General features: G+C 65.9%; 60 protein-coding genes and 1 pseudogene. 27 read left to right on the forward strand and 34 right to left on the reverse strand.

Annotated features, from left to right (window positions below):
• Positions 1-483: VOC family protein (locus tag AC1D3B_RS31755; RefSeq protein ID WP_478194654.1), on the forward strand; the 483-nt coding region annotated here is incomplete at its 5' end.
• A 22-nt stretch (positions 484-505) separates the two neighbouring features.
• Here the strand turns inward: AC1D3B_RS31755 and AC1D3B_RS31760 are convergent.
• The gene (locus AC1D3B_RS31760; protein ID WP_478194655.1) at positions 506-1,477 is read right to left on the reverse strand and encodes a 1-acyl-sn-glycerol-3-phosphate acyltransferase; all 972 of its coding nucleotides are present in this window, start codon (positions 1,475-1,477) and stop codon (positions 506-508) included.
• Between the two features lie 118 nt (positions 1,478-1,595).
• Between AC1D3B_RS31760 and AC1D3B_RS31765 the strand changes: the two genes are divergently transcribed.
• On the forward strand, positions 1,596-2,513 hold the full coding sequence (locus tag AC1D3B_RS31765) for an alpha/beta fold hydrolase (RefSeq protein ID WP_478194656.1): 918 nt from the start codon (positions 1,596-1,598) through the stop codon (positions 2,511-2,513).
• On the opposite strand, the gene AC1D3B_RS31770 is transcribed toward AC1D3B_RS31765, so the two are convergent.
• Positions 2,514-2,684: a hypothetical protein gene (locus AC1D3B_RS31770; protein ID WP_478194657.1), complete on the reverse strand. Its 171-nt coding sequence runs from the start codon at positions 2,682-2,684 to the stop codon at positions 2,514-2,516.
• 73 nt (positions 2,685-2,757) lie between these two features.
• Complete coding sequence (locus tag AC1D3B_RS31775) at positions 2,758-3,324, reverse strand: N-acetyltransferase family protein (protein WP_478194658.1); 567 nt, start codon at positions 3,322-3,324, stop codon at positions 2,758-2,760.
• A 317-nt stretch (positions 3,325-3,641) separates the two neighbouring features.
• On the opposite strand from AC1D3B_RS31775, the gene katG (AC1D3B_RS31780) reads away from it, so the two are divergent.
• Entirely contained in the window at positions 3,642-5,894 is a 2,253-nt protein-coding gene (katG, locus tag AC1D3B_RS31780; protein ID WP_478194659.1) for a catalase/peroxidase HPI, read from the forward strand.
• A 12-nt stretch (positions 5,895-5,906) separates the two neighbouring features.
• Here katG (AC1D3B_RS31780) and AC1D3B_RS31785 read toward each other — a convergent pair whose 3' ends face one another.
• The 14 genes from AC1D3B_RS31785 to AC1D3B_RS31850 all read right to left on the reverse strand — a co-directional run bounded on the left by AC1D3B_RS31785 (position 5,907) and on the right by AC1D3B_RS31850 (position 19,506).
• A complete protein-coding gene (locus AC1D3B_RS31785) occupies positions 5,907-6,320 on the reverse strand; it encodes a GFA family protein (RefSeq protein ID WP_478194660.1) in 414 nt (137 codons plus the stop codon).
• Between the two features lie 40 nt (positions 6,321-6,360).
• Positions 6,361-6,825 (reverse strand): SRPBCC family protein, encoded by a 465-nt coding sequence (locus AC1D3B_RS31790; RefSeq protein ID WP_478194661.1) that lies wholly within the window; start codon positions 6,823-6,825, stop codon positions 6,361-6,363.
• Positions 6,822-7,148 (reverse strand): ArsR/SmtB family transcription factor, encoded by a 327-nt coding sequence (locus tag AC1D3B_RS31795; protein WP_478194662.1) that lies wholly within the window; start codon positions 7,146-7,148, stop codon positions 6,822-6,824. The genes AC1D3B_RS31790 and AC1D3B_RS31795 overlap by 4 nt, the downstream gene beginning before the upstream one ends.
• Positions 7,149-7,217: 69 nt before the next feature.
• Positions 7,218-9,575, reverse strand: a complete 2,358-nt coding sequence (locus AC1D3B_RS31800) for a TonB-dependent receptor (protein ID WP_478194663.1) — start codon at positions 9,573-9,575, stop codon at positions 7,218-7,220.
• 102 nt (positions 9,576-9,677) lie between these two features.
• Positions 9,678-10,037, reverse strand: a complete 360-nt coding sequence (locus tag AC1D3B_RS31805) for a DUF2946 family protein (protein WP_478194664.1) — start codon at positions 10,035-10,037, stop codon at positions 9,678-9,680.
• Between the two features lie 76 nt (positions 10,038-10,113).
• Positions 10,114-10,590, reverse strand: a complete 477-nt coding sequence (locus AC1D3B_RS31810; RefSeq protein ID WP_478194711.1) for a C40 family peptidase — start codon at positions 10,588-10,590, stop codon at positions 10,114-10,116.
• A gap of 20 nt (positions 10,591-10,610) precedes the next feature.
• Complete coding sequence (locus tag AC1D3B_RS31815; RefSeq protein ID WP_478194665.1) at positions 10,611-11,480, reverse strand: NAD(P)-dependent oxidoreductase; 870 nt, start codon at positions 11,478-11,480, stop codon at positions 10,611-10,613.
• A 105-nt stretch (positions 11,481-11,585) separates the two neighbouring features.
• Positions 11,586-11,771 (reverse strand): hypothetical protein, encoded by a 186-nt coding sequence (locus tag AC1D3B_RS31820; RefSeq protein WP_478194666.1) that lies wholly within the window; start codon positions 11,769-11,771, stop codon positions 11,586-11,588.
• A gap of 100 nt (positions 11,772-11,871) precedes the next feature.
• Positions 11,872-12,216 (reverse strand): hypothetical protein, encoded by a 345-nt coding sequence (locus tag AC1D3B_RS31825; protein WP_478194667.1) that lies wholly within the window; start codon positions 12,214-12,216, stop codon positions 11,872-11,874.
• A 28-nt stretch (positions 12,217-12,244) separates the two neighbouring features.
• Complete coding sequence (locus tag AC1D3B_RS31830; protein WP_478194668.1) at positions 12,245-12,700, reverse strand: FecR domain-containing protein; 456 nt, start codon at positions 12,698-12,700, stop codon at positions 12,245-12,247.
• A 9-nt stretch (positions 12,701-12,709) separates the two neighbouring features.
• Positions 12,710-16,348, reverse strand: coding sequence for a two-partner secretion domain-containing protein (locus tag AC1D3B_RS31835; RefSeq protein WP_478194669.1), 3,639 nt, complete (start codon positions 16,346-16,348; stop codon positions 12,710-12,712).
• A gap of 28 nt (positions 16,349-16,376) precedes the next feature.
• The gene (locus AC1D3B_RS31840) at positions 16,377-18,062 is read right to left on the reverse strand and encodes a ShlB/FhaC/HecB family hemolysin secretion/activation protein (protein ID WP_478194670.1); all 1,686 of its coding nucleotides are present in this window, start codon (positions 18,060-18,062) and stop codon (positions 16,377-16,379) included.
• A 209-nt stretch (positions 18,063-18,271) separates the two neighbouring features.
• The gene (locus AC1D3B_RS31845) at positions 18,272-19,021 is read right to left on the reverse strand and encodes a helix-turn-helix transcriptional regulator (protein WP_478194671.1); all 750 of its coding nucleotides are present in this window, start codon (positions 19,019-19,021) and stop codon (positions 18,272-18,274) included.
• Positions 19,018-19,506 (reverse strand): RidA family protein, encoded by a 489-nt coding sequence (locus AC1D3B_RS31850; RefSeq protein WP_478194672.1) that lies wholly within the window; start codon positions 19,504-19,506, stop codon positions 19,018-19,020. Before AC1D3B_RS31850 ends, AC1D3B_RS31845 begins: the two co-directional genes overlap by 4 nt.
• A 104-nt stretch (positions 19,507-19,610) precedes the next feature.
• Here AC1D3B_RS31850 and AC1D3B_RS31855 point away from each other — a divergent pair, with 104 nt between their 5' ends.
• The 7 genes from AC1D3B_RS31855 to AC1D3B_RS31885 all read left to right on the forward strand — a co-directional run bounded on the left by AC1D3B_RS31855 (position 19,611) and on the right by AC1D3B_RS31885 (position 25,322).
• Positions 19,611-20,711, forward strand: a complete 1,101-nt coding sequence (locus AC1D3B_RS31855) for an aminotransferase class V-fold PLP-dependent enzyme (RefSeq protein WP_478194673.1) — start codon at positions 19,611-19,613, stop codon at positions 20,709-20,711.
• Positions 20,712-20,749: 38 nt separating this feature from the next.
• On the forward strand, positions 20,750-21,793 hold the full coding sequence (locus AC1D3B_RS31860; RefSeq protein WP_478194674.1) for an amino acid ABC transporter substrate-binding protein: 1,044 nt from the start codon (positions 20,750-20,752) through the stop codon (positions 21,791-21,793).
• 9 nt (positions 21,794-21,802) lie between these two features.
• A complete protein-coding gene (locus AC1D3B_RS31865; RefSeq protein ID WP_478194675.1) occupies positions 21,803-22,750 on the forward strand; it encodes an ABC transporter permease subunit in 948 nt (315 codons plus the stop codon).
• Positions 22,747-23,862 carry an amino acid ABC transporter permease gene (locus AC1D3B_RS31870; RefSeq protein WP_478194676.1) on the forward strand — a complete coding sequence of 372 codons (1,116 nt, stop codon included), beginning with the start codon at positions 22,747-22,749 and terminating at the stop codon, positions 23,860-23,862. The genes AC1D3B_RS31865 and AC1D3B_RS31870 overlap by 4 nt, the downstream gene beginning before the upstream one ends.
• An 8-nt stretch (positions 23,863-23,870) precedes the next feature.
• Complete coding sequence (locus AC1D3B_RS31875) at positions 23,871-24,629, forward strand: amino acid ABC transporter ATP-binding protein (RefSeq protein WP_478194677.1); 759 nt, start codon at positions 23,871-23,873, stop codon at positions 24,627-24,629.
• Positions 24,630-24,729: 100 nt separating this feature from the next.
• Complete coding sequence (locus AC1D3B_RS31880; protein ID WP_478194678.1) at positions 24,730-24,993, forward strand: ribbon-helix-helix domain-containing protein; 264 nt, start codon at positions 24,730-24,732, stop codon at positions 24,991-24,993.
• A complete protein-coding gene (locus AC1D3B_RS31885; RefSeq protein WP_478194679.1) occupies positions 24,990-25,322 on the forward strand; it encodes a type II toxin-antitoxin system RelE/ParE family toxin in 333 nt (110 codons plus the stop codon). The genes AC1D3B_RS31880 and AC1D3B_RS31885 overlap by 4 nt, the downstream gene beginning before the upstream one ends.
• Before the next feature lie 87 nt (positions 25,323-25,409).
• On the opposite strand, the gene AC1D3B_RS31890 is transcribed toward AC1D3B_RS31885, so the two are convergent.
• A complete protein-coding gene (locus tag AC1D3B_RS31890) occupies positions 25,410-26,291 on the reverse strand; it encodes an alpha/beta hydrolase (RefSeq protein ID WP_478194680.1) in 882 nt (293 codons plus the stop codon).
• Positions 26,288-27,814: a flavin-containing monooxygenase gene (locus AC1D3B_RS31895; RefSeq protein WP_478194681.1), complete on the reverse strand. Its 1,527-nt coding sequence runs from the start codon at positions 27,812-27,814 to the stop codon at positions 26,288-26,290. The genes AC1D3B_RS31890 and AC1D3B_RS31895 overlap by 4 nt, the downstream gene beginning before the upstream one ends.
• A gap of 100 nt (positions 27,815-27,914) precedes the next feature.
• On the opposite strand from AC1D3B_RS31895, the gene AC1D3B_RS31900 reads away from it, so the two are divergent.
• The gene (locus tag AC1D3B_RS31900; protein WP_478194682.1) at positions 27,915-28,943 is read left to right on the forward strand and encodes an AraC family transcriptional regulator; all 1,029 of its coding nucleotides are present in this window, start codon (positions 27,915-27,917) and stop codon (positions 28,941-28,943) included.
• An 18-nt stretch (positions 28,944-28,961) separates the two neighbouring features.
• Here AC1D3B_RS31900 and AC1D3B_RS31905 read toward each other — a convergent pair whose 3' ends face one another.
• The gene (locus AC1D3B_RS31905) at positions 28,962-29,585 is read right to left on the reverse strand and encodes a CinA family protein (RefSeq protein WP_478194683.1); all 624 of its coding nucleotides are present in this window, start codon (positions 29,583-29,585) and stop codon (positions 28,962-28,964) included.
• A 165-nt stretch (positions 29,586-29,750) separates the two neighbouring features.
• Here AC1D3B_RS31905 and AC1D3B_RS31910 point away from each other — a divergent pair, with 165 nt between their 5' ends.
• Both AC1D3B_RS31910 and AC1D3B_RS31915 read left to right on the forward strand, forming a co-directional pair.
• On the forward strand, positions 29,751-30,329 hold the full coding sequence (locus tag AC1D3B_RS31910; RefSeq protein WP_478194684.1) for an NnrU family protein: 579 nt from the start codon (positions 29,751-29,753) through the stop codon (positions 30,327-30,329).
• 191 nt (positions 30,330-30,520) lie between these two features.
• Positions 30,521-31,027, forward strand: a complete 507-nt coding sequence (locus tag AC1D3B_RS31915; RefSeq protein ID WP_478194685.1) for a hypothetical protein — start codon at positions 30,521-30,523, stop codon at positions 31,025-31,027.
• A 7-nt stretch (positions 31,028-31,034) separates the two neighbouring features.
• Here AC1D3B_RS31915 and AC1D3B_RS31920 read toward each other — a convergent pair whose 3' ends face one another.
• The 4 genes from AC1D3B_RS31920 to AC1D3B_RS31935 form a co-directional block, all read right to left on the reverse strand.
• Positions 31,035-31,436 carry a VOC family protein gene (locus tag AC1D3B_RS31920; RefSeq protein WP_478194686.1) on the reverse strand — a complete coding sequence of 134 codons (402 nt, stop codon included), beginning with the start codon at positions 31,434-31,436 and terminating at the stop codon, positions 31,035-31,037.
• A gap of 30 nt (positions 31,437-31,466) precedes the next feature.
• Positions 31,467-31,940: an NUDIX hydrolase gene (locus AC1D3B_RS31925; protein ID WP_478194687.1), complete on the reverse strand. Its 474-nt coding sequence runs from the start codon at positions 31,938-31,940 to the stop codon at positions 31,467-31,469.
• 61 nt (positions 31,941-32,001) lie between these two features.
• Positions 32,002-32,292, reverse strand: coding sequence for a DUF1330 domain-containing protein (locus AC1D3B_RS31930; RefSeq protein WP_478194688.1), 291 nt, complete (start codon positions 32,290-32,292; stop codon positions 32,002-32,004).
• An 88-nt stretch (positions 32,293-32,380) separates the two neighbouring features.
• Entirely contained in the window at positions 32,381-32,620 is a 240-nt protein-coding gene (locus AC1D3B_RS31935) for a hypothetical protein (RefSeq protein ID WP_478194689.1), read from the reverse strand.
• Between the two features lie 217 nt (positions 32,621-32,837).
• Between AC1D3B_RS31935 and AC1D3B_RS31940 the strand changes: the two genes are divergently transcribed.
• The 5 genes from AC1D3B_RS31940 to AC1D3B_RS31960 all read left to right on the forward strand — a co-directional run bounded on the left by AC1D3B_RS31940 (position 32,838) and on the right by AC1D3B_RS31960 (position 37,142).
• Positions 32,838-32,933 (forward strand): BBE domain-containing protein, encoded by a 96-nt coding sequence (locus AC1D3B_RS31940; protein ID WP_478194690.1) that lies wholly within the window; start codon positions 32,838-32,840, stop codon positions 32,931-32,933.
• A 204-nt stretch (positions 32,934-33,137) separates the two neighbouring features.
• On the forward strand, positions 33,138-35,312 hold the full coding sequence (gene katG / locus AC1D3B_RS31945) for a catalase/peroxidase HPI (protein WP_478194712.1): 2,175 nt from the start codon (positions 33,138-33,140) through the stop codon (positions 35,310-35,312).
• Between the two features lie 130 nt (positions 35,313-35,442).
• The gene (locus AC1D3B_RS31950; protein WP_478194691.1) at positions 35,443-35,673 is read left to right on the forward strand and encodes a hypothetical protein; all 231 of its coding nucleotides are present in this window, start codon (positions 35,443-35,445) and stop codon (positions 35,671-35,673) included.
• A 206-nt stretch (positions 35,674-35,879) separates the two neighbouring features.
• A complete protein-coding gene (locus AC1D3B_RS31955) occupies positions 35,880-36,548 on the forward strand; it encodes a glutathione S-transferase family protein (RefSeq protein ID WP_478194692.1) in 669 nt (222 codons plus the stop codon).
• 3 nt (positions 36,549-36,551) lie between these two features.
• Positions 36,552-37,142, forward strand: coding sequence for a chemotaxis protein CheB (locus AC1D3B_RS31960; RefSeq protein ID WP_478194693.1), 591 nt, complete (start codon positions 36,552-36,554; stop codon positions 37,140-37,142).
• Positions 37,143-37,167: 25 nt separating this feature from the next.
• Here AC1D3B_RS31960 and AC1D3B_RS31965 read toward each other — a convergent pair whose 3' ends face one another.
• Positions 37,168-37,671: a ferritin-like domain-containing protein gene (locus tag AC1D3B_RS31965; RefSeq protein ID WP_478194694.1), complete on the reverse strand. Its 504-nt coding sequence runs from the start codon at positions 37,669-37,671 to the stop codon at positions 37,168-37,170.
• Positions 37,672-37,933: 262 nt separating this feature from the next.
• Here AC1D3B_RS31965 and AC1D3B_RS31970 point away from each other — a divergent pair, with 262 nt between their 5' ends.
• The 3 genes from AC1D3B_RS31970 to AC1D3B_RS31980 all read left to right on the forward strand — a co-directional run bounded on the left by AC1D3B_RS31970 (position 37,934) and on the right by AC1D3B_RS31980 (position 41,841).
• On the forward strand, positions 37,934-38,362 hold the full coding sequence (locus AC1D3B_RS31970) for a VOC family protein (protein WP_478194713.1): 429 nt from the start codon (positions 37,934-37,936) through the stop codon (positions 38,360-38,362).
• Positions 38,363-38,487: 125 nt separating this feature from the next.
• Positions 38,488-40,545 carry an AsmA family protein gene (locus AC1D3B_RS31975; RefSeq protein WP_478194695.1) on the forward strand — a complete coding sequence of 686 codons (2,058 nt, stop codon included), beginning with the start codon at positions 38,488-38,490 and terminating at the stop codon, positions 40,543-40,545.
• Between the two features lie 174 nt (positions 40,546-40,719).
• A complete protein-coding gene (locus tag AC1D3B_RS31980; protein WP_478194696.1) occupies positions 40,720-41,841 on the forward strand; it encodes an FAD-dependent monooxygenase in 1,122 nt (373 codons plus the stop codon).
• A 24-nt stretch (positions 41,842-41,865) separates the two neighbouring features.
• Here AC1D3B_RS31980 and AC1D3B_RS31985 read toward each other — a convergent pair whose 3' ends face one another.
• Genes AC1D3B_RS31985 through AC1D3B_RS32010 form a run of 6 tightly spaced genes read right to left on the reverse strand, consistent with a single transcriptional unit; the run spans position 41,866 to position 46,474 of the window.
• Positions 41,866-42,960 (reverse strand): ABC transporter substrate-binding protein, encoded by a 1,095-nt coding sequence (locus tag AC1D3B_RS31985; protein ID WP_478194697.1) that lies wholly within the window; start codon positions 42,958-42,960, stop codon positions 41,866-41,868.
• A gap of 57 nt (positions 42,961-43,017) precedes the next feature.
• Entirely contained in the window at positions 43,018-43,899 is an 882-nt protein-coding gene (locus AC1D3B_RS31990) for an ABC transporter permease (protein ID WP_478194698.1), read from the reverse strand.
• Positions 43,900-43,924: 25 nt separating this feature from the next.
• Complete coding sequence (locus tag AC1D3B_RS31995) at positions 43,925-44,713, reverse strand: ABC transporter ATP-binding protein (protein WP_478194699.1); 789 nt, start codon at positions 44,711-44,713, stop codon at positions 43,925-43,927.
• Positions 44,710-45,498: an alpha/beta fold hydrolase gene (locus tag AC1D3B_RS32000; protein ID WP_478194700.1), complete on the reverse strand. Its 789-nt coding sequence runs from the start codon at positions 45,496-45,498 to the stop codon at positions 44,710-44,712. Before AC1D3B_RS32000 ends, AC1D3B_RS31995 begins: the two co-directional genes overlap by 4 nt.
• Positions 45,495-45,890 (reverse strand): VOC family protein, encoded by a 396-nt coding sequence (locus AC1D3B_RS32005; protein WP_478194701.1) that lies wholly within the window; start codon positions 45,888-45,890, stop codon positions 45,495-45,497. Before AC1D3B_RS32005 ends, AC1D3B_RS32000 begins: the two co-directional genes overlap by 4 nt.
• A 14-nt stretch (positions 45,891-45,904) precedes the next feature.
• Complete coding sequence (locus tag AC1D3B_RS32010; RefSeq protein WP_478194702.1) at positions 45,905-46,474, reverse strand: GAF domain-containing protein; 570 nt, start codon at positions 46,472-46,474, stop codon at positions 45,905-45,907.
• A gap of 181 nt (positions 46,475-46,655) precedes the next feature.
• Here AC1D3B_RS32010 and AC1D3B_RS32015 point away from each other — a divergent pair, with 181 nt between their 5' ends.
• The 5 genes and pseudogenes from AC1D3B_RS32015 (at position 46,656) to AC1D3B_RS32035 (ending at position 50,959) form a co-directional block, all read left to right on the forward strand.
• Positions 46,656-47,468 (forward strand): class I SAM-dependent methyltransferase, encoded by an 813-nt coding sequence (locus AC1D3B_RS32015; RefSeq protein WP_478194703.1) that lies wholly within the window; start codon positions 46,656-46,658, stop codon positions 47,466-47,468.
• 196 nt (positions 47,469-47,664) lie between these two features.
• Complete coding sequence (locus tag AC1D3B_RS32020; RefSeq protein ID WP_478194704.1) at positions 47,665-48,075, forward strand: hypothetical protein; 411 nt, start codon at positions 47,665-47,667, stop codon at positions 48,073-48,075.
• A 58-nt stretch (positions 48,076-48,133) separates the two neighbouring features.
• Positions 48,134-48,823, forward strand: a pseudogene (dmeF, locus tag AC1D3B_RS32025) (CDF family Co(II)/Ni(II) efflux transporter DmeF); the annotation flags it as partial.
• Between the two features lie 38 nt (positions 48,824-48,861).
• On the forward strand, positions 48,862-49,515 hold the full coding sequence (locus AC1D3B_RS32030) for a DUF1214 domain-containing protein (protein ID WP_478194705.1): 654 nt from the start codon (positions 48,862-48,864) through the stop codon (positions 49,513-49,515).
• A gap of 163 nt (positions 49,516-49,678) precedes the next feature.
• The gene (locus AC1D3B_RS32035) at positions 49,679-50,959 is read left to right on the forward strand and encodes a porin (protein ID WP_478194706.1); all 1,281 of its coding nucleotides are present in this window, start codon (positions 49,679-49,681) and stop codon (positions 50,957-50,959) included.
• A 105-nt stretch (positions 50,960-51,064) separates the two neighbouring features.
• Here the strand turns inward: AC1D3B_RS32035 and AC1D3B_RS32040 are convergent, their stop codons facing one another.
• A complete protein-coding gene (locus AC1D3B_RS32040) occupies positions 51,065-52,600 on the reverse strand; it encodes a DHA2 family efflux MFS transporter permease subunit (RefSeq protein WP_478194707.1) in 1,536 nt (511 codons plus the stop codon).
• Entirely contained in the window at positions 52,597-53,058 is a 462-nt protein-coding gene (locus tag AC1D3B_RS32045) for a MarR family winged helix-turn-helix transcriptional regulator (protein WP_478194708.1), read from the reverse strand. The genes AC1D3B_RS32040 and AC1D3B_RS32045 overlap by 4 nt, the downstream gene beginning before the upstream one ends.
• Before the next feature lie 307 nt (positions 53,059-53,365).
• Between AC1D3B_RS32045 and AC1D3B_RS32050 the strand changes: the two genes are divergently transcribed.
• Positions 53,366-53,638 (forward strand): hypothetical protein, encoded by a 273-nt coding sequence (locus tag AC1D3B_RS32050; protein WP_478194709.1) that lies wholly within the window; start codon positions 53,366-53,368, stop codon positions 53,636-53,638.
• 37 nt (positions 53,639-53,675) lie between these two features.
• Here the strand turns inward: AC1D3B_RS32050 and AC1D3B_RS32055 are convergent.
• On the reverse strand, positions 53,676-53,891 hold a 216-nt coding region (locus AC1D3B_RS32055; RefSeq protein WP_478194710.1), incomplete at its 5' end, for an IS30 family transposase.

The following is a 53,891-nucleotide window of genomic DNA, read 5'->3' on the forward strand; positions in this document are numbered from 1 at the left end:
TCCAAGGCGCTGACCGCGCCGGACGGCAAGATCCGCATCCCGCTGAACGAGGAGTCGAAGAAGGGCTCCGGCCAGATCGAAGAGTATCTGATGAAGTTCAATGGCGAGGGCATCCAGCACATCGCACTGCTCAGCGACAACCTGATCGAGACGATCGACCAGCTCGGCCTGGCGGGCGTTCCGCTGATGACCGCGCCGAACGACATCTACTACGAGATGCTCGAGACGCGCCTGCCAGGCCATGGCCAGCCGATTCCCGAACTGCAGGCGCGCGGCATCCTTCTCGACGGAACCACCGAGGGCGGCACGCCGCGCCTCCTGCTGCAGATCTTCTCGGAGACGGCCTTTGGCGGTCCGGTGTTCTTCGAGTTCATCCAGCGAATGGGCGACTACAGCGAGGGCTTCGGCGAAGGCAACTTCAAGGCCCTCTTCCAGTCGATCGAACGCGACCAGGTGCGCCGCGGCGTATTGAAGACGGACTGAGGTCCGACACAGGCCGAGGCGCTCAGGCGGCCGGGCGGTGAGCCGGCCCGTTCGCGAAGATCAGGTGTCGCATCTGGGCAGTGATGGATTCGCCGAGCGACTGCGTCTCGTCTGTTCCTGCGTCCGACGATTTGCCGAATGTGACCCTGGCGACCAGGTCGCGATAGCGTGGGAGCGTCACCTGCAAGGCTGCGGCGAGCTTCTCCTTGTCGCGCGCCGTGCGGCGCAACAGAGTGAGCGGATGTCTCTGCGCCTCCGGCGAAATGACATGGCTCACCAGCGCGGGCACGAAGCGCGTCCGGGGGGCCAGTCGGGCGAACACGGTGTAGCCGCTGGACCAGTTCATCAACGACGCCGCTGCCCGTTGCGGACCGAAGGCGGCCGGGTCGGGCTCGATCTCGCCCGCCGGGAAGGTCAGCAGGGCACCGCCGTCCTGCAAATGCCTGGCGGCAGCCCGTATGACGGCCATGCGCCCGCCTTCCTCGTCAGGCAGGAAGATCAGTTGCCGCGCGACGTTGGGCAAGGCGCGAAGGAACGGGCGATCCAGGGCGATCACGCGAAGGTCGGGGCGGGATGCGAGGCTGGTGAAGAGTGCGACCGTGTCCGTCATTCCGGGATGGTTGGCCAGGATCATCACCGGGCCTTGCGGCGGAACGTGTTCCAGGCCCGAGGTGACGATGCCGGCGGTCATCCGGCTCATCAGCCAGGCGCTGCCTTGTGCCAGGCCATGTGCGCCGACATGGGTGTCGAACTCGTGCGCAGTCCGGGCGAAGCGGCCGGCCGCAGGCCTCAGCAATCGGCACAACGGCGTGCCACGCAGGCGCATCAGTCCCATCGAATCCAGCAGGTCGATCAGGTTGACCTCGGTGAGTGTCTCGACCAATGGTGACGCGGTGGCTGTCATGTACGGGGTTGGCAACTGGAGTGGCACGACGTCCATTCTTCCAGATGGGCGCGCATCTACACGGTAGTCAGTGTCGATAGCAGTCGCCATTCACGGCCGACACTCCTACACTGGCGCGCCGACCCTACCAAGGCAATTGGCTTGAACAGCCTGTCGGGCCACAACCGGTCCCTTTGTCTCCCATAGCGATTCACCGAGGAAAAAGCCCATGCTCAAGTTCCTGTTCCGATGGCTTGCCGTCGCCCTTCTTTCCGGCGCCGCGTACGCGGATGTTCCACCCTTTCCAACGGGCTTTCGAACGCAGGAGCTTGCAGTGAACGGGACCACGCTGCATGTCCGCGTGGGCGGCAAGGGACCGGCCGTGACGCTCATCCACGGCTACGGGGAGACCGGCGACATGTGGGCACTGTTGGCCGCGGACCTGATGAAGGACCACACCGTCGTCGTGCCCGATCTGCGCGGCATGGGACTCTCGGCGCACCCGGCAGGCGGCTTCGACAAGAAGAACCAGGCCGTCGACATCGCGCAGGTGCTCGATACACTGAAGATCGGCAAGACAGACCTCGTCACGCACGACATCGGCAACATGGTCGGGTTCGCCTTCGCGGCGCAGTACCGCGACCGCGTCGGGCGCTTTGTGCTGATCGATGCACCCGTACCCGGCGTCGGCCCGTGGGAAGAGATTCTCAAGAATCCGCTGCTCTGGCACTTCCGCTTCGGCGGTCCCGACATGGAGCGCCTGGTGGCCGGACGCGAGCGCATCTACCTGGACCGCTTCTGGAACGAGTTCTCGGCCGATCCGAAGAAGTTCGACGAAGCCTCGCGCCGCCACTACGCGAAGCTCTATGCCCGCCCCGGCGCGATGCATTCGGGCTTCGCGCAATTCGCGGCCTTCGACCAGGACGCAATCGACAACAAGGCCTTCCTGGCGAAGGGCAAGCTCACAGTCCCGGTCCTGGCCGTCGGCGGCGAGAAGTCGTTCGGCCCCACCATGGCGATCGTGATGCGAGCCGCCGCAGACAACGTGACCGAGGGGATCGTCCCGGGCTCGGGCCACTGGATCATGGAAGAGAACCCGAAGGCGACGGTCAAGCTGGTGACCGATTTTCTCGGCAGCGCGAGCTGATCAGGCCACGTCGCGCACTGATTTCCAGTTGTCCCAGGCGGTGTCGTCCACGTGCTCGCGGTGCGTGTCCCTGGCCTCGGCGGATGAAGAATCCGCGTCGGAATCCCTCGAGGTGGCGTTGTCCGCGCATTGAAAGGAATGTGGCTCGGTGAATCGGTATTCGTGCTTCATGTCGGCATCGCTTTGCTGGTTCAGGGAAAGGTGGAAACCGGGGCCATGCGCCGCATGGAATTGGACGGGGTCGTCATGACGGCCTCTGGACAGTGAGGTCGAGGCCGAGCGTCGTGACGACGCCCGACCGGCGCAATGTCGGGGAGCCTGATCGCCGGGCAAGCGCCAACATACCGACATTGGTCGCGAGCACATGTCCGCTCAACTTGCGAAGTCCGTACCGGCGTCCCGCGTCGCTGAGGCGCAACATCAGTTCGCGCCCCACGCCCAGCCGCTGCCAGGCATCGGCCACGACGATGGCGAAATCGGCTTCATGCGGCGACGACTCCACGACGAAGCGGGCCACCCCGATGAGCTTCTCCTGGTCTCCCGCACCCGTCACCGCGACCACTGCACACTCGGTCTCAGGATCGATCGCCGACCAGCGATGGAGTTCGTCGTCCGTCGGCATGCGCGGGGACAGCAGTCGCTTGTAGGCCGTGTCCGGGGAGAGGCCATGCACGAAGTCATGCAGCATCCGAAAGTCCGCGGCACGGATGTGCCGGAACCGGACCTGCGACAGCGCGAGGCTGGCGGCGCGCGGGGTTCCGAATCCAACATCTCTGCGGACAGGTGTTTCAAAGAGTACTGCTTCCGTCATTGCCATCTCCCGGTTGAAGGTCGATGTATGCAATGTAGACACGACGGAATGGCGAACCAAGACTGTCGCCAACAACGCGGTATTGAGCGGAGAGAAACAATGCGCGATGCGCGGGCCGTGCTCCTTTGGAGGTAGTCGCACCTGCACTTCGGTTGGATTCGACGGTACTCATCGTGCCGATGCGCCCGACGGCGCAGGGGTAGATGCTTGGGGCCGGCGTCCGGTAGCGACAGGCAATGCGGGCGAGTTGCAACCAGGGCTTCGTCTGCCAGAGAATTCGAGCCCCACCACTCATTTGCTCGAAGCAGGAGTCCTCCATGGCGAACGAAACGAACCAGGCGAAGTGTCCATTCAGCCAGGCCGCGGGCGGCGGCACGACCAACCACGACTGGTGGCCCAATCACCTGCGCGTTGACCTGCTGCACCAGCATTCGGCGAAGTCGGACCCCCTGCGAGGGGATTTCGACTACGCCTCGGCGTTCAAGAGCCTCGACTTTGCTGCGTTGAAAGCGGATCTTGCCGCATTGATGACGGACTCGCAGGATTGGTGGCCGGCGGACTTCGGGCACTACGGTGGGTTGTTCATCCGCATGGCGTGGCACAGTGCGGGCACCTATCGCATCGGCGATGGCCGGGGCGGTGCCGGCCGCGGCCAGCAGCGCTTCGCGCCGCTGAACAGTTGGCCTGACAACGTGAGCCTGGACAAGGCGCGGCGCCTCCTGTGGCCGATCAAGCAGAAGTACGGCCAGAAGATCTCCTGGGCGGACCTGATGATCCTTGCGGGCAACGTCGCGCTGGAAACCATGGGTTTCAAGACTTTCGGCTTCGCCGGCGGACGCCCCGATGTATGGGAACCGGACCAGGACGTGTACTGGGGCCGCGAGACGACCTGGCTCGGCGGTGACGTGCGCTACTCGAAGGGCTCGCCGGGCGTCGAGGAGGACCATGGCGTGCTCGTGAAAGACGACGACAGCAAGGTGCAGCACACACGCGATCTCGAGAACCCGCTCGGTGCCGTGCAGATGGGTCTGATCTACGTCAACCCCGAAGGTCCCGACGGCAACCCCGACCCGATCGCCGCGGCCTTCGACATCCGCGACACCTTCGCGCGCATGGCGATGGACGACGAGGAGACCGTGGCGCTGATCGCCGGCGGCCACACCTTCGGCAAGACCCACGGCGCGGCCGAGGCGTCGAACGTCGCGCACGAACCCGAAGCGGCCGGCATCGAGGAACAGGGCCTCGGGTGGAAGAACAGCTTCGGCACTGGCAAAGGGGCCGATGCGATCACCAGCGGCCTGGAGGTCACCTGGACCACGACGCCGACCCGGTGGAGCAACAACTTCTTCTCGAACCTGTTCGGCTACGAATGGGAACTGACGAAGAGCCCGGCCGGCGCGCAGCAATGGGTCGCCAAGGGCGCCGGAGCGACGATCCCGCATGCCTTCGACGCATCGAAGAAGCTCGTGCCGACGATGCTGACCACCGACCTGTCACTGCGCTTCGACCCGGCCTACGAGAAGATCTCGCGGCGCTTCATGGAGAACCCCGACCAGTTCGCGGATGCCTTCGCCCGCGCCTGGTTCAAGCTCACGCACCGCGACATGGGGCCGCGCGCTCGCTACCTCGGGCCGGAAGTGCCTGCGGAAGAACTCATCTGGCAGGACCCGATTCCCGCGGTCGACCACCCGTTGGTCGACGGGCAGGACGTCGAGGCCCTCAAGAAGAAGGTGCTGGCGTCCAGACTCACGGTCGCGCAACTCGTCTCGACGGCCTGGGCCTCGGCTTCCACCTTCCGTGGCTCCGACAAGCGCGGCGGCGCGAACGGTGCGCGGATCCGCCTGGCGCCGCAGAAGGACTGGGCCGTCAATCAGCCGCCGCAACTCGCCAAGGTTCTCCAGGCCCTCGAGGGCATCCGCGACGAGTTCAACGCGGCCCAGACAGGCGGCAAGAAGATCTCTCTCGCCGACCTCATCGTGCTGGCCGGCGGCGCAGGCGTGGAGCAGGCGGCGCGCGAAGCAGGCCGTGAAGTCAAGGTGCCCTTCGCGCCGGGGCGGATCGACGCCTCGCAGGAGCAAACCGACGTGCCCTCCTTCGCTCCGCTCGAGCCGATCGCGGACGGCTTCCGCAACTACGCGAAAACGAACTTCGGCGTGCCCGTGGAGGCGCTGCTCGTCGACAAGGCGCAATTGCTGACACTGACGGCGCCCGAAATGACGGTGCTCGTCGGCGGCCTGCGCGTGCTGGGCGCCAATGCCGGCACGGTACGGCACGGCGTCTTCACCAAGCGGCCAGGTACGCTCAGCAATGACTTTTTCGTCAATCTGCTCGACATGGGTACGCAGTGGAAGCCGGCCGCCGATGCCAAGGACGGGTTCGAAGGCTCCGACCGCAAGACGGGCGAACTGCGCTGGACCGCGACACGCGCCGACCTGGTCTTCGGCTCGAACTCGCAGCTGCGCGCCGTCGCGGAGGTCTACGGCAGTGCGGACGCGCAGGAGAGGTTCGTCGATGATTTCGTGGCCGCGTGGACCAAGGTCATGAACCTCGATCGGTTCGACCTCGCCTGAGTCGTCCGTTGCTCACCCCGGTGGCATCTTGTCGAAGGCCGGCAGCTCGGGGTCGAGGTGGTCCCACGCGAGGGCGCGCGCGCGATAGGTGACCACCTGCGGCTTGAAGCGGCTCGGGTCGTCCAGGCTTGCCGCGTGGACGGTGAAGATCTGCGGCATGGCCGAAAAGCGCAGGTAGACCGGTGAACCGCAGCGCGGGCAGAAGCCGCGGGTCTTCACATGGCCGCTGTCGGCGACGATGTCCCACTGCGTCGCCTCGCCGGTGAGCTTCACGCCGGCGGCGGCAAAGGTGAGGTAGGAGCCGTGGCCGGTGCCGCTCTTGTGCTGGCAATCGCGGCACTGGCAGTGGTTCATGAAAACCGGTTCACCGGGGATTTCGTAGCGGATCGCGCCGCAAGCGCATCCGCCGGCGTAGACGTCGGTCATGTTCTCTCTCCTGTGTCGAGGTGATGTGTGCCGTCGCTCGTCAGTGCGGCCCGTCGATGAAGTTGCGCAGGTTGGGGACGACCTTGCGCCAGCCATCGCTCATGTTCTCGAAGGCGGTATCGTTGATCGGTGTCACGAAGCCTGAGTGCACGAGCCTCAATCGCGTGCCTTCCGGGACCTTGGTCAGCGTGAACGCAACGACCGTGTCCAGCCGCGAACCGTATCCGTTGTTGCTTTCATGGCCGCCCTTCCAGGCATAGACGAAGCGCTCGTTCGGCACGACCTCCAGCACTTCGCAATGAATGGTGCCATTCCACTCACCGGCCGGCCTGGTCTGGTAGGTGAAGCGCGTGCCCTTTACGGCAGCGAAGCCGTGCGGCTCCATCAGCCAGCGCGCCATCAGCGCGCCCGTGGTGAGGGTCTTCCAGATCGCCTCGGGCGCATGGGGAAAGACTTCGTCCACCACGATGTCTTGCGTGGCGGATTTCAGGGCGGTGTCGTTCATGGGTCGATCTCTTTCAAGAGGGTGCGGAGGTCGGCAAAACGCTTGCGCCAGAACGTGCCGTAGTGGCCCATCCAATCGGCAAGCGGCGCCAGGCCTTTGGGGTCGGCGCGGTAGAAGACGTTGCGGCCCTGCGCGCGGTCGACGACCAGGCCCGCGCGTTTGAGCGAGCCCAGGTGCTGCGAGATGGCGGACTGGGTGACGCCGCTGCCCTCGGTCAATTCCGCCACGCTGATTTCGCGCGCGTGCACGATCCGCTCGAAGACGGCACGCCGCGTGGGGTCGGCGAGCGTGCGCATGACGGTGTCGAGGGGGGCGGCTTGCATGATGGGATTCATATTAGCCGGCACTGATTGATCAGTCAATGCTAATTGATTTGACTCTCCAGAATTCGATCAAAGGTCCCAGTGCAACTCCACGTTGTAGGTGCGCTGCGGATAGGGATGGAAGTTCCAGTACTGGTAGTTGTTGGCGTTGTCGATGCCGAAGGCCATCGACCATTGCTTGTCGATCTGATAGCGGACCCGCAGGTCGAGCGTGGTGTACCTGCTCGCGCCGAAATAGGCGAAGCCGTTGACGTCGCTGTTGTCCAGCGTGGAGTACTGGGTGCCGCTGTAGCGGACCGCGGCGGTATAGGACCAATGGGCGTCCGGCTTGTACGTGCCGAAAACCGTCGAGCGCCATCGCGGCACGCGCGGCTGCCACTTTCCGATGCTGGCCGGATAGGCCGGGTTCTCGGCGATCCTGGAGTCGGCGTAGGTGAGGCTCGCACCGAGCTCCAGTCCGCGCACGAACACATCCTGGCCCGAGTAGGCGAGCTCCAGGCCGGTGGTGCGCACCTGCTTGATGTTCTGCACGCGCGAGACCGCCGGGTTCGTGCCGGGAATCACCTGGGTATAGAGCGCATCGTCCGTGACCTCGTGGAAAAGCGTCGCACGCGCGAGTCCACTGCCGAGGTCCTTTTCCGCGGACAGCTCTTCGGTCCACGACTTCTCGGGTTTGAGGAAGGGATCGTTGATGAAGGACAGTGCCCCGCCGGTGGTCGCACCGTAGAGCTCGCCGACCGTGGGGTACCGCACCGCGCGACCCACCGAGGCCTTCAGCACGGTGTCGTCGGTCCATTGGTAGGCCAAGGCGCCCTTGGGCGAAGCGTCGGTCTCGTTGCGCGACGGGTAGGACAGGTTGTTGTTCGCGGTCGATGTGAATCCATTGTCCGCCTGCCAGTTCTCCACGCGCAGCCCGAGGACGGTCTTCCACCGCTGCGCGAAAGCCCAACTGTCCTGCGCCCAGGCGGCCACTGTCTGCGTGTTGCCGCCGACGTTGCTGACCAGCGTGCCCGAGGGTCCATCCAGCCAGTTGCCGATGACGTTGGTCTTGAGAATGCCGAGCTTGTAGGCGTCGCGTTCGAGGCCGAAGTCCACGATGTGTGCACCACCGATGCCTTGTGGGCGCCACGTTCCCTTGGCCGCGAGCGTGTTCCAGCCCGTCGCCCCGCCCTGGTCCTGCAAGGTTCCGGCGCCTCCGAAGTTCGCGAGAGGCGGCGCCACGGTAGGCGCGCGCTGCTGATCCTTCGAATAGTCGTAGAGGCTGGCGGCGACCTCCCAGTCCCACTCGCCCTTGGTGTTGCTCTTGACCGAGAAACCATGCATGTAATGAGTCTGTTCGTCGTTGGTCAGCGGGAAGGCGGTGGGCGACAGATTGAAGCTGCGCCCCAGGATGTTGATCAGCCCGCTGTAAACCGGCTGGCCGGCGGCATTGCTCAGGTAGGTCGCGGGGTGGCCTTCCGAGGTGTTCTGCCACCAGCCGAGCGTGTAGGTCGCGGTCACCGTGGGCGAAAAGTCGTAGGCCAGCTTGATCTTCGCGTGATCCTGGATCGTGTGGTACTGCGTGCCGGTGCCCAGGATGTACCAGGGCGTGTTCGTGGTGTTGAGGCCGAACACGTAGCCTGTGACCGGCGTCCCTGCGCGTCCGGGCGTGCCCGATGCCACCGTGGCAGTCGTGAAGGTGAGCGGCTGGCTTTCGCTGTTGCCGCGGCTGACGTCGATCCACCACGACCAGTCGCCGCTTCGGCTGCCCAGCGAGGCGCTGCCCTGCCAACTGTTGAAAGTCTCGTGCGTGTTGTAGAGGCTGTTGGGCTGCGACTGGAAGCCGGTGCTGATATGAGCCTCGAGTTGCGACGGCATGCGCGTCACGTAGTCGACCACGGCTCCGGCGGAATTGCCCGGATAGGCCGCGGAAAAGGGACCGTACATCACGTCCACGCGCTCGATTTCCTCTGGCGTGACCAGGCCCCAGCGAGGCGCGAAGTTGGTACCGTTGGCGATGCCGTTGCCGAGATAGTTCGACAGAAGGATGTCGTCGGCATAGACCGCCGAGCGCGCGCTGTTGCCGGTGCCCGAGGCACGGGTCGAGAGGATCGCGTGGTTGTAGTCGCCGATATAGCGCTTGCGCACGAGCAAGCTCGGGAAGTACTTCAACGCGTCCTCGCTGTCGGTCGCGTTGATGCGGGTCTTTATCTCCTCGCCAGTGATGCCTTCGATGGTGGTGGGGATCTGGGTCGGCAATGAGGTCGGCTGGCCGCCTGTGACGGTCACGACGCCGAGCGACTTGACGCGTTCGGGCGCTTCGTCGGACGACGACGAAGAGGCAGGGGCTGCGGATGAAGACGGTTGCCCTTGGGATTGGGCCAGGGCAGGCGCGGCCAGCCATGGAAAAGCTGCGCCCAGCGCGAGCGACAGTATGGTCTTGTTCATCGGAAAGGGCTCCTCGGCATCCCCTCGGATGCCGATGCGTTGCTAGGAGGATCGCGACGCAACACCCTTAGCGGGCGTCTCGCTTCGCAATCGAAAACAAGCTCAGGAGGAGACCGGTGGGGCGCGCGCCGGCGGCGGCGCCGCCGTTGCAGCCGCAATGCGCGCCGCAGGGATCGACTGGACCGCATGGGCCAGCGGTTGAAGGTTCGGCAGATCTGCCATCGGCGCGACGGGCGGCGGCGCCCCCGTCAATGCGCAGAGCGGGCAATCCAGATGACCCGCGCCGACATCCTCGACGCCGTTGTCCGTCTGCATGACGACCTTGACGGCACCGACGCTCGTGCAAACGAGTTGCATCGTCTTGGGCTGAACGACCGGCGAGGCGATGGCCACCCCCAGCGACAACACGAACCACGCCAGCACGAAGCTGACGAGATTGCGGGCGCGACGCAGGAAAGGCATGGGCGCGATTATCGTGCGCAACAGCCTCACTGCGTAGAGACGGATCGAAGTGTGGCGTTGCGTCGTTCCCGCCCGATCACGGACGCCGAACGTCCATCCGCTGGCGCGACCAATACGGTCCATCGAGGCGGTCGAGTCTCACCTCTCCGCCCGTCGAAGGCGCGTGCACGAAACGGTTCTCACCGACGTAGATGCCCGCGTGGGTGGGCCGTGCTCCGCCGAACAGCACCAGGTCGCCCGTGCGCAATCCGTCGCGCGCGATCGGCTCTCCGAACCCGGCAAGTTGCGCCACGGTGCGCGGCGTGGCCAAGCCTGCGCTCACGCGGTACACATAGGCGATCAGGCCGCTGCAGTCGAAACCTCCGTCGATCGTATTGCCACCGTAGCGGTAGGGTGTGCCCACCAGTCCCATTGCGTGGATCGCCGCATCCGTCGATTGCTCGGCCGAGATCAGCGATGGCCGCGCGCTCCGCGTCTGGAGCGGGGCGCTGCCGCAGGCCGCAAGCACCAGGCAGGCACTCAGGATGATGAGGAGACGTCCCTTGCGCCCCATCACCATTGCCACGGCGCCATTCACGCCGATCCGAGGATCGAGGGCAGCTCCGGCACGAGTGCGTCCGGCGCGCGCGCGATGGCGAGTTCCAGCGTGGACAGCACCGCGGCCGCCACTTCCTTGTGCGAACCCGCGTCCGCGGCCATGGTGTTGTAGTAGTCCAGGTCCTTGCGTGCATTGGCGACCGAGAAGCGCAGTCCGGACGTGTCCCCGGCCAGCAGGAAGGGCTTGAGCCGCTCCAGCGCGATGCCGCCGCCGCCCCCCTTGGCCAGCACGTCGACGAAGGCTTCGGGCGACACCTGGCTGCGCTGGGCGCAGGCGGCCGCTTCCGACAGCAGCGTCACCATGCCCAGCGACACGTAGTTGTGCAGCAGCTTCATGCTGTGGCCCGCGCCCACCGGACCCATGTACGAGATGTTCTCGGCAAAGCACTGCAGCAGCGGCCGGCATTCCTCCAGAAGGGCCGCGTCGCCGCCGACCAGCAGGTTGAGCCGGCCCTCGGCCGCTTCCTTCGGCGTGCGTGTCATCGGACTGTCGAGGAAGCGTCCGCCCGCGGCCTGCACGGCCTGCGCCATGCGCACGCTGGACGACGGGATCGCGGTGGAACAGTCGATCACCACGGCGCCGGGCCGCAGTCCTTCGAGGATGCCGTCCGGTCCCTGCAGCACGGCCTCCACCTGCGGCGAACCGGTGAGCACGAGGATGATCACGTCCGAGCGCTCGGCCAGCGCCTTCACGCTGGTGAAGCCCTTGGCCCCTGCGGCCTTGAGCGCGTCCAGCGGCTGGTTGCCGGGATGCTCGAACAGGCCCAACTCGTAGTCGCGCCTGACGATGTTGCTCGCGATCCCGTGGCCCATCATGCCGATGCCCACCATGCCGATTCGCTTCATTGCCTGTCACCCCTTCGATGTGTATTGGACGGACTGCAAGTATCCGCTCAATGCGACGCAGGCACGACAGGGTCGGGGCATTTGCGGCGAGGCTGCCGCCCGCGATCAACGGATCGTAGAGAGCCTTGCGCCGACTTTTCCCGTGCCGGAGCACTCGCTCAAGAGTTCTGCGGACTGCGTGACCTGCGCTGCCATCCTCTCGTTCAGCGACTGCCAGCGACGATGCTGCGTCGGCCGGATCAGGCAGATCCACGCGACGCCAAGGCAAGCGACGAAGATCGTCGCGATCATCCAGTGCACCCATTCCATACCGAAACCCTCACTCCATCTTGTTGGGTCGCAGTTTGTTGGTTCATGGCGGGGCCAGACATCCCCAGAATTGGGGAGCTAACTAACGGACCTCGCAATCCACGGCATTGGATTTCGCAGTAGACGTCGAGGCGTGCCCGGGCGCCGTCGGGGTGTTGAACGCAGGCGGCGGTGTGAACTGGATGCCAGGATTCTTCGGGACAACGACCGGAGGTTGGATGGAGGATGCCGTATAGCCGAACTGCCCTGCGGAGAAGTTCTGGGTGCCGCTCGGATTGGTGACGTGAATCAGGCCATCGATGACCTGCACATAGAGGCCCGGCGCCCGCGCACCCGGCACGGGCGGCGCAGCCGGACCCTGGGCCAGGGCGGCCGCCCCGTGCAATCCGAACAGCAGGACGATCAGCGATTTGTTGAGGGTGTTCATGGGGATTTGTCTCGGCAATCGCAGTCCATCAGGGACGGATGGGGTTCAGGGAAACAACCATGCTGGCGCTCCCCTGTAGCAGCCCCATGGGCGTGTTGATCACGGTCGCTTCCGCACTGCGTCGCGCAAGCTTGCCGGCGGTCGTCTGAACGCCGCCCTGCGCAAGGCCCAGTTCGACCTTGTCCTGCTGCGGCTTGTCGGCGTCGTAGGCGTAGCGGGTCACGACCAGCATGGATTCGGGCTGCAGCAGCACTTCTGCGTCGTCCTTGAAGACCACGCGGGCGTAGCTGTTGCGCTGGGTGGAGATCGTGTCGCCCTCGTTTACCTGCGAGTTCACGGCGAGCACCCGATTGACGCCGTCGGCGCCCCTGGAAACCAGCATGCCCGACAAGTTGGTGACGGTGCCGACGCCCTGGGCGAATACGGCCTGGGCCGACAGCATCAAGGCGAGGAGGGGCAAACGGAGGCGTTTGTTCGTTGTCATGGCTTGCTCCTAGTTGCAGTACAGCTTCTTGACGGGCTCGTTCTTGGTGCCGGACTTGTCATTGGAGGCGACCTCCTTCGTGTCGCTCTTGTCCGCGGCCTTGTCCGCGGTCTTTTCCGCACTCTTGCTGTCGTCGCGGGCATTGCCGGACCCACCGGTCGACGAGGTGCTGGAAGAGCCCAAGACCGGAGCCAGCTCGCTCGCGGCGGTCGGCTGGACCGTCGAAAGCGTGTAGATGACCTGGTTCGATGCCTGCTGGACAGGCTTCGTCGGCTCGGAAGCGGTCGGCGGCGAAAGCACCTGGCAGAGCGCCGAATTGGGCGCGATGGTGCAGATGTCCGCCGCGGGCGGTGAGGAAGCCGTTTGTGGCGGCTGTGTGGGCCTCGGCGTGGGCGAAGGTAGAACCACCGCGCAACCTGGCAATGACGGGCTGACCGTGCAAGCAGCCAGTGTCGGCAACACCACGGAACAACCCGCCATGGAAGGCGTTGTCATGCAGACTGCCAACGATGGCAGCACGCTCGCACACCCGGCGACGGCCGGGTCGGAGACGCAGGCATTCAGGGATGGAACCACGGCCGCCCTCACGCGCGCCACTGCAGCACCTTGCGGCGCGTAGCTGACAGTCAGCGTCGCGACGCCGCCACCGAATGTCACGGGCGCTGCAGCGACCTGGTCGAAGGTCCCGCTGTTGCTGCCACCGCGCGCCACGATGAAGTCCGCGGACGCCGCATCCACCGGCGCAAAGGTGCCCAGCGCATGGATCCGCAGCGTGCCTCCCAGGCGTGCAGAGCCGTCGACATCGAGCAAGTCGAATTCGCCCGCCCCCAGCCCGCCCAGCTTGACGTCGAGCACCCCGTTGCCGCCCTGCGCATAGTTGCCTTGCACGGACAGCGCGCCCGCCGCGGTGCTCGTGCCTGGCGCCACCGTCCCGTTGTTGTACAGCGTGCCTCCGCCCACCCCGCCCATCGCGAGCGTCCCGCTGCCGGTGATGCTGCCGTTGTTGTAGACGTCCGCGCCGCCCGTGCGCAGCGTTCCGCCGCCTTGAAGGACGATGGCGCCATTGTTCGCATGCGCCTCGTCGAACGTCGCGTCGAGCAAGCCCTGGTTGATCTGCACCGTGCCGCCGGGCTGGTTGTTGAAGGTGCCGCTCCCCTGCAGGATCAGCGCCGATGTGCTTGCGGGGCCGACACTCAGCGTGCCGAGGTTGTTCCACGTCGACTGGTCGAGCAGCGTCACCTGCGCGCCGTCCGCATGGACCCGGTTGCGCGTGGTGAGCATGTGGCCTTGCCCATTGATCACGGTCGTCGCGCCCATTGACAGGTCGGGCGCGCCGGCGCCGACGTCCACCGAGCCCATCAGCGTGATGTAGTTCTGCCAACCCATCGTGCCCGCGCCGGCAAAGGAGACATTGCTGTTCAACGCCACGCTGTCGAGCGTGACGTGGGCGCCGCTCGCCGCCTGGACCTGCCCGTCCAGTTGCGCACCCATGATGCCCAGCGCGCCGACCTCGGAGCGCACCACGCTGCCCGCTGTGCTGCTGAAGCCCGTGTATTGCTGGTCCACCGCGCTCGTCTTGACCAGGCTTCCGTTGTTGACGAAATTCGCCAGCGCCCCGCCTGCGCCCCGCAGCACGTAGGTCTGCGTCCCCGATGTGGTGATGGCGCCGTCGTTCCGGAAGCGCGTGCCTTCGTCGGACGAAGAGATCGCGCCGTTGCCGACGACCGCCACGCTCGTGCCATTGGTCCAACCGGCCGAGCCGTGCAGCGCGACCGTGCCATCGACCACCACGCCCGCGCCCTGCGTCGACAGTGTGCTCGAGGCGAAGCCCCACAGGTCGATGTCGTGCATGACCAGCGCATTGCCGCCGCCTGCAAAGAGCAGGTTCGTACCGAGATTCACCTGCCCCGACCACTCCACCGTGCCGCTGCCCGTGAAAGCGGTCCCCGCGTTGAATGTCTGCCCGCCCGACATCGAGAGGCCCGCGCCCGAAGCCACACTGAACTCGCCCGTATGCGTGCCACCGTGGTCGAGGAGCGCCGTGCCCGCGCCGCCGACGGACACCGTGCCGGCATTGTTCAAGCTCCCCGACAGGGCCGAGCCCGCACGGTTCACCGCCAGCGCGGCGCCCGGCAGCACGTTGACGCTGGCCGCGTTGATCGCCGACGTCGCCATGTTCAGCGAGGTCGTGCCTGCGCCGATGTTGAGCGTACCGTTGCCGTTGCCGCCCAGTCCCTCCGACACATTGAGCACGCCACCGCGCAAGTCCAGGCTGGCGTTGAGCCGCACGGCATGATCGACGCCGGTGTAGTTGTCCTGGTAGTTGCTGTTGAGATTCAGGCCGAGTGCACTGTTGGCACTCGTGATTGGCGCGTTGATGACGATGTTGTTGCTGGCGTTCAGCGTCAGCGCCGACTCGATGCTGCCCGTCTTCGCGATGGCCGCGGACACCGTGATGTCGCCGCGCCACGGATCGGTGGCAGGGTTTCCCGTGCCCGTGGTAATGCTGACGTTCACCCCCGCGTCGAGTTGCGAGTTGATGGTCCCCGCGCTGATGCGCGCGCCGGACTCGTTGGAGACGAGCGCACCCGTGACGCCGCTGTCCGGACCCGACGCCACGATCTCGATGTCATAGGGGTCGATGTGCCACTCCCCGCCGCGCCCCAATACCGGCACGTTGACGACATCCAGCGAGCGGTGTCCCGAGGTATCGACATAGCCGCCCTTGCCGGTGCTGCCCGTGGCCGCGATCCGGCCGTCGATCGAGGCGGCCCGGTCCGCAATCAGTTCCACGCGCCCGCCCGTGGTGCCGCTGGCACTGATGTCCGAGCTGCTCGACGTCTTCACGTCGCCCGATGCGCGGAGGAAGACGCGCCCGCCTTCGCTCACCACGCTGTCGGCATGGATCTCCCCGCTGTTGCTCACCAGCCCGGCCGCCAATCCGATGCGCCCCGCCTCGGCGACGATGCGCCCGAGGTTCTTCGCCTCGCCTTGCGTGCCGGTGATCTGCACGGAAACGCCCGGCGTGCCGGTGTCCATCAATTGCACGTTCTGCCCGGCAGCCAGCAGCACTTCGCCGTTCGGCGCGTTCAGCGTGCCCGTGTTGGTCACGCTCGGCGCCACCAGATAGATGCTGCCGCCTCGGGCCGTGTTGATGGTGCCGGCGTTGCGCACTTCGCCCGCGGTGCCGCCGCTCCTGAAGGTCAACCGCCCCGCGAGGAAGTCACTGTCGCTGACGTTCAGCGTGCTGGCCACGAAGCTGCCCACATCGATGCGCGCGCCGGCCCCCACCATGATGCCGGCCGGGTTGATGAGCCACAGCGCGCCGTTGGCCTTGATCTGCCCCTCGATCTGCGAAGGGTCGCCGCCCAGCGTGCGCGCCAGCAATGCGGACTGTGCGTTGGGCTGGCGGATGTCCACCACGGCGCCGGAGCCCACATTGAAGGTCTGGAAATTGACCAGCGCCTGCGGGGTCGTCTGGTTGATGTTCAGGGTCGTGCCGTTGCGGGTGATGGCGGCATTGCCGGCGGTGACGTTCCAACCCGTCGGCAGTGCCCCGGGCAGCACCTGCGCCCGCAGGGACGGGCTCATGGCCATGCACAGGGTTGCAGCGGCAAGCGAGAGATGACGGAGTCTGAAACAGCGCATGGGATCTTTCCTTTTCTTCTTCTCGTCTTCAGTACGCCAGCACCGCGAGGAACTGCGCGCGCCAGTCGCCGCGCTTCTCGTTCGGCGCGGTGCCTGCGTCGAGCACGCGGGCGACGTCCAGGCGCAGGTTGAAGTCGCGCGTCCATACATAGCGCGTGCCGAACCCCACGCTGGACACGTTGACGCTGTACGGCACCGTGATGCCGTCCGCGCGGTTATTGCTGCCATGGCCGGCATCGATGAAGCCGAGCATTCGCCACTGGCCAGGAATGCCGGCCCACCCGGCCAGCTCCGGCGTGTAGATCTCGGCGTTGACGACCACGCCGCTGTCCGCCACCACCGCACGCTCGTCGAAGCCGCGTACCAGCGTCGCGCCGGTCAGCGAGAACTGCTCGCTGCTCACCAGGGGCGACGAGGTGTACTGCCCGGTCGCCGACAGGCGCACCTGCCAGCCGCCGGCCAGCGCCCTGTTGAAGGCGGCCGCGCCGTACGCGGCCATGAAGCTGTCGATCGTGTCGCGGTTGCCCGAGGTGAGATACGAATAGCGGTCGACACGGCCGTTGACGTTCGTGTAGCTGCTGCCGCTCGGGATGTTGCGCCACACGCCGGCGGTGTAGCTCAGGTTCTGGTCGATCCCGTCGCGCTGGCCGACGTAGCTCAGGCTCAGCGGCGTCGTCTGGTAAGGCACACACGAGGCGATGGGCGGCGTCGGCCCTTCGAAGCTGATCTCCTGGCCGCCTATGCTGCAGCGCGAGTCGATGTTCTTGTGATCGAGACCGAGCACCAGCTTCGCGGAGCTTTCGCCGTCGCGGCCGAGGAAATGGTTCCAGCGCACGCCGTACACATCGCCCTTGCCGGTGAAGCCCAGCACGCCGCCCAATGTGGGCGAGGCGGCCGGTGAATTGGTGTTCGACTTGCCGTAGACGAGGTCCAGGCTGTCGCCGAGGCCGTAGAACGGGATCCGGTAGCCCAGCGAATAGAGGTCCATCTGCACGCCCTCGGGCTTGTCGGGCGAGGTTGTGTAGGCGATCGTGCCGACCTGGTCGCGATCGAACAGGTTGGCGTGCTGCAGTGCGATGCCGGTGCGCCAGGTGCCAGTCGACGAAGTGCCGGTGTTGTCGACCGTGGCGATCAGGCGAAGCGGGCGATAGTCGGTCACCGCCACCTTGGCGTCGATGGTGCCGGGCGTCGCGCCTTCCGCGAGCGTCACGCCGATCTGCTTGGCGGGGTTGTCGTTGGCGAGCTGAAGCGATTCCGAAATCGCGCGCAACCTCGGTGGCTGCCCCACCTGCAGCGGTGCCACGCTGGCGCGGATGTTGCGGGCGTCGAAGTGCTGGTTACCGATGACGGTGACCGAGGCGATCACGCTTTCCGTCACCTTGATCCGCACGACGCCGCCGGTCAGTTCCTGCTCGGGCAGCGAGACGGTGACGGCGCTGTAGCCGGCCTGGCGGTAGGCGTCCTGCAGCGCCTCGACAGCGAGTTGGATATCGCCATAGGTGCGGCCCGGGCCGGTCATCGGGGCGACGCGCCTGTCGACGTCGGAAGCGGCGAGCAGCGTGTTGCCTTCGACCTGGAAACGGGTGATGTCGAAGCGCACCTCCCCGGGGGCAGCAGAGGTGGCGGGTGGCGTCGTCGCAGCGATGGCGGATGCAGCCACGAAAGCCAGGGTCGCGCTCAGCCCGCACCGGGCCAGGAATCTCTTCTTCTTCAAACGTCCGCTCGCAGTTCTTGCTCAGTCCATGGGGCTGAACGAACGACGCGCGGTGGCAACTGGCTCTGTTCAGGGTGCGGCGATCGTAACGTGCTGTAACGAAAGCGCCCGCGATCGCGATGGATCACGAGCGTGCCGTTTGCCTGGAATGCGGGCGTATTTCACGAACGCCATCTGTCACCGCCGGCGCGACCGCGTTCAAACCCCTGCTATCCCCTTCCTCCACGCCCGTTCGTTCCGACCGTCTCGCCCCGGCGCGCCTTTACCTCATCGAGGTAGTTGTAGATCGTGTAGCGTGTCACGCCAAGGGCGGTGGCGGCGCGTTCGACGCCGCCCCGGACCATGAAGAGTCCGCGCTCGAGCATCATCTCGACGGCCGCCGTCTTCTCCGCCTTGTCCATTTTCTGCACGGGCTTGCCGTAGCGGCGCACGGCGCTGGAGATGATGTCGAGCATCAAGGCCTCGGTGTCGAGCACTTCCACCTTGGGTTCCTTCCCGGTTTCGTTTCTCGAGGGCAGCATGCGAGCAAGCAGTGCCTGCGCGGCCTCGATGCTGTGGAAGTCCGCATTCAGGCACAAGGCTGCAAAGGTGTGGCCCAGCGAGTCGCGAAACATGGCAGTGGCCGACACGAGCGAGCGGCCGTCGCGCGCAAAGGTGGGATAGGGAAACACCGACACATGCTCGGCCGGCTGCGCCGGCGCCTTGCCCTTGGCCAGGATCGCCAGGGCCTTGTCGTTGCCCGGCCCGGCCAACACCGGGCTGCCCGGGCCGCGGCCGGTGACATGGCCGTTGGCGATGCGCAGCACCGAGCATTCGGGCCGCGTCAGGTCGTGCAGCACTACTTCGATGTGATCGCCCACCATGGCGCCCAGCATCGGCACGACCGTGTCGAGCGCGGCCAGGATCACCTCGCGTTCGCGCCGCACCTCGGGCGAAAGTCGGGGCGCGCGCTTGCTCATGCCTCGAAGTCGACCTCGGCGACCATTTCGATTTCCACCGCGATGCCGAAGGGCAGATCGTGCGCGGAGACCGCGCTGCGCGCGTGGCGCCCACGCTCGCCGAACACCTCCACGAGCAGGTCGGAGGCACCGTTCATCACCAGGTGCTGGCGCTGGAAGCCCTCGGCGCAGTTCACCCACGCCAGCAGCTTCAGGATCCGCGTGACGCGGTCGAGCGATCCCGCGTGCGCGCGCAGGATGGCCAGCGAATTGAGGATGGTCAGGCGCGCGGCCTGGTAGCCCTCGGCCTCCGAGAGGTCCACGCCCACCTTGCCGCGGTAGACCACCTGCCCGTCCGAGATCGGCCCCTGGCCGGCGAGGAAGACCATCCGGCCACTCTGGGTGGCAGTGACGTAGTTGGCGGCGGGTTGCGGCGCGGGCGGAAGCTCGATGCCCAGCGCCTTCAGGCGCGTCTCCGCGCCGGCGTGTTCGGCTGCGTTCTCCATGTGGTCCTTTCTTTTCCTCAGGTCGGCTTGACACTCGTGGCACTCGCCGTTTAAATTTCATCTTAAACAGCTTGTTGATTCGTTTCAACTAAATATCAATCTCCATGGCGTCCTCCTCAGTCATCGACCGGAGCGCACTGATACGCGAGCTCTTTCCCTATCTCGCGCAGCGCGTCTATCTCGACACGGCCGCCGCAGGACTGTGCTGGAAGGGCCATGGCGCGGCCGTGGCGCGCTTCTACGAAGACGTGAAGAGCCGTGGCTACGACGCCCGGCCCGAGTGGTGGGCCATGTCCAACAAGGTGCGGGGGCGCCTCGCGCAATGGCTGGGCGTGACGGCGGCTGACATCACCTTCGTCTCCAACACCACCGAGGGACTCAACCTCGCGGCGCACAGCGTCGAGTTCCGCACCGGCGACCGCATCGTTTGCGCACAGGACGAGTTCCCTTCCGTCATTCGCATCTGGAAGGCCGCCGAACGCCAGGGGGCCCAAGTGGTGCATGTGCCCATCCCGCGCGAAGACGAGCGCCAGGCCCACCTGATGGACGCGGTGAGCGCCGGGGCGCGCGTGCTCGTCGTCTCGCAGACGCATTCCAGCACCGGCACCACGCTGGACCTGGCCGCGCTGGGCCGGCACTGCCGCGAGCGCGGCACGCTGCTGATGGTGGACGGCATCCAGGCCCTGGGCGCGGTGCCCACCGACCTGACCGATGTCGACATCTACGCCGCGTCCTTCTTCAAGTGGATGCTCTCGGGGTTCGGCTTCGGTATCCTGGTGACTTCGCCACGCGCGCGCGAAGCGATGGCACCGGCGTGGCAGGGCTACGCCAACATGGACGACACGCGGCAACTGCAGTACGCGCATGTCAACACGCCCGCGCTGTACGGACTCGATGCAACGCTGGACCTGTTCGAGCGCATCGGCTGGAACAGCGTCCACGCGCGCGTGCAGGCGCTGGGCGACCAGCTCATCGCCGAGTCCGACCGGCTGGGCCTTCCCCTCGTCACCCCGCGGGCGCAGCGCGCGGGCATCTTCGTCTTCCGGGCACCGGACGGCGAGGCGGCGCGGCTGCAACTGGCCGAGCGCAACATCAGCGTCTCCGCGCGCGGCGAAGGCGTGCGCGTCTCACCCCACTTCTACAACAGCAGCGATGACATCGCGCAATGCGCCGCCGCGCTGGCTGATGTGCTTGCGGGCTCCTGAGCACCGCATCGCCCGTCGACATCCCGAGGACCCACACCATGCCCCCATCGCACGCCTTCCGCCTGGCACTGGCCAGCCTCCTGCTCGCCACCGGCCACGCCGCCTTCGCACAAGCACCCGCGGCGCCGGCACCGGTGTCCTCACCCACGCTGGCGGCGGTCAAGGCGCGCGGCGTGCTGAACTGCGGCGTGATCGGCAGCTCGCCCAACTTCTCGCTGCCCGACAGCACCGGTGTCATGCGCGGCCTCGATGCGGACCTGTGCCGTGCAACGGCCGCCGCGGTGCTGGGCGATGCGAACAAGGTGAAGTTCACCAACCTCACGCCGGCCCAGCGGCTGGTGGCGGTGCAGTCGGGCGAGGTGGACCTGTCCTTCTCGCAGATCACCTGGACGCTGGCGCGCGAATCCAAGTCGGGCGTGCAGTTCACCGGCACCTATTTCTTCGACACCTACGGCGTCATGGTGCCCAACGCGTTGAAGGTGGCCAGTACCTCCAAGCTCAACGGCGCCAGCATCTGCATGATTACCGGGCCCGGCGAGACCAACGCCGCCGAGTACTTCGGCAAGATCAAGGTGCGCTACAAGCCGGTGCCCTTCTCCGAGGGCGAGCAGATGCGCAAGGCCTTCCTGGCGAAGCGCTGCGACGCCATCTTCCACAGCCTGTCGGCGCTCGCCACGTTCAAGGGCACGCTGGGCGCGCAGGCGGCCGACTACCAGTTGTTGCCCGAGACGCATGCCCGCGAGCCGCTGGCCGGCGTGGTGCGCAAGGGCGACGACCGCTGGTTCGACATCGTTCGCTACACGCTCAACGCCATGATCAATGCCGAGGAGCTCGGCGTGACTTCGCAGAACATGAAGAGCTTCGCCACCTCGGCCGACCCCGACGTGAAGCGCCTGCTGGGCGCCGAAGGCGACCTGGGCCCTTCGATGGGCCTCGACAAGGAATGGGCGGCCAACGTCATCGCGCAGGTGGGCAACTACGGCGAGACCTTCGACCGCGCCTTCGCCGCCAGCGGCATGCCGCGCGCACAGAACCGGCTCGCCGAAAAGGGCGGCCTGCTCTACGCCGTGCCGATGCGCTGAAGCGCCCGCATGAACCGACCCGCACCGCCGGTCCGCTGGAACTGGGGCGCCGTCCTGCGACAGGCCTTGGCCTTTGCAGCGCTGGCGGCGTTGCTGGTGCTGATGTTCCGGGTGACCGGGGCCAACCTGCATGCGCGCGGCGTGCACACCGGTTTCGACTTCCTTGGCAAGCCCGCGATCACGCCGGTGTTCAATTCGCCGCTCGCGTTCCGGCCCGGCGTCGACACCTTCGCCACGGCCTTCGTGGCCGGCGCGCTCAACACGCTCAAGCTCACCGCCGCATGCATCGTGCTGTCCACCCTCATCGGCCTGCTGGTGGGGCTGGGCGCGCTGGCGCACAACCCGCTCGCGCGCTCGCTGGCCAAGGGCTACGTGGAGCTGATGCGCAACATCCCGGTGCTCCTCCACATTGCCTTCTGGTATGGGCTGCTGCTGGAATTGCCGGCCGCATCGGACGGCGCGGGCTCGCTGCTGCTGGCCAGCAACCGCGGCATCTTCCTGCTGCCCACGGTGGATGGCCTGGACGTGCAGGGTGTGGTCTCGATGTCGCCCGAATTCGCGGCGCTGCTCATCGGCATCTCGCTCTACACGGCGGCCTTCATCGCGGAAATCGTGCGGGCCTCCGTCGGCGCCCTGCCCCGCGGCCAATGGGAGGCCGCGTCGGCGCTGGGCCTTTCGCGCGCCGCCGTGCTGCGCCGCGTGCTGGGGCCGCAGGCGCTGCGCGTGGGCCTGCCGCCGCTGTCCAGCGAGTACATCGGCATCTTCAAGAACAGCACGCTGGCAGTAGCCATCGGCTACCAGGACTTCATGGCCGTGAGCGAAACGATGCTGACCGACACCGGCCAGGCGATGGAGATCATGGCCGTCGTCATGCTGTTCTACGCCTGCGTGAGCCTGCTCGTGAGCGCGGCGATGCACGCCTTCGAGCAGCGTCAGCGGCGATGGGGTTTCGCGTGACTCGTTACCTGGCCAGTTCCCGCATCGAGGCCGCGCCGCCGCCCGCGGCGCAGCGCGACTGGATGCATCGCACGAAGGCCGGGCTCTTTCCGACGCGGGCCACGGGCGCCGTCACGCTGGTGCTGGCAGTTCTCTTCCTTGCGTTCGCCTGGAAGCTCGTGGACTGGGGTCTGCTCCACGCGGTGTTCGACACCCGCGGCCAGGGCCCCGATGCCTGCCGCGTGGCGGGCGCCGGGGCCTGCTGGGCAGTCATCGGCGAGAAGTTCCGGCTCATCGTCTTCGGCATCTATCCGTATGCCCAGCAGTGGCGCGCGGCGCTGGCCATGGCGATCCTGGTGGTGATGTACGTGCTCTCCACCCGGCGCAGCTGGTGGAACAGGCGCCTGGCCGTCGCCTGGGCCGTGGCGCTCGCAGCCTTCGGCACGCTCATGTGGGGAGGGATCCCCGGCCTGCCCTATGTGCCCGACGACCAGTGGGGCGGCTTGCCGGTCACGCTCATCCTCGCCACCCTCGGCCTGGCGGCGGGGTTTCCGCTGGCGGTGGCACTGGCGCTGCTGCGCCATTCCAGTCGCCCCGGTGTGGGCAAGGCGCTGGCCGTGGCCTACATCGAGGTCGCGCGCAGCGTGCCGCTGCTCGCGGTGCTGTTCCTGGCCAGCGTGATGATCCCGCTCTTCCTGCCGCAGGGCACCGACCTGTCCAAGCTCTTCCGCGTGTTCGTGGCCTTCTCGCTTTTCACCGCCGCCTATCTGGCCGAAGTCATCCGCGGCGGGCTGCAGGTGGTGCCGCGCGGCCAGTACGAAGCGGCGGCGGCGCTCGGACTGAGCCCGCGGGTGACCACCCTGCGCGTGGTACTGCCGCAGGCGCTCACCGCGGTGCTGCCGGCGCTGGTCAACGTGTTCATCGCCTTCTTCAAGGCCACCTCGATCGTGGTGATCGTGGGCATCTTCGACTTGATGACGGCCGCGAAGCGTGCCATTGCCGATGCGCAGTGGCAGGGTTTCGGCACCGAGATCTACCTCTTCGTCGCTGCGATCTACTTCGTCTTCTGCTTTGCCATGTCCCGCTACAGCGCGAGCCTGCATGCCTCACTCGATGCGGGCCGGCGCTCCTGAGACTGCCCATGTCCGAGATGCTGCCCTCCTCGCCTCCGATCGTGCACGCCGATGCACTCAACAAGTGGTACAGCGACTACCACGCGCTGCGCGACATCAACCTGGAGGTCGGCGAGGGCGAGCGCATCGTGATCTGCGGCGCCTCGGGCTCGGGCAAGTCCTCGCTGATTCGCTGCTTCAACGGCCTGGAGGGCTTCGACACGGGCCGACTCCAGGTCTGCGGCGTGAACATCAGCCCGGCCCCGGGCGATCTCGCGACAGTGCGCCAGCAGGTCGGGATGGTGTTTCAGCAGTTCAACCTGTTTCCGCACATGACGGTGCTTGAAAACTGCACGCTGGCGCCGACGTCCACCCGCCGAATGGGTGCCCGCGAGGCGAACGAGGCGGCCATGGCGCTGCTGGCGCGCGTGCGCGTCGCCGATCATGCGCACAAGTACCCTGCGCAGCTTTCCGGCGGGCAACAGCAGCGGGTGGCCATCGCCCGAGCGCTCTGCATGCGGCCTCGCCTCATGCTTTTCGACGAGCCGACCTCGGCGCTCGACCCGGAGATGGTGAAGGAAGTGCTCGACACCATGATCAACCTGGCGGGCGAAGGCATGTCGATGGTGTGCGTGACCCACGAAATGGGCTTCGCGCACGAAGTCGCCGACCGCGTCGTCTTCATGGACGACGGACAGATTCTCGAAGTGGCGACGCCTGCCGAATTCTTCGCTTCGCCGCAGCACGAGCGGGCCCGGGCTTTCCTCGGCGACGTGCTTCGCCACTAGACGACGGTCGAAGCGTGTCAGGTCGATGCGCTCCTTGCGCGGGGTCCACCTGGCGCGACCGGTTCTTGCCAAATTTTGCCAAACTGCCTAAGCTCGTCCCATGAGCACCATGAACATATCCCTTCCGGACGCCATGAAGTCGTTCGTCGATGAGCAGGTGGTCGAACGCGGTTATGGCACCAGCAGCGAATATGTGCGCGAACTCATTCGCAAGGACCAGCAAAGGCTCCAACTGCGCAGCCTGCTTCTCCAAGGAGGCCTCTCGGCACCTGCCGCCCCGGCCGACAAGGCCTACTTCGAGGGCCTGCGCCAACGGGTTCGCGACGCGGGCAGCAAGGCAGTCCGGGTTGGCGGCAAAAGGTGAAGTCGAAAACCGTTGTCCCACGAGAACAGGCAACCCGAGACATTGACGATGCCCTCGCCCACTACCTGAGCGAGGGCGCGCAAGGCGCCGCACTCGGCTTCATCGACGAACTCGAAACTGCCTACACGCACATCGGCCGGCACCCCGGCACGGGGTCCATACGCTACGCGCACGAACTCACTCTGCCAGGGCTGCGCTTTTGGCCATTGACTCGCTTCCCACACCTGGTGTTCTACTTCGAACAGGCAGACTGCATCGATGTCTGGCGTGTACTACATGGCCAGCGCGATGTCCCGGCCTGGATGCAGGCGCCGGAGGTCGACCCCTGAGCTGCGATGGCTGCAGGGGCGCAACCTACCGTAGCGAACCACGGAATCCGCCACCTCACCAGGCGGTGCGGCCGCGCCTGCCTTTCGTCAGACGGCCACGTGCTTTCGCAAGAACGCGAGTTGGGTGTGCACGTTCTCGTCGAGGTACTCGCCGTAGTAGGGCTGAAAGTGATCCGAGGCGTGCAGCGTGAACTCGCCCTTCGGCATGCGTCCGGCCGCTTGGCGCGCCGCCTGCGCCGAGACGATGCTGTCCTTTGAACCCGCGATCACCAAGGTCGGCACCTGCACCCGGCGGGCGCTGCGGATCGGGTTGTAGCGTGGAATCTGCAGCGCCACGCGCGCCAGCACCTTGTTTTCCCACGGCACGTCGACGATCGCCTTCAGTTCCTCCATGCCACCCCAGGCCTCGGGGCCGGTCAGCACGGCGAAGTCGCCCGGACGACCGGCCACGGGCAGGTAGTGCGGCCTACCGAACAGGCTGCCGACCAGGTCGCGCAGGCCCGCGAGGGTGAGCTTCAGTATCTTCAGCACAGGCATACCCGCGACGGCACCCAGTCCGCTCACGAGCGGGTGCCCTGCGATGACGGCGGCGATCCGGTGTCCGCGCGCCGCCATGCACACCACATGGCCACCGGACAGTGAGGTGCCCCACAGCACCACGCGCTCCGCATCGACCACCTTCAGCGTCTTCACGTGCCGGATGGCCGCGTCCCAGTCCTTCAGGTGGCGGAATGGGTCCACCCAGTGGCGCGGCTGGCCTTCGCTGTCGCCGAAATTGCGGTAGTCGAACAGATACACGGCATAGCCGGCCTCGACGAAGCGCTCCGCATGTGGCATCAGCATTGCCCGAACGCCGGCGAAGCCATGGGCCATCACGATGACCGGCGGGCGTTCACTCCGGCTCGGCAGCAGCAGGGTGCCGGCGCATCGCAGGCCTTCGCTTTCGAACGAGGAATTGATGCTATTCATCGAATCGCTCGCACTCGGGCGCCCACGGAGACCGGTGCAACGCGCAGCGCTGCCCCCCGAGCAGGTTGCACGCTGCCGAACTCCAGCGCGGCATCCTCAACCGGCTCCTTGAGCAACATCACATGGTCTTTCTCCGGGTTGTGCAGGATGCGCCACGGCAGGCTGCGGCCCTGGCGCGGCAGCATCGCCGAGCCGCGCTGCGCGTAGCCCGACTGCAGCTCGGCAACGATCGATTCGTCCTGCACCTGCCCCTGCGGAGCACGCGGGGTCACGACGTCCAGGCCTTTCTTGTCCATGTGCTTGAGCAGCCGGCAGATGTAGGCCGCGGCCATGTCCACCTTGAGCGTCCAGGACGCATTGATGTAGCCGAAGATCCACCCCATGTTGGGAATGTCCTGCAGCAGCACGCCCTTGTAGGTCATCAGTTCGTTCACCGCGCAGACCTTGCCATCCACGCGCAGTTCCATGCCGCCGAAGGACTGGATCTGCAGGCCAGTGGCCGTCACGATGATGTCGGCCTCCAGTTCCTTGCCGGACTTCAGGCGAATGCCGTTTTCGGTGAAGGTGTCGATGCTGTCGGTGACGACGGAGGCCTTGCCCGCGCGAATCGCCTTGAACAGGTCCGCATCGGGCACGGCGCACAGACGCTGGTCCCAGGGCTTGTACGTCGGCGAGAAGTGCGTCATGTCGAAGTCCTGCCCCACATGCTTGCGCACGCCGGCCAACAGCAGCCGGCGCATCTGCGCGGGCCAGCGCTTGGAGACCTTGTAGATCACGCGCGCCAGCAGCAGGTTGCGCCGGCGTGCCATGCCGAAGACCCAACGATCCGGCAGCACGCGCCGCAGCACCTCGGAAATCTTGTCGTAGGACGGCAGTGAGAACACGTAGCTGGGCGAGCGCTGCAGCATCGTGATGTGGGCAGTCTGGTCGGCCATGCTGGGCACCAGCGTCACCGCGGTGGCGCCGCTGCCGATCACGACGACTCGCTTGCCGCGGTAGTCGAGCTTTTCCGGCCAATGCTGCGGATGAACGCTCTGCCCCTTGAAGCGCTCGATGCCGGGGAAGCTCGGCAGATAACCAGCGTCGTGGTTGTAGTAGCCGGTGCAGCTCACCAGGAAGGTGCAGGTGAAGGTGACGGTCTCGCCGCTCTCTTCGTCGATCGCACTGAGCGTCCAGCGCTTTTGCTCGCTGGACCAGGAGGCCTGGGTGGTCTTGACGCCGAAGTGGATCTTCTTGTCGACGCCGAACTCGCGCGCCGTATTGCTGACGTACTCGCGGATCGCTGGGCCGTCCGCCAGCACCTTCAGTTCATGCCAGGGACGCAGCCGATAGCCGAAGGAGAACATGTCCGAATCGGAGCGGATGCCAGGGTAGCGGAACAGGTCCCAGGTACCGCCGATGGCCTTGCGCCGCTCCAAGAGGCCCACGCACTTGTCGGGACATTCGTTCTGCAGATGGCAGGCCATGCCGATGCCGGACAGGCCGGCACCGATGATGAGTACGTCGTAGTGTGTTGTCTCCATGTTCTTTCGCCTTTGTGGGTAGTCATTGGGTGCCTGAAGTATTCCGGGCCAGCGACTTCTCTTCTTGACATGGCGAGACTTCTATTTGACATTTCGAGACATGACAGCCATGGTTCGCGCGAGGGGTCTGCAGGGCTACGTGGCCCTCATGCGCAGCCTGGATCACGACGCAGGCACCCTCCTCCGGCGCTACCGGATCTCACCGGAATCGTTGACGGACGAGGACGCGCTGGTCTCGCTGCGCGCGGGCGTTCATCTATTGGAGGACAGTGCCGTCGAGACCGGCTGCGCCGACTTCGGGCTGCGCCTCTCACGGATGCAGGATGTCGGCGTCCTTGGCCCGCTGGCCATCGTCCTGCAGAACGCACCCACCGTCCGCAAGGCATGGGACTACGTATCGCACCACATGTTCGTGCACAGCCCCGGGCTGGTGGTGGGCGTGCACGACCGAAGCTCGTGCGTCGAAGGTGCCGCGGAGATGAGCTTCGAACTCCGACTGGTACGGTTGCCGGCACAGCGGCAGACGATCGACCTGTGCCTGGGCGACATGCATCAGATCACGCGCCTGCTCGCTGGCCCGAGCTACCAGCTGCGTGCCGTCTCGCTGCCGCATGCGCCGCTGGCGCCACTGGCCGTCTACAAGCGCCACTTCGACGGCGCGCCGGTCTTCACGGAGCAGCCGCGCGCTGCCTTGCACCTCAGCAGGGAAACGCTGGATGCCGACCTGCAGAATGCGAATCCTGCCTTGCGGCAGATCACGGAAGACTACCTGGCGAGACACTTCCGCGTTCCCGGAGAAAGTGTTTCGGCGCGCGTGCGCCTGGCCTTGCGCCGCACCCTCGGCGCCCCGGGGGGCAGCAAGACCGATGTCGCCGGGCTGCTTGCCATTCACCCGCGCACGCTGCAACGCCACCTGACGGCCGAAGGCACCACCTTCGAGATCCTTCGCGAGGAAACCCGCAAGGAGGCCGCGCTTCACTACTTGCGCGAGACGAATATGCCGCTGGGGCAACTCGCCGACGTCCTGGGTTTCTCGGAGCAGTCGGCGATGACTCGGTCCTGCCGGCGCTGGTTCGGCGCCCCCCCCTCGGCGTTGCGCCGCATAGCCGATACCGCCCTCGACCCTTAAGCGTCATGGCACACCTTTTCAGGTGCGCTGGGCGAGCAATGCCTCTTCAAGCATCAGCAGCAGATGGCGCGCGAACAAGTCCATGTTCGCGGCGCGGTCATCGCTGGCGGTCTCGATCGTCCTGCTCCGCGTGATCGCGCCGACGACGGCGATGCACACGTGGCCCGGCGCATCGCCATACGGACTGCCCGAGGGGCCGGCCGCGCCGCTTTCACTGATGCCCCACGATGCGCGATGGCTGTCGCGGACCTTGCCTGCGACCATGAGGGCATAGGGCTCGGTTTCCCCACGCATGCCTGCGACGTCGTCCGGCGTCAGACCGAGCAGGGCCTTGCCGGCGCGCCTCGAGTAGACGACCGCACCACCAAGGAAGAAGACCGAGGCGCCCGGCACCGCAAGCAGGGCGGCCGACACGAGGCCGCCCGCCGACGATTCCACGACCGCAATCGTTTCCTTGCGCGTTTTCAATACGGCGCCCACGCGCTCTGCGAGGCTCGCGAGCGACGGCAGGCCGGCGTCTTCGGTGCGGCCGTCCGACACGGCCGAGGCATAGTGGCCGCCGATGCGAATTTCGCCTTCGAAGCCATGGCCGAGTTCTGCTGCGATCTGGTCTGCGATGTCCTGGCGCGTCGTCGAGGTCATTGGAGTTCCTGGCAAGTGATGCTGCTGGCGTGTACGCAGCGACGGAGAACCGATTGTGGGCCGAGCCGAATGCAGCCGCTCGCCGGTCTTCGTCCGGGTCGGGGATACTTCGCATCCCTGCCCCACGGTCTGCATCGCGCCCCGTCGCGAGGAGAGGTGAAGCTCATGTCCCTTCTTGTCCTGGGTCTCATCCTGTTTCTGGGTGTTCACTCGGTCTCCATCGTCGCACCCGCCTGGCGAGAGGGTCAGATCGCGCACCTCGGCGAACGCGCGTGGAAGGGCATCTACGCCCTCGTCTCACTTGCCGGTCTGCTGCTGCTGATCTACGGCTACGGCCTGGCCCGGCAATCGCCGGTCGTCCTGTATACGCCGCCACCGGCGATGCGTCATGTCGCACTCCTGCTGATGCTGCCCGTGTTTCCGTTGCTGTTCGCCGCCTATCTGCCGGGACGCATCCAACGAACGGCGAGGCATCCGATGCTGCTTGCGGTCAAGCTGTGGGCTGCTTCGCATCTGCTGGCCAACGGCACGCTGGCCGACGTGTTGTTGTTCGGCGGCTTTCTCGCCTGGGCGGTGGCTGACCGCATTTCGGTCAAGCGCCGGACGGTGCAGCACGCGGTGCCAGGCGCGCCGCCCGGGGCCTTGAACGACCTGATCGTGCTCGTCGTCGGCCTGGCAGCGTATGTCGTCTTCCTCTTTTGGGGGCATGCCCGGCTGATCGGGGTCTCGCCGATTGCGTTCTAAGCCATCCTCGGCGAACAGGCGGTTCGGCGGGCGCGAGCGCAATCGCCGCGCCGATGCTCCGCCCGAAAGAACGCGTCTCGCGCAATGCGCCGATTGATTGGTGCACGCCGTTTGTTCTGTTGACAAGCGCCGAAGCCCGCGCAGAATGCCACTCTGATGAGAACTAAAGAACTAACCATCGGAGGACGCCAATGAATGAATTGCTCGAGAGCCAACAACTGATCGTCACCATGACGATCGCCCTGCTCGTGCTCGCCTTCGCCTACTACGCCTTGCGGCGAAACGCCGCCCGGGTCGCGGTGAGGCGCCGCATCGAAGCTGCACGCTTGCGCTCAGGTCACGTCCCGCTCGAAATTCCGACCACGCGCGGCCTCAGTTCCAGCGAGGGGCCGGACACCCTCCCCGAATGGTTCACCCAGGGCGAAGACGCGCACGCGACGGTCGACGAAGCGCCGCGCATGCGACTCCGATATCTCGACGCCCACGGCAAGAAGATGCAGGACGTGCTGCAGGTGGAGCGGCTCGACCTGGAGAAGAGGCTGATCGTCGGCCACACCGGCACGCCGGGCGACGTCCGCAAGATCTTCCTGCACCAGGTGCTGACTGCGCGCAGCGCTGAAACGGGGCAGCGCTTCGACCTCGACACTTGGGTTGAAGCCGTGCGCGTCGCGCGTCGGCGCCGCGGCCTGGCTCGCTAAGTCACGCTCACGGAATCTTTGACGCAACTTCCCAACTGTGGCCAGCGGGGTCGACGAAGTTGGCCGTGCGCCTGCCCCATGGCCTGTCGACCGGCCCTGCCAGCAAGGCCACGCCTCGCGTCTGAAGTGCCTTGCAGACTGCATCAACGTCCGCCACCCACACACTGAGCTGGAAGCGCGAACCCGCGTCCGGCCCGGCCACGGCACCTGGCGCAACGATCTCCCGCGCGTTTTCCGCGCGCAGGAGATTGAGGATCAGGTTCTCGAACCGCATGGCGACGGAATTCTCGTCCTCGAACAAGACCTCGACGCCGAAGACTTCGAGGTAGAAGGCCCTGGCGGCTGCGAGGTCCTCGACGAACAGGCTCATGGCGCTGATGCGCTGCAGACTTTCAGGGCTCGTTGGCATCTGGAAGCTCCAGCATCCTGCAGTCGCCCGTCATTCGGCAAGCACGCGCACGGAAGCGACTTCTGGCAGCGACTCGATGCGACGCCAGTCGAGCGCAAGCAGCACCCTGCTCATGTTCTTGCCGCACCACTCGTCGAGCCGATCCAGTGACTTCCACGCATACGCGTCGACTTCGAGTGTCGGCAATCCCGTGGCGTGATGCGGAAAGCTCGAATGGCAGCGGCAATCATGGACCTGAAACGCGTCCGCTGCGACGCGCAGTGCGAACAGGTGAAGCCGCTTGGCCGGCAGGTAGTCGTACAAGCCGAGATCGTCCAGCGTTTCGGGTTCGAGCACGAGTGAAGTCTCTTCCCAGGCTTCGCGCACTGCAGTCTGCAGGGCCGACTCGCCCGATTCCTGCAAGCCCTTGGGCAAGTCCCAGCGAGAGGTGCCGGTGGCATGGCAGACGAACAGCTCGCGACGGACGTTGAGCAAGACGATCCCACAGGAAACAACCTTGGCCATGTGTACAGCCTGCTGCGACAGAAGCCTGCGACGAAGTCGGCCGAATTCGCCAGGCAGGCGCTCAAGCCCCTTCGATGATCCGGAGGTCCCGGTCGGCCCCGTCGGCGAGCGCGGCCAACGCAACCTGGTAGTCGGGGCTCTCGTGCGTGGCAACGGCCTGCTCGACGCTGCCGAACTCGATGACCACAGTGCGTTCGGTCAAACCGAGTTCGTAGACCTTCGCGGGCAGCCCGCGCGCCAGGAAGCGCCCGCCGCCGGCATTGATGGCAGGGCCCGCCAGCTTGGCGTAGGCCGCCAGCTTGTCGGCATCCTTGACGGCACGGTATGTGCAGATCCAATAGGCGTTTGCCATGGTGAGTTCTCTTTCTCTGCTGCTACGTCATCGAAATGGCCTGAGGCCAACGGGTGGCTCCCGCGATCTCGATCATATTTCGAACTGACTACTGGTGCGGCGGCGGCCACACCGCTCGCGCGCCTCCGCCATTGTGTTCGGCGAGTTGCAGGACGTGAGTGGCCCGCTCGATCGCGTACCGCGCAAAAAGGGCGTCGACAAGGTCTTCCCAGGTCCATGCAGGAGAGGCAGCCGTCGAGTCGTTCATCCCAGCCGTCATCTGCAGCTGGGCAGGCACGGCAATGCCGGCGCGCCTGAGGATCTGGGCCTTTTGTGCTGTTGTAAGCATGGCGTCGATCCTGCAATGAACGCGCCCGTTACTTGAATTGCAGATCCGGCGCGACGCATTCGCGCATCTGGCCCCACGATACCCCTGACGTCAATCCGAGCCAGGGTCGCCAGGTCCACGGATCCAGGTTGCAAAAGCCTCGATGTCTGCTTGCCGCGAGTGCCGCGCCATGGCAACGACGAAAAAGCCATAGCCTGGCAGCGACAGCGGATGCGCCTTGACCAACCTCGCGGCGCTCAAGACCAAGTACGATCCGGCCAACTTCTTTCGCCTCAACCAGAACATCAGGCCGTCGGCGCCAAGGCTTCAATAGGCGAAGCCAAGGCCGAATTCCATCCCCTGAAAAAGCCGGCGTACCCGACAGAGGGGATATGGGATCTTGCCATTGCCGCGACCGCGGTCCGTCAACATGGCAATGCACTATGAAGGCCATAGACAAAGCCTTGCGCTGTTCGCCCGCGTGGCATCCAGAATGCGCAAATCTCAATCAAAGAACAGGAGACTCCCCATGAGCGAGATTCAAGCGGAAGCCAAGTGCCCTTTCCACCACACGGTGGGCCGCGGGACCGGGAATCGTGACTGGTGGCCCAACCAGTTGCGGGTGGACCTGCTTCACCAGCATTCCTCCAAGTCCGATCCGATGGACAAGGACTTCGACTACGCGAAGGAGTTCAAGAGCCTCGACTACGAGTCGCTGAAGAAGGACCTGCGTGCGCTGATGACGGACTCGCAGGACTGGTGGCCGGCGGACTTCGGCCACTACGGGCCCCTGTTCATTCGTATGGCCTGGCACAGCGCCGGTACCTACCGCACCGGCGACGGGCGTGGCGGCGGCGGCCGGGGGCAGCAACGCTTCGCGCCGCTCAACAGCTGGCCCGACAACGTCAACCTCGACAAGGCCCGGCGCCTGTTGTGGCCGATCAAGCAGAAGTACGGCCGCAAGATCTCCTGGGCCGACCTGATGATCCTGACGGGCAATGTGGCCCTGGAATCCATGGGCTTCAAGACCTTCGGCTTCGCCGGTGGCCGCCCGGACACATGGGAACCCGACCAGGACGTCTACTGGGGCAACGAGAAAACCTGGCTCGAAGACAAGAGGTACACCGGCGACCGCGACCTGGAGAACCCACTCGGGGCTGTGCAGATGGGCCTGATCTATGTCAACCCCGAAGGTCCGAACGGCAACGGCGACCCGGTCTCGGCGGCGCGGGACATCCGCGAAACCTTCGCGCGCATGGCGATGAACGACGAGGAAACCGTCGCCCTGATCGCCGGCGGCCACACCTTCGGCAAGACCCACGGCGCCGGTCCCGCGGACCTCGTCGGCTCGTCGCCTGAAGGGACCGACCTGGAAGAAATGGGCATGGGCTGGAAGAGCACCCATGCCAGCGGCATCGCCGGCGACGCCATCAGCAGCGGCCTGGAAGTCACCTGGACCCAGCAGCCGACGAAGTGGACCAACCTCTTCTTCGAGAACCTGTTCAAGTTCGAGTGGGAGAAAGTCAAGAGCCCGGCCGGCGCCGGGCAGTGGCAAGCCAAGGGCGCCCCGGCCGACATTCCGGATGCGCACGACAAGTCGAAGAAGCGCGTGCCGACCATGCTGACCACCGACCTCTCGCTGCGCTTCGACCCGGCCTACGAAAAGATCTCTCGACGCTTCCTCGAGCACCCCGAGCAGCTCGCCGACGCCTTCTCGCGCGCCTGGTTCAAGCTGACGCATCGCGACATGGGTCCGCGCTCGCGCTACCTTGGCCCGGAAGTGCCGAAGGAAGAACTGATCTGGCAGGACCCGATCCCCAAGGTCGATCATCCGCTGATCGATGACAAGGACGCCGCGGCCCTCAAGGCGAAGGTGCTGGCCTCGGGCCTCTCGGTGACAGACCTGGTGCTGACGGCCTGGGCTTCGGCGTCCACCTACCGCGGCTCCGACATGCGCGGCGGCACCGACGGCGGCCGCATCCGCCTGGCGCCACAGAAGGACTGGGAAGTCAACGAGCCGGCCAGGCTGGCCAAGGTGCTCCAGACGCTGGAAGGCATCCAGGGCGAGTTCAACAAGGCGCAGTCCGGCGGCAAGAAAATCTCGATGGCCGACCTGATCGTGCTGGCCGGCTGTGCCGCCGTCGAGCAAGGTGCCAAGAATGCAGGTCAAGGCGCGACAGTGCCCTTCACCCCGGGCCGCATGGATGCGTCGCAGGCACAGACCGACGTAGAGGCCATGAAAGTGCTCGAGCCCGTGGCCGACGGCTTCCGCAACTACCTGAAGAAGGACTATGCGGTTCCCGCCGATGCGCTGCTGATCGACAAGGCCCAACTGCTGACGCTGACAGCGCCCGAGATGACGGTCCTGCTGGGCGGCATGCGCGCGCTGGGCGCCAATGTCGGCGCCACGAAGCACGGCATCTTCAGCCAGAAGGAGCACGCGCTGACCAACGAGTTCTTCGTCCGCCTGCTCGACCTGAACACGACCTGGAAGGCCGTCCCCGGCGAGAACAACCTGTACGAAGGCGTTGATCGCAAGACGAACGAGCGCAAGGGCAGCGCGACGCGCGTGGACCTGGTCATCGGCTCCAACTCGGTGCTGCGCGCGTTGGCCGAGGTCTACGGCAGTTCGGACGTGCAGGAGAAGTTCGTGAAGGACTTCATCGCGGCGTGGACCAAGGTGATGAATCTCGGCCGCTTCGACATCGTCTAGGCGTTCCTCCAATGAGGCCAACGATCGTTGGCCTCCGAAGCCGTGTCCGGGACTTGCCCCGCATGTCCGGACACGGCATATTCGCCACTGACGACGCTACGCCCATACAGATAGCGCGCAGGAGACAACGATGACGGCCAGCTATGTAGAAATACAAGGCGCCCAGGCGGATATTGACCTCTGGGACGGGTTGATCACGGATCAGAACGCCCTCATCGGCGTCATGTTGCAGCGGATGTCCAAGGTCGGATGCACCGATGCAGCATGGCTCGACGAGAGAATCACGGAAGCGGAAAGTATCGAGAATCGCCTGGTTGTGGGACTCGACCGCGCCCAGCGCCGATTGCGGGGTTTGATCTAGGCATCCCGAGCGCTCTATCGGCAGCGTCGCGGTCGCTTCCCTGTTGCCGGCGTGCTCGGGGGTTGCGTGCCCAGGAAGTTGTTCTCGGCTCTCACCAAGGCCAGTGCGGACGTGCGACCCGATCGGTCTGCGAACGGGGCGTGGACCTACACCCACGCACGTGTCGCGAGTGCTAGCTTGGAGCGAACAGAAGCAGGCCTCGCATCATGGCTCCGGCCCCTTTCGTCCTTTACGGCGCCCCAGGTTCAGGTGCAACGCCCGTTCACGCGGCGCTGACGCTGATCGGTGCGGCGGTCAAGGTCGTCGACGTGGCACCCTGGCAAGGCGACAGCGAGCGCACGCGACTGTCCCCGGTCAACCCCATGCGCCAGGTGCCCGTGCTGGTGCTTCCGTCCGGGGAAATCATGACCGAGAGCGCCGCGATGCTGGTCTGGCTCGCCGATCGCTACCCTGAGGCGGCTCTGGCGCCGCACTTCGACGACCCGTCTCGCGCGCAATACCTTCGATGGATGAGCTTCGTCTCGTCCGCCATCTACGCGCTGTACTGGGTGCGCGACGAGCCGTCCCGACTCGCTGAAACCCCGGACGCGCAAGCCACCCTCCTCGACCGCAGCGCAGAGAGAATCGCGCAGTGCTGGCGCATCATGGATGCGCAATTGCCGCGCGACGGCCCTTATCTGCTCGGCGATCGTCTGACCGTGCTGGACCTTTATGTGACCGTGGTGTCGCGATGGCAGCCCCGGCGCCTGCGCTTCTACCGCGAGGCGCCACGCATGGCCGAAGTGGTGCGGCGGGTGGACGCGGAGCCACGCCTGATGGCGCACTGGGCAGCGCGCTATCCGTTCGGCACGGCCTGGGAAAGCGAAGGACCTTGACGTATGCGAGACCTCGTCGTGATCGGCGGCTCGCTCGGCGACATGAAGACCCTGTGCCGGCTCATCGACCGTCTGCCTTCGCCATTCAGGGCACCGATCCTCGCCGTGCTGCACGCCGCATCCGACGGTCCGGCATCGCCCGACAGGATGCTGGCGGACTGCACCGCGATGCCGGTGTCGTTCGGCGCTGATGGGGACGTGATCAAGGCAGGAAGGGTCTACCTGGCGCCTTCCGACCGACACCTTGTCGTGACCTCACCTGGCATCCTCGGCCTCGCGGCAGGCATCCGAGGCCGCGCAGCGCAGCCGGCTGCGGACCATCTGTTCGAGTCTGCAGCCCGGGTGTACGGACCCCGCGTGATCGGCGTTGTGCTGGTCGGCGGCGGGGAGGACGGAGCCGCCGGCTTGCGCGCCATCAATGCGGCGGGAGGGATTGGGGTGTTCCAGGCTGCGGAGGAGACCGTGTTTTCGGGCGATGCGCCGAGTGCGCCGCCTGCCTGGCACTCCCACTCCGCGCACTATCGCCTCCCGCTCGACGACATTGCCGAGCTGCTGCGAAAGCTGATCGACGGCGAGGAAGCCCCGCTCGAATAGCGAGGCGGAACCCCTCATCGTGCCGTCAGTTCTTCGCACGTGCGGCGTTGCGCATGTCGCGGATCTGGTCGTGATTGCGTTGGGCGCCTGCAGCCTGACGCTCGACCACACTGCGCACTTCCACCGGCAGGTTCTCCTTCAGCGCCTTGCGATAGCGTGCAACGGCCGTGTCCTCTCCACGTTCGCAAGATTCGAGGATCGAGAGCTCGCTGTCCGCGCCGAGCGAGCCCTTGACATGGACCCAGCCCCGATGCATCGCCCCGGCCGCGGTGCCGCCATCCGCCGGCTTGCCGCCATAGGCCGCGATCAGCTGAAGCAGTTCGCTCTCGGCTTTCCGGCAGCCTTCGGCGCGGCTGAGGAACAGTTGCTTGGCAGCGGGCGACTCAACCTCTTCGGCGCAGGCCAGGAAGCCGTAGCCGCCGTCGCGCGTGTTCTCCAGCAGGTCGTTGAGGACATCGACCACCTCGTCGTTGGTCAGGGGTTCCGCGTTGAGATCGCGGGAGTCGAGCATGTCGTTGTCGAGTGCCATGGTGAATGTCCTTTCGATCGCCTTCGGAGAAGGCTGGTTTGCGAACCCGGACCTCTTTGCCCGGGACATGGGTTCACCTTCACCGCGATGAAGGATGCGAGCCGTCAGCGCTGGCACCGGCCGCGTGTAGGGTTTGGCGCGCATGACGCTGCCACGCACGGAACCGCTCCAGGCGCTGACCCCCAAGTCCGTGTCGGCCTACATCCTGGTCATCGCGCGCACGGTAGGTTTCGACGCATTCCCCACAAAACCGAGTTCGTGCATGGAAACACAAGAGTTGCATCGCGGCCGCTTGATCGATCACCTCCAACTCGTGGTGCGCGATCTCGCCGCTAGCCAGGCCTTCTATGAGGCGGTGCTCAAGGTGCTCGATATTCCGGTGGGTGGCACCGGCGAGGGCTACTTCTGGGCCGACGAACTGTTCGTTTCAAGTGCCGACAGCGAAGCGGCCCAAGGCAAGCTGACCGGGCGCCATCATCTCGCTTTCCAGGCGCGGGACAGGGCAACGGTCGATGCGTTCCACAAGGCCGCGCTGGCGCATGGCGGCACCGACAACGGCGCGCCCGGGGAACGTCCCTACCACCCCGGCTACTACGCGGCCTTCGTGCTGGATCCCGACGGCAACAACATCGAAGCCGTCTTCCACGGCGAGGCCCGACGAAGCGCGCCCTCGGTCAAGGTGACGTTCTGATCCAGGCTCGAACCTGATCGGTCAGGCAAGGCGGGAATTCTTCCCACACACCTTGTCCCAGCGATCCCACGGTCCATTCGGCCACGGCGGTCATGCTCGGGCTTCTGCCCGGTCCCGGACTCGACATGACGCCCCATCTTCCAGCGTTGCTGCGTCGCCATCCCGTCAGCGCGACGGTGGCGGCGCTCGCCCTGGTGATGGCCGCGTTCGTGATCCTGTTCGACTGGAACTGGATACGGCCGTCGCTGGACCGCTATATCTCGCAGAGGACCGAACGCGAATTCCACAGCGCCTATCTGCACGTGAAGCTCGGGCTGACGCCCACCATCCAGATGCGCGACGTGTATTTCGGCAATGCCAAATGGTCGAAGGAAGCGCCCGCCATGGCGAAGATCGAGAGGCTCGAATTCTCGATCGCCCTGCGCGACCTCCCCGACAAGATCCTGATCCCGCGCGTGGCGCTCACACGGCCCGAACTGGTGTTCGAGCGCCTGCCCGACAACCGCAAGAACTGGATCCTTTCCGATCCCTCCGACACCTCGCCCAGCAAGCTGCGCATCAGCACACTGTCGGTCGATCATGGCCATCTGCGCTACATCGATCACGGCGAGCCCTTCACGCTCGACGTGCAGGGCAGCACCTTCGACCCGAGCGCGCAGGAGAAGGTCAAGGACGCGACCGCCAGGCCCTCGAACAACCGCTACACCACGCAGTACGACTTCAAGGGCACGTACCACGACGCGACCTTCTCGGGGCGCGCGCTCACGGGTGATGTGCTGAGCTTCCAGGAATCCGGCGTTCCCTTCCCGCTCAAGGGCGAGCTGGACGCCGGGACGACCCGACTCGCGGTGGAAGGCACGATCGCCGACGCCGCCAACATCTCCGCCATCGACACGCAATTGCGCATCGAAGGCCAGACGCTGGCCAACCTCTATCCCTTCCTGCTCCTGCCGCTGCCGGCCTCGCCGCCCTACCGGCTGCAGGGCCACCTGATCCTCAAAGGCAACCGCTACACCATGGATGACCTGGCCGGAAAAATCGGTTCGACCGATGTCACCGGCAAGGGCGCGTACGTGGACAGGAAGCCGCGCCCGCTGCTGACGGCCGACCTGCACAGCAACCTGCTCAATCTGGCCGACCTGGGTCCGTTGATCGGCGTGCAGACCCAGCAGAGCGGCGGCAAGCCGGCGGCGTCGCAGGCCGAGACCAGGAACAGGCCGGCGGCCAAGGCCAAGGAAAAGGCGACCGATCCCACCCACCTGCTGCCGGCGGGCAGCTTCGACGGCAGCCGCCTGCAGAAGATCGACGCGGAGGTCAACCTGATCGCAACGCGGCTGGTGGTGCCCCAGGCGCTGCCGCTCGAGAGTCTCAAGGCTTCGCTGCAACTGCACGATGCGATGCTCAAGGTGGCCCCGCTCGACTTCGGCTTTGCAGGCGGCACCATCGCCTCGCGCGTTGCGCTGGATGCGCGCGAGCCCACGCTGAAATCCGATGTGCAGATCGACCTGCAGCGCGTGCGCGTCGATCAACTGGCGCCCGACAGCAAGACGATCGCCAAGGGCGCCGGTCGCGTCGGGGCGACGCTGCGTCTCAAAGGAACGGGCAACTCGATTGCGGATGCGGCCGCCAAGGCCGACGGCCGCATCGCCGCGACGGTGGTGAATGGCCGCATCTCCAACCTGCTCGACGCCGCGAGCGGCCTGAACGGCGGCAAGGTGCTTGCGCTGCTCGCGGGCGGCGACAAGGACATCGTGATCAACTGCGGAGGGGTTGCATTCGACGTATCGGGCGGGCGCGGCAAGTCCACGCTGTTCGTGATCGACACCGAGCAGACGCAGGTGCTCGGCACCGGCTGGTTCGACCTGGAACACGAGCGCTTCGACATGACCGTCGCTCCCAAGCCCAAGGAAGTGGGGCTGCTCTCCCTGCGCACGCCGGTGCGTGTCTACGGCAGCTTCAAGCAACCGGATTTCGAGATCGAGAAAGGCCCCCTGCTTGCGCGAGCGGGCGCCGTTGCTGCGCTGGCGGCCTTGAACCCGGTGGCCGCCCTCGTGCCTCTCATCGAACCTGGCCCCGGCGAGGACACCAACTGCGCCGCCATCCGGCAGACCGTGGCGAGTGCGAAGCAGCAAGCCGACGGGGCCAAATCGGGGACCGCGTCGAAGACCCGGAAGAAGCCATGAAGGCTTCGATCGCCCTGGGCAGGCCATAACTCCGAGGTTATCGGGCCATCAGAAAGTATTTCGATTTGGTGAATATCGCGTCCTAGACTTCTCCCATGGACTCGATCAGCGCACCGACCGCCATCACGGCCGGGGTTCCGGGCGCCAGCGAGGCCCCAACCCAGGAGTAGCCCCATGGACGTCCTTATCTCCGGAGCCAGCATGGCCGGCCTCTCGGCCGCCTACTGGTTCACCCGTCTCGGTCACCGGGTCACCATCGTCGATCGCGCGGACGGCCTGCGTCCCGGCGGCGCACCCATCGACGTTCGCGGACGCGCGCTCGGTACCGCGGAGCGCATGGGCATCCTGGCGAGGATCGAAGCCGAGAAGGTCATCAACCTCGACCCGGCGCCGGTCCTCGACGGTACGGGAGCGCAAGTCGCGACCCTCGATCTGCGCTGGTTCGCCAACGAGACCGACGAGGACATCGAGATCACGCGGGACCGGCTCAACAGGATTCTGCTGGGTGCCATACCCGACGGCGTCGAGTTCCGCTTCAAGTCTTCCATCGCGTCGCTCGCCGACGGTACGGGCGGTGTGGACATTACTTTCACGGACGGCCTGCAGCACCACTACGACCTCGTGGTCGGCGCCGACGGCCTTCACTCCAACGTGCGCAAGCTCGCTTTCGGACCCGAGGAGGACTATGTCCGGCACTTCGGCCACTACGTCGCGCTCGTCGATCTCCCGACCGATCGGGAGTGGCACCGCGCCATGCTCAACGTCCCCGGCCTCACGATCGCCGTACGCGATGCGGGCGACGGCCCGCAGGGGCTGATGCTCGTCGCCAGCGCCGAGATCGACTACGACTACCGCGATCTCGATGCGCAGCGGCGACTGATCGGCCAGTTCCTCTCCCGCGTCGACGCATGGCAGGTGCCCGACCTCTGCTCGGCATTCGTCGATCCGGCCGCCAGGGGCTTCTACTTCGATTCGGTCAGCCAGACCCACATGCCGCACTGGATCCATGGCAACGTCGCGGTGATCGGCGACGCGGGCCACTGTGCTGCGCTGCTGTCAGGCATGGGAACGACGCTGGCAATGGTGTCGGCGGAGATCCTGGCGAACACGTGGACCGAGCACGGCGGAAACATGGAAGCCGCATCCCCTGCCTATCACGAGCGCCTGCGCCCCTATGTCGAGCAGTGCCAGGCATTTGCCAACGAAGGTGCACCGATCATGGTGCCGGCGACGCAGGAGGCGCTCGACAAGCGCAACGCGCTCTTCCGGGAGTACGCGGCCAGGTTCGCGAAATGAACCGGGCCGCCCGGTCGTCGTCGCTCAACCCTTGAAGTTCTTCGCCATCGAGATCACCGCGTTCCGATCGAACGCATTGATGTCGTCGATCAATTCATTCGTGAACAGCCGATTCGGGTCGCCCAGCTCGGTCGCCAGCTGGGGGTTCTTGCTGGTCTCGGCGGTCATCTCGATGTTGGACTGCCACTCGGCCAAGGACATCGCACCCATGCGTTGATCGGGATCCCCGGGGCGCCGCATCCAGTTGTTCTTGCGGTCCTTGAGGATGAAGGCCAGCTCCTTGCGTGCTTCCGCCTCGCTGCGACCCTTGGGGCGGCTCTCTGGATACACGGCCCAATGCAGGTCGATGCCGGCGTCGAGGTTGGCGTTCGAGAACAGCGTGGACTTGGCGATCCCCTGGAACAGCGCCACCAGCGCGCCGCGTTCCTCCTTCAGCATGCGCCGCGGCACGCAGATCCAGCCCGAGCCGTATTGCGCCAGCTTCGGTGTGATCGGTACATAGCGCAGCGGCCCGTTCACCAGCTCGATGCGCGCGGCGGCGGTGTCGAAGGTGACCATGGCATCGACCCGGCCGGCCTCGATGGCCGTGCCGGCCGGCGCGCCGTCGCCGATGGCGATGTAATCGATGCCGTCGTCCTTCAGGCCCAGTTCGGCGAGCATGAACTTGGTGACCACGATGCCGGGATCGCCCTGGTTGCGCACGCCGATTTTCTTGCCGGCCAGGTCGGCGGCCGACTTGATCGGGCTGCCGGGCTTGACCACGATCACGTTGGCATTGCGGGGCAGCCACTCGTAGACGCTCACCAGGTCCATGGTGGGGTCCTTGGCCAATGCCGGCAGGAGCAGGCCCGGTACCGCGGGCCCGAAGTCGACCTGGCCGGCGCGCAGGCTCTGCATCGCCTGCACCATGCTCGACATGTTGACGTACTCCACATCCACGCCGTGCGGCTTGTAGAAATTGAGCCGGGGGTCCTGGCCCGCCGTGCAGAAGCACTGCTGCGGATCGTTCACCGCGGCCGTGTTGGCCACCTTCATGATCCGGAGCTTCTGCGCCAGCGCCGGCAAGCCGGCCGTGAGCCCCAGGGCGCCGAGGGCCCATCCGATTTGACGTCGATTCATCATGGTGTGGTCCTGTTCTCGAGTTGGATCAAGGAAAGAGGGGGTGCCGGTTCGCGCTCAGCTGTTGACGGTGCGCTGCGAACTGTCGGCGGGCATCCAGTGCAGCACGCGCTGCTGCACCTTGCGCAGCGCCGCGCTGAGGGCGATGCCGATGACCGACAGCACGACCATCACCGCGAAGCTGCCTGCGGTGTCGGCCTGCGCCTCCGATTGCAGGATCAGCACGCCCAAGCCGGCCTGCGCACCGACGAACTCTCCCACCACGGCGCCCACCACGCTGAAGGCCGCGGCCATGTTCAGGCCCGCGAAGATGTAGGGCAAGGCGCTCGGAAACTTGGTGTAGCGGAAGATCTGCCAGCGCGTGGCCGACAGCGAACGCAGCAGGTCGATGCGATCGGCATCCACCGCCTTGAAGCCGGCGATGCTCGTCACCAGCACCGGAAAGAAGGTGAGCAGGCAGATGATCATCACCTTCGAGCCGATGCCGAAGCCCAGCCAGACCACGATGATCGGCGCCAGCGCCACCTTGGGCACGCTCTGCAGTGCGGCGATGTAGGGCGAGGCCAGCGCTTCGAGCCGCGGCACCTGCGACACCACGATGCCGATCACCAGGCCCACCGCGCTGCCGACCACGAAGCCGAGGAAGATCTCGCTCAGGGTGATGGCGCCGTGGTACCAGTAGCCGTCCTTGGCCAATGGCGCCGCGTAGAAGCCGTTCCACAGGGCGACCACGATGTCGCTGACCGGCGGCAACAGCTGCCTTGACACACCGAAGACACGCACACCGGCTTCCCACAGGCCAAGGAGCGCCGCCAGAAGCAGCACGCCCTGTACTCGCGTGGCATTGAACAGGGATGGCCTGGCGCGCGACCGGATCGGTTTCGGCGCCGGCATGGCCACGGAATCCGCGGCATTCGGGGAAATGGTGGCTGGGGTCATCGTGGCGCCCTTCTTGGCTGGCACATCAATCGAAGGAAGCGGCATGCGAGAAGCGCTCGCGGATCGACGCGGTGGCCGCGGCGAACACGGGGTCCGACATCACCGCCATCTCGCGCGGGCGCGGCAGGTCGATGCGCAGGACCTGCTCCAGGGTGCCGGGGCGCGCCGACATCACGAACACCTGGTCGCCCAGGAAGACGGCCTCCGGAATGGAATGGGTGATGAGCACCACGGTCTTGCCGCTTTCCATCCAGATGCGCTGCAGCTCGAGGTTCATGCGCTCGCGCGTCATCGCATCGAGCGCACCGAAGGGCTCATCCATCAGCAGGATCTTGGGGTCGTGAAGCAACGCCCTGGCGATGGAGGCGCGCTGCTGCATGCCGCCCGACAGCTGGCTCGGCAGTTTGTGCTCGAAGCCCTCCAGCCGCACCATGCTCAGCAGCTGCATGGCGCGCTCGCGCGCCCGCTTCATGTCCAGTCCCAGCACCTGGGCCGGCAGCATCACGTTGTCGAGAATGCTGCGCCAGGGCAGCAGGATCGAGCTCTGGAACACCATGCCGACATCGCGTCGCGTGCCGCGAATGGCTTGTCCGTCGAGCGAGACCTGGCCCTGCTGGTAGTCCAGGAGCCCGGCCAGGATCCGCAGCAGCGTGCTCTTGCCGCAACCACTGGGCCCGACGATGGTGACGAAGCTGCCCTGGGCGATGCTGCAGTCGATGTTCTGCAGGGCCAGCACGCCACCGTCGGTGTGGTCGCCGCCGAAGCGCTTCGACAGCCCGGCGATGCGGATGTAGTCGGCGCGCGGGGCATTCATCGTGGACCTCCGGACTTGAGGAAGCGCACCAGGTGCCCGGCCACGACCTCCGGTGCCTGGAGCGCCGTGACATGGCCGACGCCCGGCAGGAGTACGCCCTCGGCGCCGCGGATGCGTCCGGCCATGGCCAGAGTGACCGAGGCCGGCACCACGCGGTCGAGCTCGCCGGCCAGCAGCAAGGTGGGCGCCACGATGTCGGCCACGCCGCTGTCGATCGTGGTGGCGACGGTCGCGGCGCGCCGTTGCGAGCGCGCGTTCTGCGGCCGCACCTGGGCGAAGATGGCGCGCAGTTCAGGGCGCTCCTGCAGAAAGGCCTCGGGAAAGAACCAGGTCGCGAGTTCTTCGGCTGTACCCGGCAAGCCGCGTCGCAGCTCGGCCAGCGCGCGGGCATCGGGGCACAGCTCCTCGTGCGGGCGCGGCAGCGGCCAGGTGCTGCCCAGCACCAGGCGGTCCACCGATTGCGGATAGGTCAGGGCCAGCGCCTGCGCCACCCGGCCGCCATAGGAAGAGCCGAACACATGGGCGCGCTTCAGGCCCAGCGCCCTGATCAGCCGGTGCGCATCTCCGGCCAGGTCTTCCAGGGTACTGGCCGTCGAAGGCCCTTCGGTCTCGCCGCAATCGCGCTGATCGTAGGCGATGACCGTGAAGTGCGGCGCCAGGTGCGGCACCAGAGCCGCGAACATCTGGCGCGAGGCCTCGGCGCCGTGCATCAGCAACAGCGCATCGCCTTCGCCCGTGCGATCGAAGGCAAGGCGCTGTTCGCCGGCCTGCACATACTCGGTCATGCTAGCGCCTCCTCGGCCAGCCAGAAGGTCATCTCGATCTTCAATCCGCGCGGGTCGCGCAGGAAGAGCTGGTGGATGTCCCAACCGGGAATGGGCGCCTCGTCGAAGGGCACGTCCTGCCGCGCCAGATGATCGCGCATCTCGGCGAGGCCGTGCGAACGGAAGGAGATATGGTCGAGCGGCCCGGTGTCCGTGGCTGCATCAGGCGAAGCCAGGTGCGCATAGAGGTGCACGATGGGCTGGCCCTCGGCATAGAGCCACGCGCCGGGCGCGGGAATCTCCGGACGCGCGCCCACCTCCAGCCGCATGACGCGCGTATAGAAGTCCAGGAGTGGCGGCAACTCCTCCGGCATGCAGCGGATCGTGTAGTGATGCAGTGCGCGCACAGGCATGGTGATTCCTTGGTTCAGGCTTCTTCAAGGGACGTGGCGAAGGCGGCGCCGGCGAGCCGGTAGTGCAGGCCGGGCGCCAATGGCACCCAGCGCGCCACGGCGAGCGCCAGGAGTTGGATGCCCAGGACCTCCTGCGGCGTCCATTGAGGGCGAATGCCGAAGACGTTGAAGGTGGCATAGCAGGTGCGCGCGCGCAACAGCGGCACGTTGACCACGCTGGCCAGGCCCATCGACCGCATCTGCGCGAAGTCGTCGAAATGCCGAGCCAGCACTTCGGCGCCTTCGCCCACAAAGGGCAGGCCGCGCAGGAAGATGCGCTCGGTCCATGGCGTCGATGTCTTGAGCTTGGTGCCGTTGACCGGATAGCGCGCCTCGGAACTGAAGAAGCGGCGCAGCCGGATCTCGCCCGCCGGGTCCGCATCGGTGGTGACGTTCTGCTGGATGCTGAAGGCGCTGCCGGGTGCGATGCGCAGCCTGATGGCATCGACGCTGCGCAGTGCGTCCTGGCGATCGACGGCCTGCGCGATGGCGTCTAGATGCTCGGCCGAGAAGACCTCGGGCAACGGTGCGGTTGCAGTGGACATGCTGGCAGTCTAGGCCGCGCAATTCACCGAAAGAAGCTAATTTGTCATGCCTTGATAACCCAGGAGTTATGGCCTGTGGCGTCCACCCCCTGACCCTTCTGCCGGTTGTGTGGATGCAGAAGAATCGAGAAGACAGGCGCCGCTGAAGAGCAGATGATCCTTCCCTCGCCAGGAGAGTGAAATGAATCCGAATCAGGCTCTATGGGAAAAGGGTGACTTCACGCAGCTTGCTGCCTTCATGCGGGACAGCGGCGAGGAGATCGCGCGCGGCCTGGGCATCACGCAGGGAATGAAGGTGCTCGATGTGGGCTGCGGCGACGGCACGACCGCGTTGCCGGAGGCGCAGCTCGGCGCCGATGTGCTCGGCGTCGACATTGCCCGCAACCTGGTCGCCGCGGGCAATGCGCGCGCGCACGCCGCGGGCCTGACGAATTGCAGGTTCCAGCATGGCGATGCATCGAACCTCGAAGACATCGCCGATCGCTCCTTCGATCTGGTCGTGAGCATCTTCGGCGCGATGTTCGCGCCGAAGCCGTTCGACGTGGCCAGGGAGTTCGTGCGTGTCACCAAGCCAGGCGGGCGGATCGTGATGGGCAACTGGATTCCGAACGATCCGACCTTCGTCGCGCAGGTCCTGAAGATCAGTGCCGCGTACTCGCCGCCGCCGCCCGAAGGATTCGTCAGCCCGATGACCTGGGGCGTCGAGGCGAACGTGCTCGAACGCTTCACGGCCGCCGGCATTCCCGCGGACGGCATCTCGTGCGGGCGCGAGACCTACACCTTTCGCGCGGGCGTCGGGCCGGCGGCCTACATCGATGCCTTTCGCCTCTTCTACGGTCCGACCATGAACGCCTTCGAGGCGGCTGCGCAGAGCGGCAGGACGGAGGCGCTGCAGCAGGAGCTGATCGCCCTGGCCATCCAGCAGAACAAGAGCCCGACCGCTGACGCCACGGTCATTCCCGCCACCTTTCTCAAGGTGACGGTCACGGTCTGACGACCGTCCTTCAGTCAGCGCATCGAGGCGACGTACGGCGTCGGAAAGATTCCTATGATTTCGTCCATCGGCCGAATTGTCGTGCGGTCGCCACGCGAACGGGGTCATGGTTCTGTCACATGCGCTTTCCAGAATGACCGGCCTTGTCAGTCGCTGTGGATTTCCTGCGGCGCTGCTGCCGGCAAGCGACCCACCCATGCCTCGCTTCATTCGCCCTCCCCTCCTTGGCGCGGCCTTGCTGGCGCTGTGTGCATCGACCGTCGCGCTCGGTGCGGAGCTGGACTTCAACACGCTCGAGGTCCCCGCTGAGACGCAGTCGAGCGGACCGGCGCAGCCGCAGTCATGGACGCCGGCGCACCCTTCGTCTTCTTCCGCGGAGATCGAGAGCGCGCCGAAGGCGCGGTCGCACGAAGAAGCCCCAAGTCCGGGCGGCGCCGTGTTCACGCCCTTCGCCGAGTCGCCACGAGCCACTCCGGCGGGCAACCCGGCTCCGCACGACAAGCCCGCGCCGGCTGCGCGCGGACTCGGAATTTCCGGCCTTGTGGTGACCCTGGCTGCAGTTCTTGCAGGTGCCGCCGTGCTCGCCTGGCTGCTGCGCAGAGCCTGACCTTGCGGCATCCGCGCGAAATCGACCGCGTGGTCCTACCTGAGATAGGAGCGCAGCGCGGCTCGCCTTCGGCACCTGGAAGATCGAGGTCCTGGGTGGGTATACGAGCGCAATCCTCCTCATGCTCGTGGCGGGGCTGATGGCCTTTCAATCCGTCGAGCGCCTCCTGGCCCCGACCGCCATCCACTACGACGAAGCCCTTGTCATCGGCGCGGTCGGGCTCGCGGTGAATCTGGCATGCGCATGGTTGCTGCGGGGTGGCCACGAACACACGCACCATCACCACCATCACCATCACCACGGTGACGGCCACGACGACGTGCATGGGCACCAGGACCTGAACCTTCGCGCCGCATACATGCATGTGCTCGCCGATGCCGCCACATCCGTTCTGGCGATTGCTGCCCTGGCGGCAGGCAAGCTCTGGGGCGCCGCGTGGCTCGACCCCCTGATGGGCATCGTGGGCGCAGGGCTCGTCGCGATCTGGGCGGTCGGTCTTCTGCGAGATTCGGGCAGGGTCCTTCTCGACGCCGAGATGGATGCGCCAGTGGTGGCGGAAATCAGGGAGGTCATCGATGCAAGTCCGATCAAGGCGTCCATTTGCGACCTTCACGTCTGGCGCGTCGGCAAGGGCAAGTACGCTTGCATCGTTTCGCTTGCGACTCACGCCCTCGTCGAACCCGACTACTTCAGGCGACAGTTGGCTGTCCACGAAGAATTGGTCCATATCTCAGTGGAAGTGAATCGGCTTTCCGGCTTGCACGGGCTGCATGAGGCGTCCCCGGCTTGTCCTCCTTCCTGGGCAGGCCCGCGCCCGCCGCGGCGCCGGCGCTCGATTTCCCCAAGCCCTTGAGCGCGCAGGACGAACGCGCGTCGCCGGAGTTGTTCGGCATCCTGAATTTCATCCTGGGCTTCGCGCCGACGCACCCCTCGGAAAAGGCGCTGATGGCCCGGTTCGCAAAGCTCGACATCGGCGCAGGCAAGACCTTCGACTTCGCGTCCCTGTCTCCCGAGCTGCAGCAGGCCGTCAAGGACGGCATCGCCGACGCGTGGCGCGCCAACGAAGCGACCAAAACGCTGTTGGACACGCACCAGCTCAGCAGCGGCGACATCTTCGGCACGCGGGCCTATCTCAAGAACAACTATCAATACCGAATGACGGCCGCCGTACTCGGCATCTACCGCATGCCGGAAAGCCTGCTCGTGGCCAACCCGATCCATCGCTACCTGATCAACTCGCCGATGCTGCCGCAGCTCACGCGGGATGCCGACGGCGGCCTGACGATCTACCTGCAGAACATCTCCCCCGGTGCGGACAAGGAGCCCAACTGGCTGCCCGCACCCGAGGGTCCTTTCGTGGCGGCCATGAGGCTGTACTGGCCCAGGAAGGAAGCGCTCAGCGGCCAGTGGCAGGCGCCGCAGCTTCAGCGGGTCAACTAGCGCATCGGGCCAAGACGACAACAAGGATTCCCCGGCACGGGCGCACCACCTGCTAAATTCTGGCCACGCCGCACCGGCGACGGGGCGAGCGCCGGTGTCACGTCACCGTCGTCCCGGCGGCTTAGCGTGGTTTCGTCCGTGGTCAGCGTTTTGGAGATACGCGATGAAGAAGTGCATAGCGGCGATGGTGCCCCTGGCAGCCTTGATGGGCGCCGGTACAGCCGCGGCCCAGTCGTCCGTGACGTTGTTCGGCGTGATGGATACCTCCGTCAGCGGCTACTGGAACGAGTCGCAGGGCCCTTTCGGCAACAAGTACACGACAAGCCAGACCGTTCTGACGAACTCGGCCTACAACTCCAGCCGGCTCGGCTTTCGCGGCACGGAAGACCTCGGTGGCGGCCTCTCGGCCGGCTTCTGGCTCGAAGCGGGCATCAATTCCGACGACGGTTCGGGCGCCGGATCGGGCGGCGCACTTCAGTTCAACCGTCGCTCGACTGTCAGTCTCAGTGGCGCATTCGGCGAGGTGCGCCTGGGCCGCGACTACACCCCGACGTACTGGAACGACAACCTCTTCGATCCGTTCGGCGTGAACGGCGTCGGCACGAGCCTGATCAGCACCGCCAACGGGCAGACTTCGCCGGGGAGCTTCAGGAGCGGCTGGACGAACGGCCAGTATTCGCGTGCCAGCAATTCGATCGGCTATTTACTGCCGAACCTCAACGGCTTCTATGGCCAGATCCTGTACGCCTTCAACGAAGCGGCCAGCTACGACCCCGGTGGCCTGACGCCTCCGGGCGCGGCCGCGATCGTCGCCAACCCGGCGCTGGCAACCGTCGCCGACAACGCGCGCGCCGGCCGGTACATCGGCGGCCGCGTCGGCTACAGCAAGGGACCGCTGGATGTAGTGATCGCTTACGGCGAAAGCACCGTTGGGTCCAACTACTACCTCGGTACGACGAACAACATCGATATCTGGAGTCTTGCCGGCTCCTACGACTTCGGCGTGGTCAAGCTCTTCGGCGAGTATTCGAACAACAAGATGGATACGAGCTTCGCGACCAACACCTTCAATCCCTTCGGCACCAGCAAGCCTGGATTCAACGGCGTGCTGATCGGCGCGACGATACCGGTCGCGGGGTACGACCTGATCCGCGTTTCGTATTCCGCGGTCAGGTACAACAACACGAACACCAATCTGCTTGGCACGACCACGAATGTCTTTGGCTTCAACAACCAGCCGAAGGCCGACAAGTTCGCCATCGGGTACGTGTACAACTTCTCCAAGCGCACGGCACTGTATGCGACCGTCGCCTACCTGAACAACAAGGACGGCGCCGGCCTGACGGTCGGAGGCCCGAACTTCATCAGGCAACCCGCCGCCGGCGTCACGGCGGTGCCGGACAAGTCGTACGGCTACGACCTGGGCATGCGCTTTTCGTTCTGATCCGGCTGCCACCTCGCGAATCGCCTTGTCCGCCTGGGCGCGCCCGGAATGGACATCGTCATCACGCTCGACGAATCCGAAGCGTTGCTGGGCTGACGGGCGTGCCTAGTGCGGCACTTCGACCGCAGCATCCGTCACGACGCGCCGCGGGCTGCGGATCAGCAGCAGCAGCGGGATCGCGGCCAGCGTGATCACCATCATGATGCCGAAGTCGTCCAGATAGCCGATCAGCACGCCCTGGCGCGTGACCTCGCTGTTCAGCATTGCCAGACCGGCCGCGCCGGACGGGTTCATCAATGCGGGCAGCGCAGCGAGCCCGTGGTTGCCGGGCGCCACGGTGGCCGCGAGCGTCGCATGGGCCTCGCCCGAACGCTCGGTCAGCAGCGCCTGGACGATCGAGATGCCCACGCTGCTGCCGATGTTGCGCAACAGACTGAAGATCGGCGTGCCCTGGTTGCGCAGGCGCGCCTCCAGCGTCGCGAAGGTGGCCGTCGACAGCGGCACGAAGGTGAAGCCGATGCCCAGTCCCTGGATGAATCCCGAGACGATGATCAGCGAGCTGTCCATCTCGAGCGTGAGGCGCGTCATCTGCCAGAGCGAGAAGGCGGTCAGGCCGAAGCCCAGGGCCATGATCGCGCGCACGTCGACCCGTTGCACCAGCCGCCCGACGGCGATCATCGCGATCATGGTGCCGATGCCGCGCGGCGCGGTCACGGCACCGGTATAGACCACCGGGTAGCCCATCAGCCCCTGCAGGAAGCTGGGCAACAGCGCCATCGTGCCGTAGAGGATCATGCCGACGATGAAGGCGAACAGCAGCCCGGTCACGAAGTTGCGGTCCTTCAGGAGGTCGCGATTGAAGAATGAGACGCCTTGCACGGTCCATGTGTGGACCACGAAGAAGGCGAAGGCGATCAGTGCCGCGGCGGCCTCGAGCCGGATCTCCCACGAGTCGAACCAGTCGAGCTGCTCGCCGCGATCGAGGAACAGCTGCAGCATGCCGATCGCGATGCTCAGCGTGACGAATCCGAAGATGTCGAGCCGCTCGCCCTGCGGGCGGCTCTCGGGCAGGAAACGCATGATGCCCCAGAGCGCGAAGATGCCGACCGGCAGGTTGATGAAGAAAACCCAGCGCCAGTCGAAGTTCTCGGTCAGCCAGCCGCCCAGCAGCGGGCCGAGGATCGGGCCGACCATGATGCCGGCGCCCCAGATCGCCATCGCCTGGCCAACCTTCTCGCGCGGGTTGATGTCGAGCAGGACGGCCTGCGACAACGGCACGAGCGCGGCGCCGAAGACCCCCTGCAGCAGGCGGGCGGCGACGATCTCGACCAGCGAGTTCGCCACGCCGCAGAGTGCGGATGCGATCGTGAAACCGATCACCGAGACCATGAAGACCTTGCGCCGACCCCAGTGCCCGCAGAGCCAGCCGGTCAGCGGCAGCGCAATCGCCGAGGCCACGATGTAGGACGTGAGCACCCAGGTGATCTGGTCCTGGGAGGCCTGCAGGCTGCCCTGCATGTGCGGCAGCGCGACGTTGGCGATGGTGGTGTCCAGCGCCTGCATGATGGTCGCGAGCATGATCGACACGGTGATCAGGCCGCGATGGGCGACGCCGCCCTGCGATGCTGCAGTGGTGCTCATCGCGCCTCTCCCGACGCCAGCGACATCAGGCCCTCTCGGGCCTTGCCGAGCAATGCGACAAGTTGGGCCCGTTCGGCAGCCGAGAGGAGCGCCAGCGCCCGCACCTGCAGGCCGTCGCTGAGGCTCAGCGCGGCATCGAGCGCGCTCTCCGCACTCGGCGCCAGGTGGACGTGCCGCATGCGGCGGTCGTTCGGACTTTGCTCGCGACGGATCCAGCCGGCCGCCTCTAGCCGGTCGCACAGGCCGCCCACGGCCATGGCACTCAATTCCAGTCGCTGCGCCAGTTCGACCTGTGACATGGGCGTCTCGTCGCCATGCATCGCCAGGGCGCCCAGAAGGCGGCACTGTGCGCGGGTAAGCCCGATGCGCTCGCGTGCCAGGCGATCGAATTGCTCGCCGTAGAGCTTGGCGACGTCGTTGACCAGAAAGCCGAAGCGCTGGCTGAAATCTCTTTTCATAAGGGGGCTGATTATAAATATGCTTAGTTATTGGCGCCAAAGCAGGCGCGGTTGTCACAGTAGGGGGGGAGAGGGTCGACCTGGTGCGAGCGAATAGAGTGTCAAACCACGGGAGCTATCCGCGGTCCACCCAGCGAATAGAGTGCAAAAAACTGCTGCCGCCCGCGCGCGGGATAGACACAGATCCTTGGGCACGGCCCAATCATCCACAGAACGGGGGAAGTCCTAAGAACGAAACCTGTTGATGATGTCCCCGCGGATGGGCCGCGCACATATGCCGTGCTGGCCGTTTACTCTGGAGGCAAGCATGAGCGGAGCATCAAATGCCAGCGTAAGCGAATCACCCCGCTCCACGCCTCAATCGCGGGACCTGACGGATGAAAAGAGGTTTGACATCTACCTCGAAGCACTGAGAGACGCCCACACTTCAATGGCCGATTTCCATGTGAAGTTGTTTGCCATTCTCTTGGTGGTCATCGGTTGGTTCTCTGCCTCAACGAACCCATTGCCGTTGCTTTGTACGTTCCCCCTGTTCTCTATGTCGCCATCACCGGCGCCGTGGCTGGCTTTTTTGGACTGAGGCAATTGTTCGCGATCATCGGAAAGAGGGTGCGGATTCAACCGGTCGATGCAACACATTCGCTGAACATTTCAGCGGGTGTATGGAAGCCGAGCGTCTTGCGCGGCCTCTCGTTCAATTGTCTCGCGATCGCGTTGAGTTGAAGCTGTGAGAACCCCGAGATGTCCATGCCCTTCGGCATGTACTGCCTGAGCAATCCATTCGTGTTCTCGTTGCTTCCGCGCTGCCATGGATTCTGCGGATCGCAGAAGTA

This window comes from Variovorax sp. P5_A3, assembly GCF_056400665.1.

Excerpts from the sequence above, each read along its gene's own strand:
- AC1D3B_RS31760 (WP_478194655.1), bottom strand. The coding sequence starts at position 1,477 with ATGGCGACTGCTATCGACACTGACTACCGTGTAGATGCGCGCCCATCT.
- AC1D3B_RS31765 (WP_478194656.1), top strand. The coding sequence starts at position 1,596 with ATGCTCAAGTTCCTGTTCCGATGGCTTGCCGTCGCCCTTCTTTCCGGC.
- AC1D3B_RS31770 (WP_478194657.1), bottom strand. The coding sequence starts at position 2,684 with ATGAAGCACGAATACCGATTCACCGAGCCACATTCCTTTCAATGCGCG.
- AC1D3B_RS31775 (WP_478194658.1), bottom strand. The coding sequence starts at position 3,324 with ATGACGGAAGCAGTACTCTTTGAAACACCTGTCCGCAGAGATGTTGGA.
- katG (WP_478194659.1), top strand. The coding sequence starts at position 3,642 with ATGGCGAACGAAACGAACCAGGCGAAGTGTCCATTCAGCCAGGCCGCG.
- AC1D3B_RS31785 (WP_478194660.1), bottom strand. The coding sequence starts at position 6,320 with ATGACCGACGTCTACGCCGGCGGATGCGCTTGCGGCGCGATCCGCTAC.
- AC1D3B_RS31790 (WP_478194661.1), bottom strand. The coding sequence starts at position 6,825 with ATGAACGACACCGCCCTGAAATCCGCCACGCAAGACATCGTGGTGGAC.
- AC1D3B_RS31795 (WP_478194662.1), bottom strand. The coding sequence starts at position 7,148 with ATGCAAGCCGCCCCCCTCGACACCGTCATGCGCACGCTCGCCGACCCC.
- AC1D3B_RS31800 (WP_478194663.1), bottom strand. The coding sequence starts at position 9,575 with ATGAACAAGACCATACTGTCGCTCGCGCTGGGCGCAGCTTTTCCATGG.
- AC1D3B_RS31805 (WP_478194664.1), bottom strand. The coding sequence starts at position 10,037 with ATGCCTTTCCTGCGTCGCGCCCGCAATCTCGTCAGCTTCGTGCTGGCG.
- AC1D3B_RS31810 (WP_478194711.1), bottom strand. The coding sequence starts at position 10,590 with ATGGGGCGCAAGGGACGTCTCCTCATCATCCTGAGTGCCTGCCTGGTG.
- AC1D3B_RS31815 (WP_478194665.1), bottom strand. The coding sequence starts at position 11,480 with ATGAAGCGAATCGGCATGGTGGGCATCGGCATGATGGGCCACGGGATC.
- AC1D3B_RS31820 (WP_478194666.1), bottom strand. The coding sequence starts at position 11,771 with ATGATCGCGACGATCTTCGTCGCTTGCCTTGGCGTCGCGTGGATCTGC.
- AC1D3B_RS31825 (WP_478194667.1), bottom strand. The coding sequence starts at position 12,216 with ATGAACACCCTCAACAAATCGCTGATCGTCCTGCTGTTCGGATTGCAC.
- AC1D3B_RS31830 (WP_478194668.1), bottom strand. The coding sequence starts at position 12,700 with ATGACAACGAACAAACGCCTCCGTTTGCCCCTCCTCGCCTTGATGCTG.
- AC1D3B_RS31835 (WP_478194669.1), bottom strand. The coding sequence starts at position 16,348 with ATGCGCTGTTTCAGACTCCGTCATCTCTCGCTTGCCGCTGCAACCCTG.
- AC1D3B_RS31845 (WP_478194671.1), bottom strand. The coding sequence starts at position 19,021 with ATGAGCAAGCGCGCGCCCCGACTTTCGCCCGAGGTGCGGCGCGAACGC.
- AC1D3B_RS31850 (WP_478194672.1), bottom strand. The coding sequence starts at position 19,506 with ATGGAGAACGCAGCCGAACACGCCGGCGCGGAGACGCGCCTGAAGGCG.
- AC1D3B_RS31855 (WP_478194673.1), top strand. The coding sequence starts at position 19,611 with ATGGCGTCCTCCTCAGTCATCGACCGGAGCGCACTGATACGCGAGCTC.
- AC1D3B_RS31860 (WP_478194674.1), top strand. The coding sequence starts at position 20,750 with ATGCCCCCATCGCACGCCTTCCGCCTGGCACTGGCCAGCCTCCTGCTC.
- AC1D3B_RS31865 (WP_478194675.1), top strand. The coding sequence starts at position 21,803 with ATGAACCGACCCGCACCGCCGGTCCGCTGGAACTGGGGCGCCGTCCTG.
- AC1D3B_RS31875 (WP_478194677.1), top strand. The coding sequence starts at position 23,871 with ATGTCCGAGATGCTGCCCTCCTCGCCTCCGATCGTGCACGCCGATGCA.
- AC1D3B_RS31880 (WP_478194678.1), top strand. The coding sequence starts at position 24,730 with ATGAGCACCATGAACATATCCCTTCCGGACGCCATGAAGTCGTTCGTC.
- AC1D3B_RS31890 (WP_478194680.1), bottom strand. The coding sequence starts at position 26,291 with ATGAATAGCATCAATTCCTCGTTCGAAAGCGAAGGCCTGCGATGCGCC.
- AC1D3B_RS31895 (WP_478194681.1), bottom strand. The coding sequence starts at position 27,814 with ATGGAGACAACACACTACGACGTACTCATCATCGGTGCCGGCCTGTCC.
- AC1D3B_RS31900 (WP_478194682.1), top strand. The coding sequence starts at position 27,915 with ATGACAGCCATGGTTCGCGCGAGGGGTCTGCAGGGCTACGTGGCCCTC.
- AC1D3B_RS31905 (WP_478194683.1), bottom strand. The coding sequence starts at position 29,585 with ATGACCTCGACGACGCGCCAGGACATCGCAGACCAGATCGCAGCAGAA.
- AC1D3B_RS31910 (WP_478194684.1), top strand. The coding sequence starts at position 29,751 with ATGTCCCTTCTTGTCCTGGGTCTCATCCTGTTTCTGGGTGTTCACTCG.
- AC1D3B_RS31915 (WP_478194685.1), top strand. The coding sequence starts at position 30,521 with ATGAATGAATTGCTCGAGAGCCAACAACTGATCGTCACCATGACGATC.
- AC1D3B_RS31920 (WP_478194686.1), bottom strand. The coding sequence starts at position 31,436 with ATGCCAACGAGCCCTGAAAGTCTGCAGCGCATCAGCGCCATGAGCCTG.
- AC1D3B_RS31925 (WP_478194687.1), bottom strand. The coding sequence starts at position 31,940 with ATGGCCAAGGTTGTTTCCTGTGGGATCGTCTTGCTCAACGTCCGTCGC.
- AC1D3B_RS31930 (WP_478194688.1), bottom strand. The coding sequence starts at position 32,292 with ATGGCAAACGCCTATTGGATCTGCACATACCGTGCCGTCAAGGATGCC.
- AC1D3B_RS31935 (WP_478194689.1), bottom strand. The coding sequence starts at position 32,620 with ATGCTTACAACAGCACAAAAGGCCCAGATCCTCAGGCGCGCCGGCATT.
- AC1D3B_RS31950 (WP_478194691.1), top strand. The coding sequence starts at position 35,443 with ATGACGGCCAGCTATGTAGAAATACAAGGCGCCCAGGCGGATATTGAC.
- AC1D3B_RS31955 (WP_478194692.1), top strand. The coding sequence starts at position 35,880 with ATGGCTCCGGCCCCTTTCGTCCTTTACGGCGCCCCAGGTTCAGGTGCA.
- AC1D3B_RS31960 (WP_478194693.1), top strand. The coding sequence starts at position 36,552 with ATGCGAGACCTCGTCGTGATCGGCGGCTCGCTCGGCGACATGAAGACC.
- AC1D3B_RS31965 (WP_478194694.1), bottom strand. The coding sequence starts at position 37,671 with ATGGCACTCGACAACGACATGCTCGACTCCCGCGATCTCAACGCGGAA.
- AC1D3B_RS31970 (WP_478194713.1), top strand. The coding sequence starts at position 37,934 with ATGGAAACACAAGAGTTGCATCGCGGCCGCTTGATCGATCACCTCCAA.
- AC1D3B_RS31975 (WP_478194695.1), top strand. The coding sequence starts at position 38,488 with ATGACGCCCCATCTTCCAGCGTTGCTGCGTCGCCATCCCGTCAGCGCG.
- AC1D3B_RS31980 (WP_478194696.1), top strand. The coding sequence starts at position 40,720 with ATGGACGTCCTTATCTCCGGAGCCAGCATGGCCGGCCTCTCGGCCGCC.
- AC1D3B_RS31985 (WP_478194697.1), bottom strand. The coding sequence starts at position 42,960 with ATGAATCGACGTCAAATCGGATGGGCCCTCGGCGCCCTGGGGCTCACG.
- AC1D3B_RS31990 (WP_478194698.1), bottom strand. The coding sequence starts at position 43,899 with ATGACCCCAGCCACCATTTCCCCGAATGCCGCGGATTCCGTGGCCATG.
- AC1D3B_RS31995 (WP_478194699.1), bottom strand. The coding sequence starts at position 44,713 with ATGAATGCCCCGCGCGCCGACTACATCCGCATCGCCGGGCTGTCGAAG.
- AC1D3B_RS32000 (WP_478194700.1), bottom strand. The coding sequence starts at position 45,498 with ATGACCGAGTATGTGCAGGCCGGCGAACAGCGCCTTGCCTTCGATCGC.
- AC1D3B_RS32005 (WP_478194701.1), bottom strand. The coding sequence starts at position 45,890 with ATGCCTGTGCGCGCACTGCATCACTACACGATCCGCTGCATGCCGGAG.
- AC1D3B_RS32010 (WP_478194702.1), bottom strand. The coding sequence starts at position 46,474 with ATGTCCACTGCAACCGCACCGTTGCCCGAGGTCTTCTCGGCCGAGCAT.
- AC1D3B_RS32015 (WP_478194703.1), top strand. The coding sequence starts at position 46,656 with ATGAATCCGAATCAGGCTCTATGGGAAAAGGGTGACTTCACGCAGCTT.
- AC1D3B_RS32020 (WP_478194704.1), top strand. The coding sequence starts at position 47,665 with ATGCCTCGCTTCATTCGCCCTCCCCTCCTTGGCGCGGCCTTGCTGGCG.
- AC1D3B_RS32035 (WP_478194706.1), top strand. The coding sequence starts at position 49,679 with ATGAAGAAGTGCATAGCGGCGATGGTGCCCCTGGCAGCCTTGATGGGC.
- AC1D3B_RS32040 (WP_478194707.1), bottom strand. The coding sequence starts at position 52,600 with ATGAGCACCACTGCAGCATCGCAGGGCGGCGTCGCCCATCGCGGCCTG.
- AC1D3B_RS32045 (WP_478194708.1), bottom strand. The coding sequence starts at position 53,058 with ATGAAAAGAGATTTCAGCCAGCGCTTCGGCTTTCTGGTCAACGACGTC.
- AC1D3B_RS32050 (WP_478194709.1), top strand. The coding sequence starts at position 53,366 with ATGAGCGGAGCATCAAATGCCAGCGTAAGCGAATCACCCCGCTCCACG.